This is a genomic window from Synergistaceae bacterium, from assembly GCA_031272035.1.
GTDB lineage: Bacteria > Synergistota > Synergistia > Synergistales > Aminobacteriaceae > JAISSA01.
Genome location: JAISUO010000088.1, coordinates 1 through 43,364 on the forward strand (window position 1 = coordinate 1; position 43,364 = coordinate 43,364).

General features: G+C 57.9%; 40 protein-coding genes. 28 read left to right on the forward strand and 12 right to left on the reverse strand.

The window, feature by feature from the left end:
- Positions 1-280 precede the first annotated feature (280 nt).
- The 10 genes from recA to LBR61_10295 all read right to left on the reverse strand — a co-directional run bounded on the left by recA (position 281) and on the right by LBR61_10295 (position 10,746).
- A complete protein-coding gene (gene recA / locus LBR61_10250; protein ID MDR1732457.1) occupies positions 281-1,372 on the reverse strand; it encodes a recombinase RecA in 1,092 nt (363 codons plus the stop codon).
- A 129-nt stretch (positions 1,373-1,501) separates the two neighbouring features.
- Complete coding sequence (locus LBR61_10255; GenBank protein ID MDR1732458.1) at positions 1,502-2,656, reverse strand: nicotinamide-nucleotide amidohydrolase family protein; 1,155 nt, start codon at positions 2,654-2,656, stop codon at positions 1,502-1,504.
- Between the two features lie 35 nt (positions 2,657-2,691).
- Positions 2,692-3,165 carry a phosphatidylglycerophosphatase A gene (locus tag LBR61_10260; protein ID MDR1732459.1) on the reverse strand — a complete coding sequence of 158 codons (474 nt, stop codon included), beginning with the start codon at positions 3,163-3,165 and terminating at the stop codon, positions 2,692-2,694.
- Entirely contained in the window at positions 3,162-4,523 is a 1,362-nt protein-coding gene (gene rimO, locus LBR61_10265) for a 30S ribosomal protein S12 methylthiotransferase RimO (GenBank protein MDR1732460.1), read from the reverse strand. The genes LBR61_10260 and rimO overlap by 4 nt, the downstream gene beginning before the upstream one ends.
- 16 nt (positions 4,524-4,539) lie before the next feature.
- Positions 4,540-5,409, reverse strand: a complete 870-nt coding sequence (locus LBR61_10270) for a DUF4115 domain-containing protein (GenBank protein MDR1732461.1) — start codon at positions 5,407-5,409, stop codon at positions 4,540-4,542.
- Entirely contained in the window at positions 5,387-6,106 is a 720-nt protein-coding gene (locus tag LBR61_10275; protein MDR1732462.1) for a ribulose-phosphate 3-epimerase, read from the reverse strand. The genes LBR61_10270 and LBR61_10275 overlap by 23 nt, the downstream gene beginning before the upstream one ends.
- Positions 6,107-6,125: 19 nt before the next feature.
- The gene (locus tag LBR61_10280) at positions 6,126-7,388 is read right to left on the reverse strand and encodes a PASTA domain-containing protein (GenBank protein MDR1732463.1); all 1,263 of its coding nucleotides are present in this window, start codon (positions 7,386-7,388) and stop codon (positions 6,126-6,128) included.
- A 5-nt stretch (positions 7,389-7,393) separates the two neighbouring features.
- Positions 7,394-8,725: an RsmB/NOP family class I SAM-dependent RNA methyltransferase gene (locus tag LBR61_10285; protein ID MDR1732464.1), complete on the reverse strand. Its 1,332-nt coding sequence runs from the start codon at positions 8,723-8,725 to the stop codon at positions 7,394-7,396.
- A gap of 101 nt (positions 8,726-8,826) precedes the next feature.
- Entirely contained in the window at positions 8,827-9,513 is a 687-nt protein-coding gene (locus tag LBR61_10290; protein MDR1732465.1) for a zinc metallopeptidase, read from the reverse strand.
- 93 nt (positions 9,514-9,606) lie between these two features.
- Complete coding sequence (locus tag LBR61_10295; GenBank protein MDR1732466.1) at positions 9,607-10,746, reverse strand: DegT/DnrJ/EryC1/StrS family aminotransferase; 1,140 nt, start codon at positions 10,744-10,746, stop codon at positions 9,607-9,609.
- Between the two features lie 221 nt (positions 10,747-10,967).
- Between LBR61_10295 and LBR61_10300 the strand changes: the two genes are divergently transcribed.
- From LBR61_10300 to LBR61_10325, 6 genes are all read left to right on the forward strand, one after another.
- Positions 10,968-11,243, forward strand: a complete 276-nt coding sequence (locus LBR61_10300; GenBank protein MDR1732467.1) for a hypothetical protein — start codon at positions 10,968-10,970, stop codon at positions 11,241-11,243.
- Between the two features lie 128 nt (positions 11,244-11,371).
- Positions 11,372-12,229: a hypothetical protein gene (locus LBR61_10305; protein MDR1732468.1), complete on the forward strand. Its 858-nt coding sequence runs from the start codon at positions 11,372-11,374 to the stop codon at positions 12,227-12,229.
- 138 nt (positions 12,230-12,367) lie between these two features.
- Entirely contained in the window at positions 12,368-15,931 is a 3,564-nt protein-coding gene (locus tag LBR61_10310) for a dynamin family protein (GenBank protein ID MDR1732469.1), read from the forward strand.
- Entirely contained in the window at positions 15,928-16,686 is a 759-nt protein-coding gene (locus tag LBR61_10315; protein MDR1732470.1) for a hypothetical protein, read from the forward strand. The genes LBR61_10310 and LBR61_10315 overlap by 4 nt, the downstream gene beginning before the upstream one ends.
- Before the next feature lie 40 nt (positions 16,687-16,726).
- Positions 16,727-17,011: a DNA-binding protein gene (locus tag LBR61_10320; GenBank protein ID MDR1732471.1), complete on the forward strand. Its 285-nt coding sequence runs from the start codon at positions 16,727-16,729 to the stop codon at positions 17,009-17,011.
- A 144-nt stretch (positions 17,012-17,155) separates the two neighbouring features.
- On the forward strand, positions 17,156-17,458 hold the full coding sequence (locus tag LBR61_10325; protein ID MDR1732472.1) for a DNA-binding protein: 303 nt from the start codon (positions 17,156-17,158) through the stop codon (positions 17,456-17,458).
- Positions 17,459-17,560: 102 nt separating this feature from the next.
- Here the strand turns inward: LBR61_10325 and tpx are convergent, their stop codons facing one another.
- On the reverse strand, positions 17,561-18,067 hold the full coding sequence (gene tpx / locus LBR61_10330; protein MDR1732473.1) for a thiol peroxidase: 507 nt from the start codon (positions 18,065-18,067) through the stop codon (positions 17,561-17,563).
- 490 nt (positions 18,068-18,557) lie between these two features.
- Here tpx and LBR61_10335 point away from each other — a divergent pair, with 490 nt between their 5' ends.
- From LBR61_10335 to LBR61_10370, 8 genes are all read left to right on the forward strand, one after another.
- A complete protein-coding gene (locus tag LBR61_10335; protein MDR1732474.1) occupies positions 18,558-19,517 on the forward strand; it encodes an ABC transporter substrate-binding protein in 960 nt (319 codons plus the stop codon).
- Positions 19,518-19,553: 36 nt separating this feature from the next.
- Positions 19,554-20,534, forward strand: coding sequence for a hypothetical protein (locus tag LBR61_10340; GenBank protein MDR1732475.1), 981 nt, complete (start codon positions 19,554-19,556; stop codon positions 20,532-20,534).
- 3 nt (positions 20,535-20,537) lie between these two features.
- On the forward strand, positions 20,538-21,362 hold the full coding sequence (locus LBR61_10345) for an ABC transporter permease (GenBank protein ID MDR1732476.1): 825 nt from the start codon (positions 20,538-20,540) through the stop codon (positions 21,360-21,362).
- A 4-nt stretch (positions 21,363-21,366) separates the two neighbouring features.
- Complete coding sequence (locus tag LBR61_10350; protein MDR1732477.1) at positions 21,367-22,233, forward strand: ABC transporter ATP-binding protein; 867 nt, start codon at positions 21,367-21,369, stop codon at positions 22,231-22,233.
- Positions 22,230-23,207 carry a cysteine synthase A gene (gene cysK, locus LBR61_10355; GenBank protein ID MDR1732478.1) on the forward strand — a complete coding sequence of 326 codons (978 nt, stop codon included), beginning with the start codon at positions 22,230-22,232 and terminating at the stop codon, positions 23,205-23,207. The genes LBR61_10350 and cysK overlap by 4 nt, the downstream gene beginning before the upstream one ends.
- Before the next feature lie 67 nt (positions 23,208-23,274).
- Positions 23,275-24,282: an ABC transporter substrate-binding protein gene (locus LBR61_10360; GenBank protein MDR1732479.1), complete on the forward strand. Its 1,008-nt coding sequence runs from the start codon at positions 23,275-23,277 to the stop codon at positions 24,280-24,282.
- A 12-nt stretch (positions 24,283-24,294) separates the two neighbouring features.
- Positions 24,295-25,098 carry an ABC transporter ATP-binding protein gene (locus LBR61_10365; GenBank protein MDR1732480.1) on the forward strand — a complete coding sequence of 268 codons (804 nt, stop codon included), beginning with the start codon at positions 24,295-24,297 and terminating at the stop codon, positions 25,096-25,098.
- Complete coding sequence (locus LBR61_10370; GenBank protein MDR1732481.1) at positions 25,095-25,862, forward strand: ABC transporter permease; 768 nt, start codon at positions 25,095-25,097, stop codon at positions 25,860-25,862. The genes LBR61_10365 and LBR61_10370 overlap by 4 nt, the downstream gene beginning before the upstream one ends.
- A gap of 77 nt (positions 25,863-25,939) precedes the next feature.
- On the opposite strand, the gene LBR61_10375 is transcribed toward LBR61_10370, so the two are convergent.
- Positions 25,940-26,434, reverse strand: coding sequence for a hypothetical protein (locus LBR61_10375; GenBank protein MDR1732482.1), 495 nt, complete (start codon positions 26,432-26,434; stop codon positions 25,940-25,942).
- A gap of 379 nt (positions 26,435-26,813) precedes the next feature.
- On the opposite strand from LBR61_10375, the gene LBR61_10380 reads away from it, so the two are divergent.
- The 14 genes from LBR61_10380 to LBR61_10445 form a co-directional block, all read left to right on the forward strand.
- Positions 26,814-27,803, forward strand: a complete 990-nt coding sequence (locus tag LBR61_10380; protein MDR1732483.1) for a tripartite tricarboxylate transporter substrate binding protein — start codon at positions 26,814-26,816, stop codon at positions 27,801-27,803.
- Between the two features lie 121 nt (positions 27,804-27,924).
- Positions 27,925-28,383, forward strand: coding sequence for a tripartite tricarboxylate transporter TctB family protein (locus tag LBR61_10385; protein MDR1732484.1), 459 nt, complete (start codon positions 27,925-27,927; stop codon positions 28,381-28,383).
- Between the two features lie 22 nt (positions 28,384-28,405).
- Entirely contained in the window at positions 28,406-29,914 is a 1,509-nt protein-coding gene (locus LBR61_10390) for a tripartite tricarboxylate transporter permease (GenBank protein MDR1732485.1), read from the forward strand.
- A gap of 51 nt (positions 29,915-29,965) precedes the next feature.
- Positions 29,966-30,997 (forward strand): D-2-hydroxyacid dehydrogenase, encoded by a 1,032-nt coding sequence (locus tag LBR61_10395; protein ID MDR1732486.1) that lies wholly within the window; start codon positions 29,966-29,968, stop codon positions 30,995-30,997.
- A gap of 13 nt (positions 30,998-31,010) precedes the next feature.
- Positions 31,011-32,036 (forward strand): D-2-hydroxyacid dehydrogenase, encoded by a 1,026-nt coding sequence (locus LBR61_10400; protein MDR1732487.1) that lies wholly within the window; start codon positions 31,011-31,013, stop codon positions 32,034-32,036.
- A 103-nt stretch (positions 32,037-32,139) separates the two neighbouring features.
- Positions 32,140-32,397 carry a hypothetical protein gene (locus LBR61_10405; protein ID MDR1732488.1) on the forward strand — a complete coding sequence of 86 codons (258 nt, stop codon included), beginning with the start codon at positions 32,140-32,142 and terminating at the stop codon, positions 32,395-32,397.
- A gap of 435 nt (positions 32,398-32,832) precedes the next feature.
- Positions 32,833-33,720 (forward strand): 4-hydroxy-tetrahydrodipicolinate synthase, encoded by an 888-nt coding sequence (gene dapA, locus LBR61_10410; GenBank protein MDR1732489.1) that lies wholly within the window; start codon positions 32,833-32,835, stop codon positions 33,718-33,720.
- A 47-nt stretch (positions 33,721-33,767) separates the two neighbouring features.
- Entirely contained in the window at positions 33,768-34,781 is a 1,014-nt protein-coding gene (locus LBR61_10415) for an aspartate-semialdehyde dehydrogenase (GenBank protein MDR1732490.1), read from the forward strand.
- A 140-nt stretch (positions 34,782-34,921) separates the two neighbouring features.
- A complete protein-coding gene (locus tag LBR61_10420; protein MDR1732491.1) occupies positions 34,922-36,172 on the forward strand; it encodes an exonuclease SbcCD subunit D C-terminal domain-containing protein in 1,251 nt (416 codons plus the stop codon).
- 63 nt (positions 36,173-36,235) lie between these two features.
- On the forward strand, positions 36,236-39,949 hold the full coding sequence (locus tag LBR61_10425) for an AAA family ATPase (GenBank protein ID MDR1732492.1): 3,714 nt from the start codon (positions 36,236-36,238) through the stop codon (positions 39,947-39,949).
- A 29-nt stretch (positions 39,950-39,978) separates the two neighbouring features.
- Positions 39,979-41,235, forward strand: a complete 1,257-nt coding sequence (locus tag LBR61_10430; protein ID MDR1732493.1) for a GNAT family N-acetyltransferase — start codon at positions 39,979-39,981, stop codon at positions 41,233-41,235.
- A 57-nt stretch (positions 41,236-41,292) separates the two neighbouring features.
- Positions 41,293-42,483 (forward strand): YgeY family selenium metabolism-linked hydrolase, encoded by a 1,191-nt coding sequence (locus LBR61_10435; protein MDR1732494.1) that lies wholly within the window; start codon positions 41,293-41,295, stop codon positions 42,481-42,483.
- A gap of 13 nt (positions 42,484-42,496) precedes the next feature.
- Positions 42,497-42,859 carry an arsenate reductase family protein gene (locus tag LBR61_10440; protein MDR1732495.1) on the forward strand — a complete coding sequence of 121 codons (363 nt, stop codon included), beginning with the start codon at positions 42,497-42,499 and terminating at the stop codon, positions 42,857-42,859.
- A 44-nt stretch (positions 42,860-42,903) separates the two neighbouring features.
- Positions 42,904-43,364, forward strand: a 461-nt coding sequence (locus LBR61_10445; protein ID MDR1732496.1) for an IS607 family transposase, incomplete at its 3' end; no start/stop codon positions are given.

A 43,364-nucleotide genomic window follows, 5' to 3' on the forward strand; every position in this document is an offset into this window, starting at 1 on the left:
CGACCTTCGGCTTCTTTCCGCGGCTCTTCAGCCTTTCGACCTCCGAACGGACTTCCGCCTCACTGCTCTTTTACCTCTTTTGGCTCGCCTGTAATTTTGTCAAGTTGCTTACGCCTATATAGGCTCACCCTGGATTAAATCCACTATTCTTTTCCAAGGCTTTTCTCCTGTCCGGGGAGCTTTTTTATCTGCCCCTCAGAAGAGAGCGTGTGGTATATTACATCCTCAAAACCATTTTGTAAAGGTCCAAAGTTCAATTTTAAGTAAAATCCGCAGGAACTCAGGGCTGACTGTCGTCGTCCGAAAGGTCCAAAATACCTTCTTCCACGTCCAGCGGCTCGCCCGCCTCCACCGCGGTTTTATCCTCGTCGGCGTCGGGAATGGGCTGGGTGAAGCCAATCCCCTGGCTCACGGCAGCCATGATTTCCGTCACGATTTCCTGCTGCAGTTCCGGATTTTTATCCAGCATCTGAGCCACCGACTCTTTGCCCTGTCCCAGAGTCTCTCCCTTGTAAGCCAGCCAGGAGCCTCTGCGTTTGATGATCTCATAGTCCACCGCCATATCCACCACGGACACGCCCCTCGGAATTCCCTTTCCGTAAATCAGGCTGGTATGAGCCAGTCTGAAGGGAGGAGCCTGCTTGTTTTTGACGACTTTTATGTACAGCTCGTGGCCGATGGTTTCGTCGCCCTTGTCGATTTTTTTGCCTCGGCGCACCTCCAGGCGTACGGAGGAATAGAACTTCAAAGCCCTGCCTCCCGTCGTCGTTTCGGTGGGCCCCGCCCCGTACCCCGTGGAAATCACCGCCCGAAGCTGGTTGATGAAAATGACGCAGCAGTTGGTCTTCGAAACGATAGAGGTCAAACGGCGCAGCGCATAGGACATGAGGCGGGCGTGAAGGCCCATCTGACTTTCGCCGATTCTGCCGTCGATCTCCGCCTGAGGCGTCAGGGCCGCCACGGAGTCCACGACCACGACCTCCACCGCTCCGCTGCGCACCAGGGCATCCAGTACGTAAAGGGCCTGTTCGCCGCTGTCGGGCTGAGCCAGATAAAGCGACTCGATATTCACCCCGAGGGTGGCGGCAAGGCGGGGATCCAGCGCATGTTCGGCGTCGATGAAGGCGGCGGTGCCTCCCGCTTTCTGCGCCTCTGCTATGGCGTACAGGGCAACAGTGGTTTTACCCGATCCCTCGGGCCCGAATATCTCAATGATGCGCCCCTTCGGAAAACCGCCAATCCCCAGAGCCACGTCCAGCGGCAGAATACCGGACGGGATAACCTCCACATTCTTTTTGACGGTTTCTCCCAGACGCATGATAGAGCCATCGCCAAATTTACTTCGAATGTCTTCGAGCGTCTGCTCCAGCATATCTTCCTTAGTTTGCGGCCCCTTTTTTTTAACGGCCAACGGAAAACACCCCTTTTCGATTCCTTCGATTTCTTATGAATCCCGACATTTAATCCTCAAAATTTAATCCTCAAAATTCGATTCCCAAAGCTACAGTTCACACATACGCCGCCATACCTCGGAAAGGGCGACGCCAACGGCCCTCTCCCGAACAGCTTCCCGGCCGCCGGATAATTGTTTGAGGAAAGAGCGGCATTGCTTTACGCCGTTCTGTCGCGAGGCCAGAGCGAACCACACCGTGCCCACGGGTTTTTCCGCGCTGCCTCCGTCAGGCCCGGCTATTCCCGTGATCGCCACCGCGACGGAAGTTCCGTACAGTTCGAGAGCGCCACGCGCCATATATTCGGCGCAATCCCCGCTGACCGCGCCATGTCGCTCCAAAAGAAATTCGGGAACGCTCAAAACTTTTTTCTTGGCTTCGTTATGGTAAACCACGGCGCTGCCCGTGAAAACAGCCGAAATTCCAGGAAGACCGGTCAGAGATGCGCCCACAAGCCCTCCGGTGCAGGACTCCGCACAGGATACCGTCAGATTCTTTTCCAACCCCGTTTTCAGAATTGCCTGAGGCAGTGTGACGCAGCCTTCGGGAAGCGCATCGGGGCCAAAACGCTCACGCACCGCGCATGCGGCTTCTTTCACCCGTCGGGGTTCTCCCCGAATCACGAACTCCACCAGTCCAAACGAAGGAAGAATCGAAACGTGAAAGTCCGGATCCGCCGTAATATCCGCCAGTCGCTCAGCCACCAGGCTTTCCCGAACGCCGATGATTCCGACAGATTCCCATCCACGGTCACTTTGCAGCAACGGCACAATCTCCTGTCGCACCATCGCCTCGAACTCGCCGGGGACTCCCGGAAAACTCCAGACCTTCGTCCCCGCCCTCTCAAATCGAATGCCCAGCGCCGACCCCGCGGGGTTCAAAACACCCTCCGCGGCCGCTGGAACTGCCTGCTGATTCCTTTCTTCACTCACGGGGAGAGGGCAGCCCAGATATTCCGCCAGGGCCCCCCGGGTCCTGTCGTCGTGAGTAGGGCCAAGCCCCCCCGACAGAACCAGCATATCGACCTGCCCCACCCAGCGTTTCAGCGCCTCGACAATATCGGACCGGTCATCGGGGATCACCTCCGCGCGCCGCACCTTCCATCCGGCATCGTGCAGACGCCAGGCCAGAGAAGCGCAGTTGCCCTCGCGCCGGATACCGCTCAAAAGTTCATCTCCAACGGCAATCAACACGGCTGTTTTCAATTTTTGTTTTACCCCCGTTTCCTGGGTCCGGTCTTCTACAGAAATGACAGAAATAAGGTTCTCAGCCAGCCCTGATCCAGAAAAATCCATGCAATACTCTGCAAAATCAGGTTCACCAGGATGCCCCCCACAATGTCGTCCGCCATGATTCCCCAGCCCGACGACAGTTTTTCGGCCGTACACACGGGAACGGGCTTGAGAATATCGACGATACGAAAAAGAAAAAACGCCGGAATGAGGAACGAAGGAGGAAGAGCCCACAGCGACAGCCACATTCCCACCACTTCGTCGATAACGACTTCCGGAGGGTCGCTTTTTCCCGTCTCTTTCGCGTAAACGCTCGCGGCGCCCACACCAAAAGCCGCTGTCAGAAAAATGACCCACTCGTTTATGGGGAAAAGCACATACAAAACACAGGCTACAGCGGAACCTACGGTCCCCGGCATTTTTGTCAGGTACCCCGCTCCGCAGAGAGTGGCCGCCGCCTTCGCCGCATCGAACCGCCTCACGAGCGCAGTCTCCTTCCAAAGAGGTCGTACTCCGCGGCGTCCGTAATTTCGACCTCGACCAGGTCGCCGGGTTCGAGACCGGCGCCGTCTTCGATGCAGACCATGCCGTCCACCTCCGGCGCGTCCCTCCAGGAACGTCCCCAAGCCGAACAGGAGTCGAGCGCGTCCGCGTCTGAATCGTGAATCGGACTTCTCCCAGGAGTTTCAGCGCCTTCGATTTCCTCCACCAGAACCTGCAGCCGTTTTCCCACAAAGAGGGCGTTGCGTTCCTGAGATATTTCCGCCTGAAGGCTCATCAGCCGCTCGTAGCGCTCTTCTTTGATTTCATCGGGAATCTGCCCCGGCAGAAGCGCGGCTTTCGTCCCCTCCTCCGGGGAATAGAGGAACGCCCCGACGCGGTCCGGTTCCATCTCCTCCAGAAAATCGAGAACACGAGAAAACTGCTCTTCCGTTTCACCGGGAAATCCCACCATGATCGTGGTCCGAAGGGTAAACAGAGGGTTCTTTTCCCGAAGGTAACGAAATATTTTTCGGATATGAGCCGATGCGGGGCTGCGATTCATGGCGGCAAGGATGGCATCGTCAATATGCTGTATGGGAATATCCAGATAGGGAAGCACCTTTTCCTTTTCGGCAAGGAAATCCAGAAATTCGGGCGTAACGCGGTCGGGATGGAGATAGAGCAGACGCAGCCAGGTCCCTTCCGGCAGGGCGTCATCCAGAGCGCTGAGAAGGTCCCTGATGTGGGGAGTCCCGTCGATGTCTCTGCCGTACGCCGTCAGGTCCTGCCCCACGAGACAAAGCTCCTTCGCCCCGGAAGCGCAGAGAGAACGGGCCTCCTCCACCAGTTCCGGAACGGGGACGCTGCGTAAACGTCCGCGGATGAGGGGAATCGTGCAGTAGGAGCAGAAGGTGTCGCAGCCCTCCCCCACCTTCAGACAGCGGGTCCAGGGGCTGCCGTCCGGAAGGAGGCCCCGGGGAAGGCAATTTGTTGTCCGGTGAACCGGTGATGTCCCCTCGGAAAGAAAGTCGAGAATTTTATCCCGCTCTTCAGCCCCGGCCCAAAGGTCCACCGAGGGCAGTTCCCTGCGCAGGTCCGCTTCGTAACGATTGACCAGGCAGCCCGTCACGATTATTTTTTCGAGCTTCCCCCGCTCTTTCAAAGCTTCGAGGTCCAGAATGGCATCGATATTTTCTTTGACCGCATCCTGAATGAACCCGCAGGTATTGATCAACCCCGCCTGTGCGTCGTTGGAATTTCCCACGATTTTGTGCCCGCCGGCCTCCAGCAGGCCGATCAGGTGCTCGCTGTCCACACTGTTCTTGGCACAGCCCATGCTCATAAAAAATATATTCATCGACAGCCGCCCGTGGTCACTGCAATTTCTTATATGTCCCGTCCGGACTGTATTGGTAGGTTTCCGAGTTTTTAGACCCCTTTGGATTGACCACTCCCAGATCTTTGCCATTCAGCACGATTTCCACCATGTTCGGACGTCCATAGGTCACCTTCGCCGGAGAGGGCAGATCCCAGGAGACCTCCGTCCCGGATTTCAGAGTTTTGCTGAAAAGAACCTGAGTCCCGATCGTCACTTTCATCCAGACATCTCCTTTGGCCCTGAAGGCGATAAAGGGTTTTGCCGGTTCCGGTTCGGGTTCAGGCTCCAGGCTGACCGCCGGGGGAAGAATCGAGAGAGACGCATCCGCCGAAAAGAGAACGTCCCGGGAGCTCACGTCCCCGGAGACGGCGGCGTTTTCGCCTCCGCCCGGTTTTTCCGGCGTCGAGGCGTTCATGTCCTGATACTTCATGACGAGACTGCTCAACGGATTGTTTTCCCAGGAGTACCAGACATATCCCCCCGCTCCCAGCAGAACCAGAATCAGAAGGGTAAACAGCCAGAACCGGGAGGCCAGCCTGAACCCTTTTGTGGGGTAGGTGCTGTCCCCCAGAACGTTTATGGGCGTCAGGGACTGCTCTTTTCGAGATTCTCTGTTCAGCCAGGAGATGAACTCTTCCTTCAGGTCCTCGGCGCCAATGACGCCCAGGTATGTACGCACAAAACCGCGAACGTAGACCAGATCCGGAAATCCCTGATAGTTCCCCTCTTCTATTCCTCGAAGAAACTCGATACGCACACGCGTTCTTTCAAAAATATCTTCCAGAGAAAAACCGGCGCCTTCACGCCGATCTCTGGCCATGCTCCCAAGCTCCCTCAGAGCTTCATCTCGGTCCGAAGCGGGCATTGACAAGAGCCTCCTTAGCTATAATTCTCGATTCCTCCAAAAAACGGGCGGGATTTGAACTGCCGAAAACGGCGCTGCCCATGACAACAACGTCACACCCCGCGGCGACAACCTCCGCCAGATTGTCCTGATTGACGCCGCCGTCCAGCTCCGTGAGATAGCCATAACCTTCTGCGGCTCGCAGACGCACGAGATCCCGCATTTTTTCCAGAACGCTCCCCATCAGCTTCTGCCCTCCGAAACCCGGAGTCACCGACATCAGCAGCACCACATCCACCCGGTCCAGCACAAAGCAGGCCTGTTCCACGGGAGTGGCCGGCGCGAGTACGACTCCTGCCCTGAGCCCGGCCTGACGAATGCGATCCAGACGGCTGCAAAGCAGCTGAGGATCCACCTCGGCGTGAATCGTGATCTGGGAAGCTCCGGCCTCTATGCAGGCGGGCAGGACGACGTCCAGGGCATTCGTCATCAGGTGAACGTCCAGAAACGCCTCCCTGTATTTCCCGCGCAGAGCTTTCACCATCCCGGGGCCGAAGGAAATGTTCGGAACGAAATGGCCGTCCATGACGTCGAGATGCAACCAGTCGTAATTCCCCGAAAGCGACTCCACCGCGGCCTCCACATTCAAGGGATCCGCCCCCAGAACAGAAGGCGCAAACAACGTCTTACCCTTTTTCATTATACCCGTATCGTTCATATCCCAAAATCCGTTCGATCTACATATACCGGTCCTGCCAGACAAATTCACCGCCAAGGTAAATGGTCACGGCACATTCCTTCGAATAGGGGGCATCCAGCGATACATACTCTCCGCTTTTGGCCTCCCGATTCAGAAGCACTTTGGTTCCGGCGGGGTCCACCATCTCAATTTTAAGCTGCAACGGGCGAGCCAGAGGCGGCACCTGGTAGCGTATCCGCGCGATTTTCCCCCCCGCGGGCTGAAGATTCGCGGGGACTTTGGGGGGAGTCGGCGGCGTTTCCGGCTCTTTTGCGGGAGCGGTCCCCGTTCCTGGAGCCGAAGTCGTCGTACCTCCGCCGGAAGGAAGCGTTTTTTCTCCCGAAAGGGCGGGATTCTGAATCACCTGCACCACCGGTTTGCCCGTATCCGCGTTTCCCGAGGCCCTGGACGAAGTGGAAGGACTCCTGGACTCCGCCACGACCACATCGTCATAACCGGGAATTTTCACCACCACCTGGGAAGAAGGCGCGGAGGAAGGGGCGTCTCCGGAGCTTCCGGCGACGCTTTTCGGGGTTCCGGGCGTTTCCGGACGCTTTGCCGTCACCACCCTCAGCAGCACGCTCTCTCCCGCCCGCACCGTCGTGCCGGCCGCGGGACGCGTTCCCGCCACGGATCCTTCCGGTTCGTTGGGACTGTAAACCGGATCGACCCTGGCGACCTTCAGGGAATTGGCGGCGAGGATCTCCCGGGCCTGCCGCTCCGACATCCGGGCCACGTCAGGAATGACCACCCGACCCTCCCCCCCCGCGTTGACGAGAAGGTCGATCCTGGAATCCGCGGGAATGTTCGCCGGCGCCGCGGGGCTCTGTGCAATAACCGTTCCCACGGGCTGGGAATCGTCCCGAATTCGAACGATGTCTCCGATCCGGAATCCCTGGTTGCGAATGGCATCCTGCGCCCGCGCGAGGTCCAGATTGCGAACGTCGGGAACGCCCCGACGGGGTCCCCCCTGGCTGATCTGCAGAATAACGACCCCGCCCTCCCGGCGCAGCCGGACGCCCGCCTCCGGGGATTGAGTCAGCACCCGCCCCTGGGGCAGACTTGAGGGAACCCGCACCACATTCGCCGCAAGCCCCAAACGTTCCAGCGCCGCAACGGCCTCGTCGGCCGGCATGTCGCTCAGATGAGGCACCGTCACGTCGTCGACGCCGCTGAAAAACACGGTGTAGACCGCAACGGCTCCCGACGCAAAAATCACCAACACCACCAGCAAAAGTGTCCAACGAAACAATTTATCCATACCAATCAGGCCTCCGCCTTTTTCATGACGACAGAAACATAAAAACCATCCAGCCAGGGTTCCTTCGGCCAGATATATGTCCCCCACGGACGCCCGCGGCGCACGTGACTCCCCTCCCAGGAAACATCCAGGACGACACATTCCGGATGTTTCAGCAGAGCTCCTGCCACGATGTTTTCATTTTCCTGACGAAGAAGACTGCAGGTCGCATAAATTATAATACCACCGTCGGCCGTCAGCGTTAACGCCCGCTCCAGCAAAGCCGCCTGCAATTCGCAGATTTTATCCAGCCTGGCCCAGTTCAGCTTCCATTTGGACTCCGGCTTGCGGTTCCAGGTTCCGCTCCCCGAGCAGGGCGCGTCCAGAAACACCAGGGATGGACGTTCTCCCGGAGAAAGCGACAGGGCATCCCCGGCCCGCAGCGTCACTCTGGATTCCACCTTCAGGCGCTTCATTTCTCCCATCGCGGCCAGATGCCGTCCCGCGGACAACTCCCAGCATTCGAGGCGGGCTTTCGGCAGAGATTGGGCGATCTGAGCGGCCTTGACCCCGCGCCCCGAACACATGTCGAGAATGAGGCCGTTTCTCCAGAAATCCCTCGCCAGAGACGCCGCCAGCATGGAGCCCTCCGTCTGCATCGTCACCCGTCCCTCTTTGAAGCCGGGAACCAGCGAAGGCAGCGCCGTTGAAGGAAGACGCAGAGAGCCCGCAAAAAGGTCGGAAAGCTCTGTCGTCACTCCTTTTTTCTCCAGCATCTCCCGTACCTCCTCCCGTTCTTCCGGCATTGTCCGCAGGGCGGCCCGGGGAGAAAGCTGCATCAAATCGAAAAGTTCATTCAGTTCTCCGGTGTTCCAGGTTTTTTTCCAGGCCGGAAGCGACCACACGGGGATGCCGGCCCAGAGCGCGCGATCCTCCAGAATCGGGCTGCGCCGCAGTTTTTCCATCTCCTCCGCGCCCGTTTCTCCCACGCTGTGCAGAACCGCGTTCACCAGAGGAACGGCCTTCGACTCCCCTCCGGCCTTCAAAAGCTCCAAAAGAGCGTTGACCAGAACCCCTCCGGCAAAGCGGCGAAGCCCCAGCAGTCCCGCCGTCCCCAGCAGAAGACAGTCCGCTGTCTGGTGAGACGGCTTTTCTGTTTTGACGCGCCCTTTTTTCAGGCGGGAGGTGAATATCGCCGTCCAGAGAGCCTCCCGCCGCAGAGCGAGATAAACGAGAGAAGAAGCCAGGGTGAGCTCCTTCGGGGAAATTTTTGCTCCCAGCGATCGCAGTTCCTCGGAGGCAATCCCTCCGCCTCTTACGGCTCTGAGGACGACATACGCCCCTTCAATTCCACGCAACCTGCTCCTCCTGATAAATACAAAAAATGGAGTACCCGCTCCCACAGGCACTCCGTCATTCTCGCGTCCGGACGCAGCCCGAACGCTCAGAATTCCTCCGGCTAGTTTTCCCGGGAATTTCTGAGAGCCAGCAGACGAACCACCTGCATAACGGCCATCAGCGTCGCGGCCACATAGGTCCAGGCCGCCGCGTTCAAAACCCTGTGGGCCCCCTGAAGTTCATCGGGACCCAGGGCCCCTGTCTGATCCAGAATGGCGATGGCGCGGGAACTGGCGTTGTATTCCACGGGCAAAGTCACGATATGAAAAACGACGACTCCCAGGAAAAGCAGAATCCCCAGGTTCATCAGGGAGCCGCTCTGAAACAAAAATCCCATGAAAAACAGGGGAAGAGCTCCTCCCGACACCAGATTCACCACCGGCACGATATTGTTGCGCAGCGCAAGGGGAGCATATCCCACGTTGTGCTGTATCGCGTGCCCGACCTCATGGGCGGCGACGCCAATGGCCGCGATGCTGGAGCTGCCGTACACCGAATCCGACAGGCTGAGCGTCCTGTCCCGGGGGTCGTAGTGGTCCGTGAGCTGCCCGCTCACCCGGTTGACCGGCACGGAGCTCATCCCGAAACGGTCCAGCAGCATTCGGGCAACCTGGTCCGCCGTCACCCCCCGGCGCGACCTCACCCCGCTGTAATACGCAAAGGTCGACTTCACCTTCATCTGAGCCCATCCCGCAAAAAGCAGGGCGGGAATCAACAAAAGCATCGTTCGATCAAAAAACGGAAACATCAAAAAAACATCAGCCTCCTTTCACATCAAAGATCAAATCTCGAAGATCAAATCAAAATCAAAAATCAAATCAAAGAGTATTTTACCCTAATTTTAACTCTGAGTCCCGTAAAATTCTTTTATCGCGTCCACAAGACGTTCCTGCTCTTCGGGCAGGAGGCCCCCAAAGATCGGCAGGGCCAGGGATTCCCCGGCCAGACGCTCCGACTCCGGAAAATCCCCCGGCCCGTATCCCAAATCGGCGAAACACCGCTGCAGATGGAGCGGGAGCGGATAATAGACCCGGGTGCTCAGCCCCCGTTTTTCGAGATAATCCTTCAGCTGATCGCGGCGGGGCGCCCGGATAACGTACTGGTGATAAATATGGAAATTGTTCTCCAGCTCCACGGGCAGGGTCACGATGCTCAAAAGATTTTTCACGCCGAAGAACATGCGATAACGATCGGCAATGGTCCGGCGCTCGGCGTTCCACTCCTCCAGATGACTCAGCTTCACGTCCAGCACCGCGGCCTGTATGGCGTCCAGACGGCTGTTCAGGCCGACTTCCTCGTGAAAGTAGGTCGAGCCCTCTCCATGAACCCGGAGTCTTTTCAGGCGCTCGCCCCGGGCCGGGTCCACAGAGATGACCATGCCCCCGTCTCCGCAGCCTCCCAGATTTTTCGTGGGGAAGAACGAGTAACACCCCAGGTCTCCCATGACTCCGGCGCGGACGATCGCGTCGCCCGCCTTTCTCCAGGAGCCGAAAGCCTGCGCGGCATCCTCGACGATCACAACGCCCTTCTTCCTGCATGTGTCCGCGATGCGCTCAAGGGGAACCATCTGGCCAAACAGGTGAACCGGCAGAAACGCTTTCGTTTTAGGGGTGATTTTCGCGGCCGCGTCGTCCAGGTTCACGTTGTACGTCAGGGGATCGATGTCCGCAAAGACGGGCCTCGCCCCCAGCCGGACGATACAGCTCGCCGTCGCGAAAAAACTGTAGGGCGTCGTGATGACCTCGTCCCCCGGACCGACGTCGAGGGCCATCAGAGCCAGAACGAGAGCGTCCGTCCCCGATGCGCAGCCCACGGCCGTTCCCCTTCCGAGATAGCGTTCCACGTGTTCCTCGAAGGTGCAAACCTCCGCGCCCAGAATGAACGCCTGCGACTCGAACACCCGCTTCAGGGCGTCCTGAACTTCTTCCCGTATATTCGCGTACTGTCGCTTCAAATCCAGTATCGGCAACCCGCCGGCCATCACAATCTCCTCCTCGCACTCTCGCCCTCCGGCTGGTTCCCAGCTCCACGGGCCCGTCAAATAATGTTTTCCATCCAATGTTTTCCATACCAATATTTTCAAACCAACCAAATAACCCAAATAACCCAATCCAAATAATATTATCAATCATGGCCGGCGCATCATGGCACGATTCCATGTTATCATCAGAGCTCAATGAACGAAAGGACGGTACGCGAAGGATGCGGTTGTTCATTCTGCTGCTCTCCATGGGATGCGTCATTTCTTACGGTTACGCGCTGGCGGGATATATCGGATACTCGCTGGGGGCGGGACGTCCGGATTATATCGCCTGGGGGCTGACGCTGGGAACCCTTTGCGGCGGGGCCGCCCTGTGGTTCTGGAAGAAATGGCTGCCCTGCTTTTATATCGAAGAAGAGCGCGCTCATGAAGAAGAACACGCCCCCGAAAAGGAGAAGCCCCGGGACGACAGCGAAAATAAAATTTCCGGACTTTGATTTTATCCGTATCTTCATCCCAATCATCCTGCGGGTCTTTCGGGAGGGGTCTGTCTGGTATGATAATGCAGAAGCGCGTTTTGCCTTGCCTTGAATTTTATGTGAGAATTGTTTGGGAGGAGACCTTCATGCTTCGCAGGATGGCGGTGATTTTTTCCCTGGCCGCGGCGGCAGGTTTTATTTTTTGCGCAACGGCCTTCGCTTTGTCCGACGTTCGCGGTTCACGGGATCATGTCCTGTTTCCCCGACCTGCCGGGTATAAAATTATTTCGTACAAAAGCGGAAATGGTTCGTCGGAAATTCCCATCCCCGGAAACACTCTTCTTCTCTCCGGCAGACAGACTGAAATTCTTTATAAAACGGAAGGACGTCCCCTTTCCCCTTCCGCTCTGACCGAGCGTTTCCTTTCGGCTCTCCAGAAAGCCGGAGGGGAGGTCATCTTTCTGGAAAATCCGTCTCTGGGGGGACGCCGCGTTCTCGGCAGACTGCCCCGGGCCGGTCGAAACGTCTGGGTCATGCAGGATTCTCTCTCGCTGCGCCTTTTCCGGCTGCTCCTGCTGGACAGCGCGTCTGGCGGGAACCTGCCGATTTCGAGGGAGGTCAGTCCCGATATTCGCTGGGAAGAGGAGGCTCAGGCTCTGGACCTGCTGCACATCGTGGACCGCACCGGACGCGTGGAGCTTCCGGTCAAATTTGCCGCCGGGCAAACCGTTCCCCTGACGGGGTACGAATCAGACTTCAGAAAATTCGTAGCGCTGACGAAAAAAGATCCCGACCTGAACTTTCGCGTGGAGGTCTGGACGGACCCCGGAGTCGCTCCCGTGGTTCAGAGGACTCAGGCCACTCAGCGGACGGCCGCGGTCATCGACATTCTGACGCGGATGGGAGTCGAAACCGGACGTCTGACGCCGGGCGGCGCGAAGGACGAACCCACCGTACCGGTCGGATTCGTGCGGCTCACCGTGGGCGCTCCTCTCCCGGAATGACGATGACGGGAAACAGGGATAAAAATCCGGCAAACCCGCAATATTGCACAACCAGCTCCAATTATGGGAAATTTTTCCGAGCGTCGCTGAAACGACCGTTGAGATTGTCTATGTTGAGATTGTTATGTTGAGACTATTATGGATGACAGGACCATCTGGCAGCAGTTTCTGAATATTACCCGCGAAGGCGTCCTTGACGTCGACTTTGAAACCCGACGGTTCGTCTGTTCCGCGTCGCTGGCCCGGCTCCTCCGTTTGCCACCGGAAACTCTCCCTCACTCTCTGGAGCAGTGGTTCGAGCTCTGTCATCCCGACGACTACGATTCCGGAAGAGAGCTTCAGAAACGACTTTTCGAGACCGGAGACACGCAATTTGCACTGGAGCACAGGCTTTACTGCGGAGACGGGCAATACCGCCGTTTCGCCCTCGATGCCTTTTGCCTTCGGGACGAGGAGGGGCGCCCCCGGCGAATGATCGTCCTGGAGAGTCCTTTGGAGCGGGAAATCCAGGAGGACGCCACTCAAAAACCTCTTCTGCGGGAGCTTCAGGCGACGCTGACCTCCGCTCAGGAGCGGGAAAACGACCTTTTCTCCAGCCTCGCCCGCTCCAGAGCGCGATCCGCCGCGCTGGAGCGCCGGCTGCACGTGGCCGCGCAGATGCTCAATACGACCTCCGATCTCCTGTTTCATTGCAACGATGAGGGACAGACGGATTTCTTCAACGACGCCTTTGAGGCCGCGTTCTCGGCGGGTCCGGACCTTGCCCTCTGGGTGAGCGCGGTTCGCGAAGGAGCCTCCGGTCGGGGCGAGTATCAATACAAAGACCGTTACGGCAGAGTTCGCGTCCTGAAAACGGCATCCTGGCCCTCCATCCCCACAGCGGGGCATATCGGAGCCGCCACGGACGTCACCGAAATCCGGGAGATGGAAGAAGAGAGCCTGCGCCTCCGCCGTCTGATGGGACGCTTCATCCTGCAGAACGGACTGCTGCCGGAGCCCGCTGAGTGGAGTCCGGCGGAGGCCGTGGAACAGGCGGACTCCTTCGACACGGCTGAAATTTTAAAAAGCTGTCTGAACGACGCCCTCCGCTTTCTTTCCCCTGTGGCGGCCCTGGAGAGTCCCGCGCAGGACGTGCTTCTCCCCGCCCGAATATCCCAGTTCAAGGAGTTGTTGCACTTTTCCGATAGAACAGAGCTGGAGGTCGGTGTCGTCGGAATCACCAGCAGCGGGAAGTCCACCTTCATCAACGCCATGATGGGAGAACGCCTCCTGCCCGAGGAAACACGGGCCACCACCAACCTTCTGGTCCGCTGCCGCAGAGGCTCCGAACGGGCCGTCACGGTCATCACCCGGGACGGAAGGGAAAACCGCGTTTCCGGCGCAGCTCTCAATCCGGCCTGGATGGAAGAACTGACCACCGAACGACTGAACCCGGCCAACGAAAAAAACATCGAAAGACTCGAATGGACCAGTCCGGGAGCCGCGCTTCCCGATGGGCTCGTTCTCATCGACACTCCGGGGCTTGACGCCTGCGATTTTCCGGAACATTCCGAACTGGTTCTGCGCCGCCTCCTCCCCTCTCTGGACATCGTTCTTTACGTCACGTCCATACGCAATCGCTTCAAGGCCGCCGATCTGGAGCTTCTGCAAAACGCTCTGGAATCCAGTCAGAGGGTCATTTTTCTGCTTTCCCAGATCGATCTGGAGCAGGACGACACCGAGGGGGGACGGGTTGTTTTTTCCCGTCGTCAGAAGCTGTCCGACTGTATCCGCGAACTTCGCGAGGACATCGAAAACATCGCCTCCGAGAACGGGTCTCTCAAAAATTCCGCCGTCGTCCCCGTATCGTCGAAACTGGCGTCGGCTTACTTTTACGACAGAAGTTCCCCGGCCTGGGCCGCGTCGAACTTCGGCCCGCTGATTCGCCAGATGGAAACGTTCCGGGACAATCTGGAGAGATGCGGAATCGCGACCTGCGCCCGGCGTCTCATGACGTTCCTGTCCCGCACCGCCTCCGATCTCGGACTGATCCTGGGAGGAGCCGGAGCGGAGCAGATGGAGGCCGAAGGAGCGGCCCGTCTCGAAAGAATCCGCGAACTCCGGGACGCCCACCGATGGACCAGCGCGGAGGTGTCGGCCGTACGCAACGAATGGCGCCGTCTTCTCGACGCCGAATATCACCTGCAAAATCTCGGAAAGGAACTGGAGAAGGGCGGCCCCCTCAAAGTCGTCAGGGAAAGCTACGAGCGATGGGGGGAAGAATGCGCCGCTCTGGCCTCCCGAATGACGGCGCGGATGGACAGAGCCCGCATGTCCTGCCGTGAAATCCTCCTCAAACTGGGCATCGCTTTTCAGGGACGAGGAGGCGAAGCGCCCGAAATCAGCGGGGAACTGCCCGAATTTTACGGATACGTGCGGCACGAAACCCGGCAGGTGCAAACCCGGGGATGGTTCGAAAGCCTCCAGTTCTGGCCGAGGTATCAACTTTTTTTCCGGCAGAACGTGGACAGGGACAAACTGCTCTCCAGCCTGCAGCACCTGCTGAAGGAGCGACTGCACGTTTTGAACGAATACCTCACCTGGTGGGAAAATGCCATGCGCGAGGACTGGTGCGAGCCCCTTTGCAGAGAACTGGAGCGGGAAGAAACCGCTCTGAACGACATCCGGAGAATTGCGGCGGACGTCTCCGTCTCCCGTTCTTCGCTGCGCACGGCGCTGTCGGGAATACGGGAACTGGAGGGCCGGGTGCGGAACATCATGCCGGAACTCTCTCTTCCCGACATCGATCCCGACGACCTGTTCCCCGACGACCTGTTCGACCGTTTCGACGCATTGAAGGATTCCGGCGAAGCTCCGGAGGAGGACGACGCCTCCGAAAACGTCTTCGGAGAGCTTTTCGCCCCGCTTCTGGCGGCGTTCCGGGAACAGGATATTCAGTCGCGATTTCTGAAAACGGAAGCTCTGCGGGGACGCGGAAAAATCGTACTTCTGGGATTGCGCCGGCACGACTCTCTGCGCTTCCTCTCGCGGCTGGCCCACGACGTTTTCTTCTTCGATGCCGGGCGGACGGAAACTGACGAGCGGGACTGGATTTTCTGCGGCAGGGAAGTTCCCGCGGCTCTGCCTCACGTTCAAATCGAAGCTCCGGACACGGCCCTGAGCGAAATGGAAATTCTCCTGGCCCCCGGCGACGGCCTGTGCGGTTCTCCGGACGTTTCTCCCATCGACTGGGACTCCCTTTTCTCGGAGTGGACTCCCGTCGTCCACCTGGACGCAGCCCGCATCGACTCGGGACTGTCCGACCTGGCCCGGGCCCCCTACGCGACGGCCCTGCTGCGTTCCGAAGGGTGGGTCGCCGCCTCCGGTCAGGGGGCTCTTTTCAACGGACGCCTGGCGGACCTGCTGCAGGACGTGCCCGACCGGATGGACGACTTCCTGCGCAAACGGGGCGGTCATGCCCGCCCGGACTGGTTTATCTATGAAAATTATGACGCCCGTTATTCTGATTTTCTGCTGTGGGGACGGGAAATTCTGGCTCTGCCTGAAATGGACGCATCCGCCGGAGGCAGCCTCCTCCTCGACAGATGGACCCGCGAAGGATATGATTTCATTCCCCCGTTTTCCGAACATCGGCTCAGGCGCGCCGTGGAGGGCGCTCTGTACAGAAAACGCGGCGAGTGGAAAAGGAGTGACACAGATTGAAAGACGATCTGAAGAATAATCTGAAGGACGATCTGAAAGAGAATCCCAAAGAAAACTCAAAGGAAAATTTAAAAAAAGACGCCAAAAGCGAACGCCCCCTCGATCACACTGCCGCGCGCCTTGTGGCGGAACTGGCGGCAGCCCTTCTGCCCCGACTGCAGGACTCCGTCTCCGAAGAACTTTCGGAGCTGCTGGAATCTCTGCCTGGCCGGGCCAACGAGAGCATGGAGAAAACGCTTCTGTCTCTGAATCGGGTTAAAGATACCGCCGACCGGATGGGAGACCTGCTGGATGGAGTGAAGGCGTCTCTGGAGCAGATGACGGAGGGCGCTTTCAGAGGTCTGGACCGCCTGCCGGGGCAGTTGGAATCTCTGTCAGCGCAAATACAAAACACCGACGATCGGGCGGGAGAGATGAGAGAGACCCTTCAGTCCTTCGTGCAAACCATCTCCGCCTGGGAAGGAGTTCTGAAGGCCGACGGACGGGCTCACACCCGAGAGCTGAGTGAATTATCCGCCGAGATACTGGAAATATTGAAGGATACCCAGACCGCGCTGCTCCGGACTCTGAAGGAAACCTCGGACAGAGAAGCGGCACGTCACGATGCCCAAACGGAGCAGCTGCTGCTGAAAAACAGCGACTATATTATCCAAAAGCTGACATATTTTGAAAAAAAATTAATTTTTGCGACCGGATTTTTCGCGGTAATTACGTGTGTGGTCCTTTCAGTCCTTGCTACAATATTGCTCAGGTAAACTGAACAAATCATATAAACTTACGAGAGGTGATAAGGACATGCAGATGCAAAACACGGTGACGGTTTCGGGACTTTTGCACCACGTCAGAACGGACAAGAAAAGCGACAGGTATTTTCCCTTTTCCATCAGACAGGAAACACCCTGGAACGACGGCTCCACACGCAGAGATTTCCTGCTTTCCAGAGCTTTTCTGCCGGAAATTCAAAGTCAGGTAAAAGCTCTCCCCGAGGGGACGCCTCTGAAAGTCCGAGGAGTGCTCCAGACCTCTCTCGGCAGTGGAGAAATGTACATACACGTGGAAGAAATCCACAAAATCTCCTGATCTGAAGTTTCGCTGAAAGCAAACTGGTATAGGCCTCCGGACTTTGAACCTGCGGGGGACTCTTTACATTGCACTTTTTTCGCCGCATAATTACAGGACGACAGGATAATATTTTGAGATCTCTTGCCTCACGCAGGCGGAAAAGTGGGTGTACAGGTGTTGAACTGGGAAAACAGCGTCAGAATATCGGGAAAGGTTCATTTCCTGAGGGGGCAGTCCGAAGGAGAAAGCGGAACGGGGAAATACGTCCAGTTTGCCATTCGGCAGGAACACGCGTCGGAAGACGGAACGACCCGTCGGGATTTTTTGATCGTGCGCGTGTACGACGAGTCTCTTCGTAAATTGCTGCTGGCAAAGCAGGAGGATGACGAAGTGATCGTCGAGGGAACGTTGCGTTCATCCCGCGGCAGCGGTGTCAACTACGTCCGTTGCGCCTCTATCGAGTAAGTTCAGAATGACCCTGAAGGAGGATGGATCAGAACCGCATCCTCCTTTTAATTCATCAATTCTTAAACAGACCTTAAAACGGGCAGCGCGTCTCCACTGAGTTTAAAGCAGTGTTTTCAGCGCCTTGATAGCCTCTTCGTAGGCCGGAGCGTTCGTTTGTTCGGAGACAATCTGAACGTAACGGACGATGTTTTGTTTGTCGATGATGAAGATGGACCGCGCCAGCAGGCGCAGCTCTTTCATCAGGACGCCGTATCCCCGCCCGAAGGAGGCCTCCCTGTGATCCGACAGCGCCACGGCCTTCTCAATGTCCTTTGTCGCGCAGAAGCGTCCAATTGCAAAAGGAAGGTCCATGCTGACGTTTAAAACGACCACGTCGCCCGGTTCTTTGGCCGCGTCCTCATTGAACCAGTGAATCTGCAGATCACAGACCGGCGTGTCCAGTGAAGGCGTCACGGAGATGACTTTGATTTTTCCTTCGAAATCCTTCAGCGTTTTGGGCGTCAGCTTCGCGTCCAAAAGCGTAAAATCGGGGGCCTTATCCCCCACCTTCAGCTCATTGCCCTCCAGCGTCATCGGATTACCGCCCATCGTTACCCTGCGTTCCATATTCACTCAAACCCCTTTCTGTACGGCAGTGCCCTGCAAGTCCGGCAAAACCGTCTCCACGAAAATATAACAGAATATACGACAATACAGGGTCCTTTCAGGCTCCGTATTTTTGCTCAAAACACTGGATTTCGAGGTATCAGAAGCAATGTTGACAACACTAGTCGTTTATGATATTTTAATACATATTATTTTTATAAGTATAATATTTAATAGTTAATTTATATTTAATTGACAGCGAGGTGAGCGCAATGACTATTTCTGAAATTGCATCTGTATTGGGACATGATTGGGTTCGACCGGTTCTGTGTATGTGTACGGCGCGCGGATCTTCGCCCGGGAGAGTCGGCGTCCGGCCGTGTATTCCTTGAGAGGGCGAGGATCCCTGTTTGGCCAGGGGTCCTTTTTTTTTGCGCTCTTCAGCCCCTGAATACCTGAAGCAACTCAATAGTCATAAAATCATGAAACAATAATGAATAAGGAGAATGACATGATGAAAAGAGCACAGATACCTCTTATCGGGAAAACGGTTCTGTTTGTTTTTGCATTGGCCGCGGTGCTTTGCGCGTTTTCCGCGCCCGTTCAGGCCGCGCCTGTCAAATTCGTGGTGGCCGACGCGCAGACGACCCATCATCTCAACCTGTACGTGGCCAAAGAACTGGGTATTTTCGAGAAATACGGACTGGACGTGGTCATCGAGAACGTGACGGACAACGCCGCCGCACGGGATCTGGTGGTTTCCGGCGGAGCCGACATCTTCTGGTCCTGCCCCACCGTGGCCATCGCGGCCATAGCCAACGGAGCCCCCATCAAAACCATCGCCCAGGTCAAACGGCCCTGCACGTCGGTGCTGCTGGTGGAGCCAGACTCTCCCATCAAAACCTTCGCGGACCTGAAAGACAGGGAAATCGCCGGAATCTCTCCCACCTGCGAGGCAGTCATCTCCCTGACGGTGAAAGCCAATGAGGCCGGAGGGGCGTTCAACCTGCAAAAACTGGCAGGCGGTCCGGCCATCGCGGCGCTGAAAGCGAAAAGCGTGGATGGCGCGATACTGGAAGAACCCCACGTCAGCATCGCGGAGCTGCAGGGGTACAAAGTAGTGTTCCCGGATGTTTCCGCCAAAATTCCGTGCCGCACCATCAACGTCAGCGACAGGGTTCTGGCCGCCAATACCGAAGCACTCAGGGCTTTTGTAAGGGCCGTGGACGAGGCGGACAAAATCATCCTCGCAAACCCCGTCGCGGGCAACATCGTGGACATCGCCGTGCGCTACACCGGCGCGCCCAAAGAAGCCATCATTCACGGCAACAACCGCCTGAAGTTCACGAACATTCTGGACACAGCTGGGCTCAAACTTCTGGGCGACGAACTGGTACAACTGGGAAACATCAAAGAAAATCCCGGAGAGAAGCTGTTCGCCGAGGCTTTCAGGGGCGTCACCTGGTGGTGAAAAAAAGCGCGATGTCATGAGAGAGGGCCGCCGGACATGAACCCGAAGTCAAAAAGACGCTGCGGATTTTTATTGGCCGCGTTTGCCGCGGCGGTTCTCTTTGGAGTTTACGCGTTCCGTCCGCGGAGCGAACCTCCGTTCCGAATCGGACACAGCGGGGCCAACCTGCCTGCAGCCCTTTATCTGGCTTCAGAAGAACAGGACTGGAAACGGGGATTCGAGGCGTCCAGGTTCGGCTCTGGCTCTGACGTGGGGTACGCGCTTCTCTCCGGAGGGCTGGACGCCGGTTTCGTGGATATCGAAAAGGTCAGGAGCCTGGAAAAACTGCCTGGGTTCGGCAACCTGACCGCTCTTGGCCGCATCACGTTCCCTTACGGCGCCGCGCTTGTACTGCGAAGGGGGTTGAATTTGCGGCTGAGGGAGCTGGGGAACATCAGGATCGCCGTCACGTCGCCGCAGTGCGTGCTGCTCAGGGCGTTCCAGAAGGACGCGGAACGGCTGAAGGCGGATATTTCCGGCGTTGTCTACGAATATATGCCTTTTGACGCCATGATTCCGGCGCTGGAGGCGAAGGAGGCCGACGCGGCGGTCATCAAGGGCGCTTTTGCGGTGGCGGCGCTGCATCAGGGACATTCCATCCTTTATCAGGACTGGGAGGTCAGACCAGGCGACGAGTGCTGCCCGGCCATCGTGGATCAGGCAGTGCAGGTGCTGCTGGCGCGGAAGGAACTGCAGAAAAAGGGCGAAGAGCTGGTCACTCGCCTCCTGAACGCGGAACAAAAAGGGCCAAAAGCTCTGAGGCAGGCAATCGCCCGCAGCACTTCCATCCCCCTCGCGCTGCTGGAGGGGCAGCCCGTTCCCGAGTTCAACAGGGCGGACGACAATCTTGTGGCCCTTTTGACAGAATTTTTGGACGAGCAGGGCATACGCGTTCCCGACGACGACGACGATGATGAAAAAAACGATGAAGAAAAAGATGGAGAAAAAGATGACGACGACGGCAAACAGGGGTCTTGAACCGTGAGACGTTATGAAACCAGAGGGGCAAGGCTGGTTCTCCGGGAACTGGGGTATTTTCTCAAAAACGCCCTGGGCAGTATCTTTTCGTGGGAATTTCTCTCCGTTTTCGTGCCTCTCCTGGTTTTATGGGAGCTTCTGCCTCGCTGGGGCGTGGTCCCCAAAGTGTTGGTCCCGCCTCTCAGCACCGTCGCGGTTACGTTCTGGGAGCTGCTGACCAGGGGCAGGCTGCTGGTTCACATCGCCTGCAGTCTCGGCAAGTTCTTCCTCGGGCTGGGAATCGCCGTGCTGACGGCCATCCCCACAGGGATTCTCATGGGATGGAACCTGGCGATACGCAAACGGCTGCTTCCCCTGTTCCAGCTTTTGTCGCCCGTTCCCCCTCCGGCATGGGTTCCCATCACCATCATCATTTTCGGCATCGGCCTGCCCATGCAGACGTTTCTGATCTTTATCGGGGCGTTTTATCCCATTCTGTTCAACACGTATCAGGCCGTGAAGGACACGGAACCGCGCTACCTGGGCTCTGCCCGCGTGTTCGGCGCAAGCGAACTGACTTTGATTCTCCACGTGTATATATGGCACGCCATCGGCTCCATCATCATGAGCGTCAAGACGGGAGTCGCCATGGGCCTGGTGATGCTGGTCATCGCGGAGATGTACGGAGGCCGCACGGGGCTGGGCTACCTGTTGGTGGAGGCGAAGGAATTTTTCCAAATACCGGTGATGGTGGTCTGCATGGTGGTTCTGGGCGTCATCGGCTGGTTCCTGATCGAGGTCCTGAAATTTCTGGAACTCAAGCTCTCCGTGTGGAAAGTGGGCCGGTAACGCCATGATCGAAGCCCGGGGACTCACCAAATTTTTCTCCATCGTCAACGAGGACCGCACGGCAGACGGGGTGACAGCCCTGCTTTCCGTGTCGCTTAAGATACCCGATGGGGCCATCGTCAGCATTTTAGGCCCGTCGGGCAGCGGAAAATCCACTTTTCTGGAACTCCTTGCGGGCCTGCAGGCTCCAACGGAAGGAGAGGTGTACATCGACGGCGTGAGGGTGCTGGAACCTCTACCGGCCACCCGTAAGGAGATGGAGGATTATCGGCGCAAATATCAGTTTTTGTCTCCTTTGGCCAACGGTTTGTTCCGAGACAGGCCGAAACACGACATCGCCATGATATTTCAGGATTACGCCGTTTTTCCCTGGATGACCGCGCTGCAAAACGTGACGTTTCCGCTGAAGCTGCGCGGTCTGCCGAAGGAGGGGAGAGAGGAACACGCCATCGCCTTTTTGAAGAAAGTGGGGCTGGGGGACTCGCTCTCCAAATATCCCTCCCAGCTCTCGGGCGGGATGAGGCAGCGTCTGGCTCTGGCCCGGGCCCTGGCGGTGGAGCCCAAAATCATCCTGATGGACGAGCCTTTCGCCGCGGTGGACACCATCACCCGGGAGCGTTTGCAGGATGACCTTCTGCGCCTGTGGCGGGATACGGGCATAACGATTGTACTCGTCACTCACGACACGGACGAGGCTCTCTACCTCTCCGACGAGATCGTGATCTTCTCCCCGCAGCCCGGCTCCGTGCGGAACACATTCACCGTCGACGCGCCCCGCCCGCGCCGGCGCAGCGATTCTCAGGCACTGAAGCGGCGCATCGACGCGCTGTTCAAATACGACATCGACCACGAAAGCGAGTATTCAATATGATTGATGAAAAAGGCGGTAGACGGGAAACGCAGGGGTTTTTCCGTGGAAGAATCTACGACAACGTCACGGAGGCCATCGGGAACACGCCGCTGGTACGACTGGCAAAAATTGGAGCGGGGCTGCCCGGCGTTATTTTGGGCAAGGTGGAGTCCTTCAACCCCCTGAACAGCGTCAAATGCCGCATCGGCGCGGCCATGCTGACGGCGGCGGAGCGGGACGGGAAGCTGAAACCGGGAGGGACCGTCATTGAGCCCACCAGCGGCAACACGGGCATCGGGCTGGCGTTCGCCTGCTCCTTCCGCGGTTACAAACTGATACTGACCATGCCCGAAACCATGTCCATTGAGCGACGCAGACTGGCTCGGATGCTGGGTGCGGATTTGGTGCTGACCCCAGGCAGCGACGGCATGGACGGCGCGGTGAAGAAGGCGCGGGAACTCACCGCCCAGATCCGGGACAGCTTTATGCCCCTTCAGTTCGAGAACCCCGCCAACCCTCAGGCTCACCGGGAAACCACCGCCGAGGAAATCTGGCGCGACACGGGCGGCAACGTGGACGTGTTCGTGGCGGGAGTGGGGACGGGCGGCACCATCACGGGCGTGGGCGAGGTGCTGAAAGCCCGCAGAAAAGACGTGCGGGTCGTGGCGGTGGAGCCGGACGCGTCTCCCGTCCTCTCCGGCGGACGTCCGGGCCCTCATCGCATCCAGGGCATCGGAGCGGGTTTTATCCCTAAAGTGCTGAACCGTTCCCTGTTGGATGAAATCGTGCGGGTGACCAACGACGACGCGTTCAACACCGCCCGTGACGTGGCCCACAAAGAGGGTATTCTCGTGGGGATCTCCGCAGGGGCGGCGGTTTGGGCGGCCCTTCAGCTCGCCGCGCGGGAGGAAAACAGGGGAAAGAACATCGTCGTCATCCTGCCGGACTCCGGAGAACGCTATCTCTCCACCCCGCTGTCGAACGCGGAAGAGTGACAAAGATTAAGAAAAGAAAAGGACATTTTTTACGTAAAGGTCAGGAAAAAATACAGGAGGTTTTATCATGAAAAAAACAGCAATGGCAGTTTTCGGAAAAACGATGACGAAAGGACGTTTGTTTTTTTCAGGCGTTCTGGTGATATTCGCCGTTCTCACGGCGGGCTTTCTGTCCGCGCTGCCTGCCGCCGCTTCGGAAGTCGTGGAATTCAGGTATCCCGAATGGGTCTATTACGACCTCATCTATCTGGCGGACGACCTGGGGTACTTCAGGGACGCCGGCGTGAAACCGAAGTACGTGGGCCAGATAGCCGCCGGTCAGATGATCCCCGCTCTCACCACGGGCGACCTGGACGTGGCAAACCGGCACACGCCCCTGGTGATCGCGGCCGTGGCGTCGGGCGCGGACATCAAAATTTTCGCGGCAGGCAGCAAGTCCACCCAAAAAGACCCTCACATGAAATACTTCGTGCGCGCTGACTCCCCCATCCGGTCGATCGAAGATTTCGGGGGCAAAACGCTGGGCATCAACAGCTTCGGCGCGTGCTCCGAGTTCGTCACAAAGAAATACGCCCAGGACAACGGTATCGATCCGACCTCGATCCGCATGATAACGGCGCCGGACTCGGAACAGGAAGTGCCGCTTCTGCGGGGCGACACCGACGTGGCCATCATTCACCCCCTGTCGTCAGGGCGGGCCAGCGCCAACACGAAGGACTTCCGCCTCCTGTTCAGCGACTGGGACATCGACGGCGGCATCAGCGGCATGTGCCCCTACTCCGTGAGCGGTGAATTCCTGAAAAAACACCCTGACGCCGTAAAAGAACTGACGGCGATTCTCTCCAGAGCCGCTCAGTGGAACAACACCCACCGAGAGGAGGCCCGCCAGCTCATGGCGAAGCGGTTCGGCTTCAAGCTCGAAGAGGCCGAGATGTTCGAATTCTACGAAGATCAAAAAATTCCGCTCAGAAACATCGAATACTGGATCGACCGCCTCGAAGCCGAAAAAAAGATCGCAGCCGGGGAAATCAAGGCGTCTCAGGTGTACACAAACGACTACAACCCCGCAAACTGAAAGTCCGAAAAAATGATCAAAGTTCAGGCTCGACAGGTTCGTCGGGAATTTCAAATTCGAAACGCCATGGGCAAAAGAGAAACCCTTTCCGTTCTGGAGCATTTCGACCTGGATATTCATGAAGGGGAATTTCTCTCGCTCCTGGGGCCCTCCGGCTGCGGAAAAACGACGTTTCTCAACATTCTGGCGGGCCTGGACAGATACGACGGCGGAGAAATACTCGTGGACGACCAGCCCTTGCGGGAACGCAGCTTCAATCGCGGCATGGTCTTTCAAAGCTACGCGCTGCTGCCCTGGAGGACGGTGATCAAAAACCTCGAAGTGGGGCTGGAAATCCGCCGCGTCGAAAAAAAAGAGCGGAGAAAAATCGCGAGACGCTACCTCGACCTCGTAGGGCTCGCGTCCTGCGAAAATCAGTATCCGCATCAGCTTTCCGGCGGTATGCGTCAGCGCGTTGCCATCGCCCGCGTACTGGCCTACCGCCCCGACCTCCTGCTCATGGACGAGCCATTCGCCGCTCTCGACGCGCAGACGCGGGAAAATCTGCAAATAGAGTTACTGCGCATCTGGGAGGCCGACAAAAAAACCATCCTTTTCGTCACCCACAGCATTGACGAAGCAATTTTGCTCTCCGACCGGGTCGCGTTCATGAGTTCCCGGCCCGGCAGCATAAAGGAAATCATAGACATCGACCTGCCCCGCCCGCGGACGGAGGACATCCGCAACTCGACGGAATTTGCAGGTATCCGGAAAAAGCTGTGGGGTATGCTGCAGGCGGAAGCCGCGCAGATTCAAAGTTACGGAGCCTACTTATGAAAAACGCGCTTTTCAAGATGGGGGATTGGCTTTCCCGCGGCGCGGGGCTTCTTTTGTTCTTTCTGCTCTGGGAAGCCGCCCCGCGGCTGGGGTGGGCGCGGGCAACATATCTCGCGCCGCCGTCCAAAGTTCTCCGCGCCCTGTGGCTCACAGCGGCGCGGGGAGATCTGTCCCGGCATTTTCTCATCAGCCTCCAGCGCGTCCTTCTGGGACTCTTCGTGTCTGCCGTAATTGGCGTGGCGTTCGGGCTGCTGACCGGATATTTCAGACGGCTCGACAGGGTTCTCGACCTGCTTTTCCAGGCGTTCCGGCAGATGTCGGCGTTCGCGTTGTTTCCGGTGTTCATTTTGTTTTTCGGTCTGGGTGAACTTTCGAAGACGGTCATCATCTTCTGGGCATCCCTCTGGCCGGTGCTTCTCAACACGAGTTCGGGCGTCAAAAACGTGGACCCTGTCCTTATTCGAGGGGCGAAATCCATGGGCGCGTCGAAGCTCTTTATCTTTACCAGAATCATCCTGCCCGCCGCCGCTCCGGAAATTTTCACGGGCATTCGTCTGGGCGGCTCGTACTGTGTCATGGCCGTGGTGGCCGCGGAGATGATCGGGGCCAGTTCAGGACTGGGATACCTGGTGCTCTACTCCGAGGAAACCTTCAACGTTCCGGAAATGTACGGAGGCATCGTCGCCCTCGCCGTTCTCGGCATAGGATTGAACTGGATTTTGCATTCCATCGAAAATTTCTTCAATTCATGGCGTGAAGTGTAAGCAAACGAGCACAGCAAGCCCAACAGTTCCTGTCGCCAGGCCTGCAGCGGTCTTGCACCGCCTGCTTATCACCTTTTTTACTCCTCCGAGGGGTCAAATTTTGCGATGGTCAAGGCGCCCTCCTTCACGGCGGCCGTTCCGCCCGCGTAGAACAAGACCTCGACGGAATACTCCCCGTTTGAGGCCTTCCAATCGAATTTGGACGGGGCGAAGACTTCCCTGTCGCCGAACTTGATGGGGGTTTTCGTCCCGTCTTCCTCCACCACTGATTCGTTCCGGGTGAACCCGGCGGCTTTCACTTCGACGGCGTAGGCTTTCGCTTCGTCCATCGTGTCCCATTTCACGGCGATCATAATGCCGTCCGCTTTGCTTTCCGCCGCCGATCTGAAACTGTCGCCGCGCCTGGCGAGCATTTTGTACGGGCCCGCCACGGCGGCCGGTTTGGGGACCTGCCGCGTGAACCTGTTGTCCGGCCACCCCTTGTCCGCGCACTCGCCGCGAGCCCCCACCGAAAGCTCCAGCGTCAAGGCCAGCGCCACGTTCAGAATAATGGTGAAGATTATCTTTTCCATTGGGAAAATCCTCCTTATGAAAGCTCAGGGAGGCAGAAGGCTGCCTGCGCAAACCTGTGATCCGCCGAGTTTCTTCACCGAACCCCCACAGGGTTCCGAGCTGTTAATCAGCGCTTCCCAATCTCCGACCCTCGCGCTTATTTTATCCCATCCTGCCGCTGTAAACACAGGGAGAACGAACAACACACGCGGATTCCCCAACTATTGACATTCCGGCGGGGTGCGATTATAGTGCAAAATATTTTTATTTCATTCGTAAGAAATTTCTTAAAAAAATTACATAAGGGTCGGGACAGACTGAGGCGAGTCCCTGAAAAATGGTTTTTTATACTGAAGATTTTCATTCCAAAATCAAAATGAATCGTGTGGAGGGATGCAGATGTTTCGGAAGACGATTTTAACGGTGGCAGTGATTTCTTTGTGTATGTTTTTGACGGAGGGGACAGGGATGGCCTCAGGCGCCGATAACTGGCCCGACAAGAGCAGGCCCGTCACCATGCTGATTCCCTTCGCCGCGGGCGGTGGAACCGATTTCAACGCACGTCTCGTGGCAAAGGTTTTGAGCGACCAGCTGGGGCTTCGAGTGAACAGCATCAACCGGACGGGCGGACAGGGCGTCATCGGCCATACGGCCATCGCGCAGGGAACGCCCGACGGCTACACCATGGGCGACATCGAATGTGAGCTCAACATGATGCACTGGGCCGGACTCACCGACCTGACTTATCGCGACGTGACGCCCATCGCCATGATTGTCCGCTCCTTCGGCGGCCTTCACGTCAAAGCCGATTCTCCCCATAAAACCGCGAAGGAGCTCTTCGACGCCATCAAGACGGGCTCGAAAAAGCTGAAGGGCTCAGGCGCGGCCCACGGCGGGATCTGGCACCTCTGCGCCGCCGGAATGCTGCAGGGTGAGGGAATAAGCATCGACGACATCATCTGGGTTCCAAACGAGGGCTCGGCCCCGTCGCTTCAGGATTTGGCGGCCGGCGGGCTGGATTTTGTGGTTTGTTCCTTCAACGAGGCCGGCCCTCTGATTGCTGCGGGGAAAATCCGCACCCTCGCCTCCATATCTCCGGAGCGGCTGCCCCTTTTCCCGGACGTTCCCACGCTGAAGGAGGCCACCGGCAACACCTGGATTCTGAGCCCCTGGGGCGGGATAGCGGCTCCCGGCGGACTGCCCGAGGACCTGAAGGTAAAACTTGGAGAAGCGATGAAAAAGGTCTGTGAATCTCAGGATTTTCAGGAAGCGATGAAAAAGGTCGGGAAATTTCCGGTCTACATGGGGCCTGACGAGTTCAAAGCCTTCCTCGCGCAGGACGACGTCGAGTTCGGAAAGGTTATGAAGGCCGTCGGCATCGTCAAATAAACGATTTGACACAATCTCGCGCCATCCAGCGAACATGCGACAGGAAGGACCCGCCCGTATCGCGCTCGCGGGTCCTTTTTTCGAATTGCGGGGCTTTTTTCAAAAGGGAGATGTGGCGTCCATGAAGTTCAACGATGCTGTATTTGGCATATTTTTCCTGATTTTTTCGACTCTGATCATGATTCGCGCCCATTCTCTTCCCTCTTTGCCGAACTACGCCTATGGAGCGGGTTTTTTCCCGGCGCTCACGGCGGCGGCCATGTTCGTCTGCGGGGCGCTGCTGACCGTTCGCGGGCTGAAGTCCGGGGTCAGAGTCTTCACTCCCGGCGAATGGATGAAATCCCCAAAACTCGTATCGAACCTACTGCTCGTCCCTCTGAACCTGCTCTTCTATATCTTTTTCGCCAATCGGCTCGGTTTCCTTCTGACGGGGATCATCATGCTGACCTGCACCATCGGATGGCTTCGAAGACGGCTGTTGAGCACTCTCGTCATTTCTCTGTGCCTGACGATTTTCGCCTACGCCTTTTTCTATCGCCTCATGATGGTTCCGCTTCCAGCCGGAATTCTCGGCTTCTGACCGACTGGCGAAAGGAGGAAAAATGCCTGACACCACAGCAATTGTAAAAGCGTTTGCCCTTGTGGCGACGCCGGAGGTTTTCATCGTGATGCTGCTGTCCTCGATCTTCGGCATCGTATTCGGCGCAATCCCCGGCCTCACCGCCGTCATGGCGGTTTCACTCATTCTGCCGGTGGCGATGTTTCTGGATCCCGTTCCCGCTCTGGCGTCGATCATCGCGGTGTCCGCCATGGCCATTTTCGCCGGGGACATTCCGGGAACCCTGATTCGCATACCGGGGACTCCGGCGTCGGGGGCCTACACGGACGATTCCTACAGACTCACCCAAAAAGGGATGGCCGAAACCGTACTTGGAGCGAACGTATTCTTTTCGGCGGTGGGGGGACTGATCGGACTTCTGGTCCTGATGCTGGCCGCTCCGACTCTGGCCGAAATATCGCTCAGTTTCAGCACTTACGAATATTTTTGGCTTTCCTGCTTCGGTCTGACCTGCGCCACCTTCATGACCTCAAACGACCCCCTCAAGGGCATGGCCTCACTTTTTCTGGGGCTCTTCATCACGACGATAGGGTATGACCTCATCACGGCGACCCCGCGGTTCACCTTCGGATCCTCCGAACTGCTGGGGGGAATCCACGTCATACCGGTTCTGATCGGACTTTTTGCGGTATCGGAAATCATGCGGAGGGTCAGCTCCACGGCCCCGCCCTCGACCGCCTACAACGGCGAAATCAAACAGATCTACCGGGGGATTTTCAGCCTGTGGCGCAGGCATATTCCCCAGTTTTTGCGGGGCAACGTCACAGGTATCATCGTTGGAGCGCTGCCGGGGGCAGGGGCTGACATCGCGGCCTGGCTGGCCTATTCCATCAGCAAAAAATTTTCCAAAACTCCGGAAAAGTTCGGAACGGGGCACATGGAGGGCATCATCGAGGCGACGTCGGCCAACAACGCCGCTCTGGCCTCCGCCTGGATTCCGGCCTTCGTGTTCGGGATTCCGGGAGACGTGACGACGGCGATGGTCATCGGCATCCTATACATCAAGGACATGAAGCCGGGCCCCACCGTTTTTCTCGACCACCCGGAGGTAATTTACGCCCTGTTCATCTGTTTTGCCTTCGCCAATATTCTGATGCTGATTCTGGGATATTACGCTATCAAATGTTTCCGCCACATTCTGAGAGTGCCCCCCTTCGTGCTGCTGCCGGCCATTCTCCTTTTCTGCGTCGTCGGGGCTTTTGCGGTGAACAACACGATTTTCGGCGTGTGGGTCATGCTGTTTTTCGGGCTCGTGGGGTACGTCATGGAAGAAAACGGCTTTCCCATCTCCCCCATGCTCCTGGCCATCGTCCTGGGGAACCTTCTGGAGAAGAACTTCATCATCTCCATGGTCAAATCCGAGGGCCGTCTGCTGGACTTCTTCAATCGCCCCATAGCCGGAACTCTCGGCGTTCTTGCCATTGCCATATGGATTTACCCGCTACTCAAAAAAGCCGGCAATTTAATCAAAACAAAGCGCTCCGCTCAATAATTTAAAGAAATTATCGGAAATGAGGAAACTATTGGGAATCAGGGGGACAATATGGAAAAACGCACATTTCACGTTCACGTCGAATTCAACCGCAGCGCAAAGGACGTCTTCCACTTCACTCGACGGCACCTGGACGACCTGATGCTCCGAAATCCCGATCTGGAGGACCAGGTACGCTTCACCCTGAGCGACTATCCCTCCTCCGACCTGAGTCAGTGGACGAGCTCGGATCTCGACGCGTTTTACAGCAACATGGCCGATGCGGACATTCTGGTGGGACACCGGTTTCCCGTGAAGGATCTGGCGAAAAGGGCCCCGAGGCTGCGGTGGATTCACTGCTTCAGCTCCGGAGTGGACCACCTGATGCCCTTCGACTGGGTTCCGGAGGGCGTCACCGTCGTCAACAACCGGGGCGTCCATCTTCCCAAATCGGGGGAAACCTTCGCCACTTTTCTGAGGATGCTCAACGCTCAGGTTCCGAGGCTGCTGACGGCCCAGCGCCGGGGCAAGTGGGATCGGGTTTTCACCAGCATCATCGAAGGCCGGACTCTGGTTGTGGTCGGCGTGGGAAATCAGGGTGAGGAAATGGCGCGACAGGCGAAAAACATGTCCCTGCGCGTCATCGGTATCGACCCCGCGGCGAAGGAGGATACCTGCTGCGACGAAATGCTGCCCCCCGAACGAATGAGAGAAGCCTTCGAAAAAGCCGACTTTCTGGCCATCACCGCGCCTTTGACCGAAAAAACGAGAAATCTCATCGACAGGGAAAAACTGGACTGGCTGCCCCGAAAGGCGGGGGTCATCAACGTCGCCCGGGGCCCTCTGCTGGACCAGAACGCCCTGCACGACAAGCTCTGCGCGGGAGAGCTGTCAGGGGCCATTCTGGACGTCTTCGACCCGGAGCCGCTTCCGCCCGATTCGAAGCTCTGGGATACTCCCAACCTCGTGATCACGCCTCACGTCTCCTCGGACGACAGCGTCGGCTACATTCCCCGGACTCTCGACCTGACGATCGAAAATCTGCGCAACGACATGGCGGGTCGGCCCCTGAAGAACGCCGTCGACACGCAAAACAGTTTTTAGGGAGGGTTTCGTCATGGACAGACTGCACATCCATTTCATGCGCTACAGACAGGAAGAACCGGTCTATCAGCCCACTCTCGACCAAATAAAAGACGCTCTGGCCCGAAACCCCGACCTGGCGCCGCGGGTGACCTTCACCCTGGAGAGCGTGGAGCGTTACATGCCCGTGGATTGGACTGATTCGGACTTCAAAAAATATTACGACGCCATGAAAAACGCCGACGTTCTCTACGGATACACGTTCCAGACCCAAAACATAACCGATTACGCGCCACAGCTCAAATGGTTCCAGTCCGACAGCTCCGGCGTCGAGCAGCTGGCGCCCTTCGACTGGGTTCCGGAGGGCCTGATCCTGACCAACAGCAGGGGCATTCATCAGCCCAAATCCGGAGAGTCCTTCGCCATGTATCTCGGTATGCTGAACTCCCGTATTCCCAGCCTTTTCACCTCTCAGCGGGAGAGGACCTGGAACCCGATCTACACCTCCGTCATCAGGGGGAAAAAGATCGCCGTGCTCGGCGTCGGAAGTCAGGGCGGCGAAATGGCGCGGCAGGCGAAAATGCTGGGGCTGAAGGTCACGGGGATCGATCCCTACCTGAAAAGTCATCCCTGCTGCGACGAGATCGTTTCCGCCGACCGCATGAAGGACGTTTTTCGGGACACGGATTTTCTGGCGCTCACGGCCCCGCTCACGAAACAGACGAACAAAATCATAGGCGACGCGCAGCTCGAATGGCTGCCCCTTCACGCCAGCGTCATCAACGTCGCCCGCGCCGGGTTGCTGGACACGGAGGCGCTCTCGAAAAAACTTCATGAAGGACGACTGGCCGGGGCGGTGCTCGACGTGTTCGACGAACATCCCCTGTCGGAGGGCTCGTACCTCTGGAACACGCCGAACCTGTTCATCTCGCCCCACGTCTCCTCGGACGACCCCATCCACTACTCTCCGCGCTGCCTGGATATTCTCATGACCAACGTGAGAAACTGTTTCGAGGGCCGTCCTCTGATCAACGTGGTGGATACGAAAAAGGAATTCTGATTTCTCCGGCTGTAGACAGAGCGCTTTCAAAGGGATACAATGAGCGCATTCAATCAGGGTGGAGGGTGTTTTTGATTATCCCTCGCCAGGGGAGGCAGAGCTTATGAATTGGGCCAGAGCGTCGGCAGCGACCGTGGTTTGTGAAGAAAAAGGAACGACCCTGCGCGATATTGTGCAGGGGATTATGGACGGAGCGGAAACCTCCGAAGAAGTTATGTCGCTGTTGGGTGTCGAAAGCAGCGATAAAGGAGCGGAGCAGATCCCCGACATCATGGACGTGTTCGTGCCCGTGGTCAGCGCCTGGAAAAGCGGCGGCTGCGGCGGCGGATGTGCGGGCTGCGGCGGAAGCTGCGGCGGCTGAGGCGGAGTTGCCTTACATAAAATATCCGTCTTGACAGAATAAAGAAACGGTATAAAATTTCTTTCACCATTGATTTTTAATACGATTTTCAATACGGTAAAAGCGAGGAATCGGGGCGCCGGATTCGTGCGGAGGCGTCGACAGAGAGGGACACTCACCGGCTGAAAGGTGTTCCGGACGCGGCGAAAAGGCCCAAAACCCGAGGAGCTGAAGCGGAAAGGCGAATCGTGTTTCATTGCGTGAGCCAGAGTACGTTTCCGTCCAGCCCGCGTCACTGGGCCCCGAGGCGGAGGATCGCTCGTTACAGGCATCCTCAAGCAGGGTGGTACCGCGTGCATAAAAGCGCGTCCCTACAGCAGCAAATGGGGACGCGCTTATTTTTTTGACGCTCATCTTAACTTAATAAAAAATAAAGACGAGGAGGAGTTTTCCATGATGTTCAGAGGGACAGGAACGGCCCTGGTTACGCCGTTTACGAGGGATGGAATCGACTATCACAACTTCGGCAGGCTCATCGACTGGCAGATCGACCAGAAGGTGGAATTTCTGGTGGTGCTGGGGACCACAGGAGAAGGCCCCGTAGTGACCACCGCGGAACGTCGGGAAATCACGCGTTTCGCGATGGAGCGCGCAAAGAGTCGGGTTCCGGTGGTTATGGGGACGGGCAGCAACAGCACCCAGCACGTCATCGAAACCAGCAAAGAAGCGGAAAAACTCGGAGCCGACGGAATTCTTGTGGTCACCCCCTACTACAACAAGCCCTCTCAGGAGGGACTTTTCCAGCATTTCAAAACCGTGGCTGAAAGCGTGAACATTCCAATCATCCTTTACAACGTGCCGGGACGCACCGGCGTCAACATGCTGCCCGACACCGTGGCGCGACTGGCGGACATTCCCAATATCGTCGCCGTCAAGGAAGCCTCCGGCAATCAGGCGCAGGTGGACGACACCATCCGCAAAATCCGCCGGATACGCAGCGACTTTCTGATTCTCTCCGGCAACGACGACCAGGCGTTCCACCTGGTCAACGCTGGAGGCCACGGGCTCATCTCCGTGCTGTCGAACATCGCTCCCCGGGAGACCTCCGACATGGTGCGCGCCGCTCTGGCCGGACGCGTCGTCGAAGCGCGGGAACTGCACATGAAGCTCTTCCCCCTCATGAAAAACCTCTTTATGGAGACCAATCCCATGCCCGTCAAGTACGCCGTCAGCCGCCTGGGGTACTGCGAGAACACGCTGCGCCTGCCGCTGGTTCCCGCCTCCGACAACTGCATGGCCCAGGTCAACAGCGACATGAAGGAATGCCTCGGCGTGGGAGCCTGAGGCTCGCATCTGTCCGGCGAAACGCGGGGAAGGCGGAACGAGAGATCATGTCTGGAGCTAATGTGGCGGTATTCGGCGCGACGGGCGCAGTGGGGCTCGAAATGCTGAAAATTTTGGAAGAACGAAATTTCCCCCTGAACGATTTGCGCGCTCTGGCGTCCCGTGGCGACCGCACGGTGCGGTGGCGCGGAAAGGACCACGCCGTGGAGGCGGTGACCCCCCAATCCTTCGAGGGAATCGACATCGCCCTTTTCGCGGTGGAGGCCGACGTCAGCCGGGAATGGGCTCCGGTGGCGGCAAAGAGCGGCGCGGTGGTCATCGACAACTCCAGCGCCTTTCGCATGACCCCGGAGATCCCTCTGGTCGTGCCGGAGGTGAACCCGGAGGACATCGCGACCCACCGGGGAATCATCGCGAACCCCAACTGTTCGACGATTATCGCGATGGTGCCCCTCTATCCTCTGCACCGGGCGGCGGGGATCCGGCGCATCGTCGCCTCGACCTATCAGGCCGTCAGCGGCGCGGGCCGTCAGGGTCTGGAGGAGCTGGAGAACCAGACCCGAGCCTGGGCGGCGGGGCAGCCGCTGGAGGTTTCGGCCTTTCAGTATCAGATCGCCTTCAACCTCATCCCCCACATCGACTCCTTTTCCGAGAACGCCTACACAAAGGAAGAGCTGAAAATGCGCAATGAATCCCGCAAAATCATGCACTGCCCCGATCTTCGCGTCAGCGCCACCTGTGTGAGGGTACCGGTCCTGCGCAGCCACTCCGAGGCCCTGACCATCGAGACGGAGCGCCCCCTTTCGCCGGACGAGGCTCGCGAACTCCTCCGCGGCGCGCCGGGGGTGAGACTTCTCGACAGCCCCGAGGAGAAGGTCTACCCCATGCCCCTTTACGCCTCCGATCAGGACCTGATCCACGCGGGGAGAATCCGCGTCGACGAAAGCGCGGAAGACCCGAAACGGGGTTTGTCGCTCTGGGTCTGCGGCGACCAGATTCGCAAAGGGGCCGCCACCAACGCCGTCCAGATCGCCGAAATCATCTGGAAGGACAAAAAATAGAGCCTGAAAAAGCCCGCAGGAACTCCCAGGCTCCCGACCTCAGGGTCGGGAGCGTTTTTATATTCGTAAATATTTGGAAGCAGACTGATTTGAGCTGAACCGCGGTATAATCAGGGTCAAATATCTGCGGAGGCTGGTTCATGAAGATTCTGCACACGTCCGACTGGCATCTGGGGCGGACGCTCTATGGAAAAAAACGTTACGCCGAGTTCGAGGCTTTTCTCGACTGGCTCCCGAATACGCTGGCCGCCCAAAAAATCGACGTCCTGCTGGTGACGGGCGATATTTTCGACACCACGACCCCCTCCAACCGGGCGCAGCAGCTTTACTATCAGTTCCTGTGCCGGGTGAACGCCACGGGATGCCGCCACGTGGTGATCGTGGGGGGCAACCACGACTCTCCCTCCTTTCTGGACGCGCCGCGGGAGCTCCTGAGTTTTCTGGACATTCACGTGGTCGGAGCGCCGGCGGAAAAAATCAAGGACGAGCTCCTGACCCTGCGAAACCCTCAGGGAGAGCCGGAACTGCTGGTCTGCGCCGTCCCATACCTGAGAGACCGAGACCTTCGTTCCTTCGAGGCGGGAGAAAGCCCCGAAGAAAAGGAAGCCCGCCTGATCGAGGGAATCCGGAACCACTACCGGGAAATCGCGGCTCTGGCGGCAGCGGGCAGAAACGCGGCCGGAGGCGGCGTCCCCGTGGTGGGGACGGGACATCTCTTCGCCGCCGGCGGAAAATCGACGGAGGGCGACGGCGTCCGCGAACTGTACGTGGGCTCTCTGGCTCACGTCGGCGCGGACTGCTTCCCGGACAGCCTCGACTACCTGGCTCTTGGACATCTCCACGCCGCCCAGAAGGTGGGAAACTCGGAATTTGTGCGCTACAGCGGCGCCCCTCTGATCATGAGTCCGTCGGAAACGGAAGGGCACAAAAGCGTTACACTGGTGGAACTGGGACCCGACGCGGAAAAACGCGTGGAGCTGATTCCCGTTCCGGTTTTCCAGGCGCTGGAGCGCATCGCCGGAGACATGGATACCCTCGAAACGCGGCTGAACGAGCTGAGACTGGCGGGAACCTCGTCATGGCTCGAAATCGTGTACGAGGGAAGGGAACTGGTCCCCGACCTGCAAAAACGGGTGAACTCCCTCGTGGCCGGATCGAATCTGGAAATTCTGCGGGTGAAGAACAGCAGGGCCATTCGGGCTTTTTTCGATTCTCTTTCAGATTCAAACGCCCGGGAAGGCTGCGAGCTCCTGAGCGAAATGGACGTGACGGAGGTTTTTACCCGCTGCCTCGACCGCTGTTCCGTGCCCCCGGAGCAGCGTCCGGAGCTGCTGGACACCTACAGGGAGGTTCTTTCTCTTCTGGATTCGAAGGACCCCCTGTCGGAATGAGTTTATAATAGTCACACGGCAATATTGCCGGAGATGGGATGCTGTTCCCGGGGAGAGACAGAAATGCGCATACTTCAAATTCGTTTCAAAAATCTCAATTCCCTTCAGGGGGAGTGGAAGATCGATTTTACGGATCCGGCCTACGCGTCCGACGGGCTTTTCGCCATCACCGGCCCAACAGGAGCCGGTAAAACGACGATTCTCGACGCGATATGCCTCGCTCTGTACGGCCGCACGCCGCGGCTCAAGGACGTTACGCAGGGCGTCAACGAGATTATGTCGCGTCAGACGGGAGAGTGTTTCGCGGAGGTCCTTTTCGAAGCGGGCCCGTCCGCCCTGTTCGGAGGGGGAACGAACAGCCCTCACCGATACTGCGTGTCCTGGTCCCAGCATCGGGCGCACAGAAAACCGGAGGGGCCGCTGCAATCCCCCAAACACGAAATCGCCGACGCCAACACGGGAAAAATTCTGGAGACGCGACAAAAAAACGTAGCCGAAAAAATCGAGGAGGTCACGGGACTCACCTTCGATCGCTTCGTGCGTTCCATGCTTCTCGCCCAAGGAGAGTTCGCCACGTTCCTTCAAAGCGGGCCGGGCGAGCGATCCCCTATACTGGAGCAGATCACCGGAACGGAGATTTACAGCAAAATATCCGCGCAGGTTCACGAGGTTCGCAACGCGGAGCGCTCCAAACTGAACGTGCTGGAGGCCGGTCTGGCCGGACTGCAGGCGCCGGGGCCGGAGGAAAAACAGGAGCTGGAAAAACAGCTTGCCGACCGGATTCAGGAGGAAGCCGCCCTGGAAAAAGAGGCGGAGCGGTATGGCCGCGAAATCGACTGGGCAGACTCCATCGATGCGCTTCAGAAGGAACTGGATCTGTTGGAGGACCGGCATCAGGACCTGACCCGTCGGCAGGAAATTTTCGAGCCGGAACGCCAGCGTCTGGAGCGGGCCCGGCGCGTGCTGGAATTTGGAAGCGACTACGCGGCCCTGGTGGCTCTGCGCCGGGAGCAGGATCGGGAAAAACAGACCCTTCTCGGCTGTCAGGCCAAAATGCCCGAACTGGAGGCGGACGTCCGCCGGGCGGAAGAGGGCGTTCAACTGGCCGCGACCGCTCTGGCGGAAAAGCAGACAGACCAGAAAAACACCCTGGATCTTCTGCGCCGGGTTCGGGAAATCGACCTCAGACAGAGCGAGAAGGAGTTCCCCATCGGCGAGCTTCAAAACTCCGCGCAGCAGACGGAGGAAACCATACGCGAACTCCAGAAAAAATACGACGAAGATCAGGCGCGCCTGGAGAAAGCGCGAATTCGCCTGAGGGACGTCCAGAAATTCCTGCAGAACAACGTCGCGGACGAACGACTGACGGAGCTGATGGCGGGCATTCGGATGCGTTTTGAATCCCTGCGCATCGCCCAAGAGAGACACGTTCGCCTCTCCGGCGACTGCTCCGCGGCGGAAAAACTGAAACAGCAGACTCAGGCCGCATGGAATGAGCAGAACGCCCTGTATGAAACCGCCAGGACAAAATTCACCTCCGACGAAAGCGCCCTCCGAAAGCTGAAAGCCGCCATGGACGAGCTGCTTCGGGGGACGGCCCTGCCGGAGTGGCGCGAAAAACTCACCGACCTGAACGGACGCAAACTGCGGGAGGAATACCTGGAGGAAACCCTGACCCGACAGGCCGAAACCCTCAACACGCTGGAAAACCTCCGGCTGCGGGCCATCGCCGTGGAGTCCTCCCAGAAGAACGGGGCTCTGCAGATTATGGAACAGCAGAACAAACTTCAGGGGCTTGAAAAGGAAGTGGGGCATTTCGAAGCCCAGCTGCAGCTGATCCGGCGCATTCGGGACCTGGAGGCGGAGAGACTGTACCTTCAGGACGGAGCCCCCTGTCCCCTCTGCGGGTCCACGATCCACCCCTACGCCTCGGGCAACATCCCGGAGGAAGAGGAGGCGGGGCTGTCCCTGCGCTCCGCCCGGGAGGAGCTGAGAAAAGCCTCCGAAGCCTTTTCGGAACTGCAAAGCCAAAACGCCCGCTGCGACCAGGAACGCACCCAGATTCAGGAAGAAGAAGAGCGGCTTCGCAACCAGCTCCAGACCATCGAAACAACTCTGGCGGAGGGGTTCGCCCTGCTGCAGCTGAAATTCACAGCGGGCACGGAGCCCCTGAAAGGGATCGCGCGCCACCGCCGGAAAACGGAGGAACTTCTGCAGAAAACACGTCTCACCGTGGAGCGGGCGGAGAAGATGGAACGCGACATGCAGGGCACCCGGGAGACCCTGGAGCGATCTCAGGAGGAGCTCCAAAAACTGGCCCGGTCCCTGCAGGAGGAGGAGTTCCGGAGAGACTCCGCCGGGCGGGAATGGCTTCGCCTGACGCAGGAAATCCGCCTCCACGACGAAGAGCTGAAGAACGTGCAGACCGAGCTGCTCCGCCAGATTTCGCCCTTCGGGTTCAAAAATATTCCCGACAGCCGCCCGGAGAGCCTTCTGGATACCCTGGAAGCCCGCCGGGAAAAGTGGCAGGAGTACCACGGCCTCAGAATGGACCTGGAAAAACAAATCACCGCCTGGGAGCGGGATCTGTCCCACTCCCACGACGACCTGGACCGGCTGAACCTGGAACTTCGGGGGAAAAAGGACTCCGCGAAAAAACTTGCCCTGGAACGGGATTCTCTGCGTCAGCAGCGGATAAGCATTTTCGGGAAGAAAAATCCGGACGAAGAAGAGCAGAAAATCGCCGACGCGGTGAAGGCTCTGCAAAAACAGGCGGAGGTCAAACGCGAAACGCTGGGCAGCGCCCGTCGGGATCTGGCGAACATGCACTCCCGCATGGAAGAGCTGGGGAAGAGCATCCACTTCCGCGCCGACTCCCTCCAGAAGGCGGAAGTTTCCTTCAGCAAACAGCTTCTCGCCAACGACGTCAGAAACGAAGAAGGCTACCTCGAAGCCTGCCTGCCCGAAGGCGAGCGCAAATCTCTGCAGGAACGGGCTCAAATTCTGGCTCAGGAGCGCACGGAGCTGGACGCCCGGCGGACGGACAAAAAATTTGCGCTGGAGGAGCTCCGCCGTCAGTACCTGACCACCTCTCCCCTGGAAGAGCTGCGGAAGAAACGGGACGAAATCGCGGCGCGCCAGAGGGAGCTTCAACGGGCGGTGGGGGCGCTTCGGGCCCGCCTGACCGACGCGGAGGAACTTTCCCGACAGCACGGAGAGCGGATGACTGCCGTCGAACGACAGAGAAAAGAATATCTGCGCTGGGAGAAACTCCACGAACTGATCGGCTCCGCCGACGGGCAAAAATATCGCAACTTCGCTCAGGGCCTGACTTTCGAGATGGTGATCCACCACGCGAACCTTCAGCTTCAGAAAATGACGGACCGCTATCTTTTGATCCGAGACGAGGCTCAGGAGCTGGAACTGAAGGTGATCGACAGCTATCAGGCGGGAGAAATCCGCTCCACGAAGAATCTTTCGGGCGGCGAGAGCTTCATCGTCAGCCTGGCGCTGGCCCTGGGGCTCTCTCAGATGGCCAGTCAAAAGGTGCAGGTGGATTCGCTCTTTCTGGACGAAGGCTTCGGCACGCTGGACGAAGAGGCTCTCGACACGGCTCTCTCCACTTTGGCCGGACTGAGACGGGAAGGCCGGCTGATCGGCGTCATCTCCCACGTGGGAGCCATCAGGGAGCGCATCTCCGTCCAGATCGAGGTCATCCCCCAGGGCAATGGCCGCAGCATCATCCAGGCGCCGGGCTGCACGGGAAAAATGGAATAGGACGTGAAAATGAGGTATAAGTCAGAGCAATGAGAAATAATGCGCAAAAAAGGATGAAAATCTGGGTCGCCGGGTTCGGCAACGAAAATCGGGAGGATGACGCAGCCGGCACGATTCTCGCCGGACGGATTCACAAATTTCTCGAAGCGGAGCCCGACCTGGACGTTGTGCTGTGTCTTGAGCATCAGCTGCTGCCCGAACTGGTGGAGGAGCTCGAAGGAGTGGACCTGGCCGTGTTCTGCGACGCGGACGCCGTTCTTCACCCCGAGGGCTTTTCGCTTCGAGAGGCCCGGCCCAACTCCCGGCTGGACGGGTTCAACATCCACTCCATGGGGCCGGAATGGCTGCTGGCGCTGGCCGAACAGATGGGAACCCCGCCCGGAAAGGCGCTGCTGCTCACAATCTCCGGCGAACGCTTCAACTTTTCCGAAACGCCCACCGCCGTCTGCGCGGAACGCATCGACAGAGCCGAGAAGGCGTTCCGAAACTGCTGGAGGCAAAACGCCCTGAAGGACTCCGTCCTCGAAAATATGCGCTTTACGCTGGAGGCCGCGGGGTCTCTGAAATCCTGCCGCTTTTTCTCCTTCGACGACGACGCCTTTCTTCTGGCGACGGGAACCGATGCCGCTTCGGAAAACTGGGCCTTCATTCCCCGCAGTCTCACCGGAGAAGAAAGCGAAGCGAAAATTTCACAAACTCTGGCCTTTTTCCAGAATCTGCGGCTGCCCTTCATCTGGCCGATTCTTCCGGGGACCGCGGAGTCCTTTCAGACTCTTCTCGAAGCTCAGGGGCTTCCGGTTCAAGGGGAACTGGTCGCGATGGCCCGCTCGTCGCCCCCTGCCGAAGAAACCGGTAAAAATTTTTGCAACTGCGCCTGCGACGAGGCGGCGACCTCTGAAGACGCCGCTCTTTGGGCAAAAATCGCCTGGCGGGCCTTCGGCTCCTCTTCCGACGCGCCGGAGTCCTTCATCAATCTGGCCCGGGGGCTTTGTTCGCGCCCCGATTTCACCCTGGTCACGGCATCCCGGGGCGGGCGTCCGGTGGGCACGTACCTGCTTTCCGCCTCACGTTCCGGAACCGGCGTCTATTATTTCGCCACCCTTCCGGAGGCGCGGCGAACCGGCGCGGGAAAAGCGATGATGAGCGACATTTTTCTCCGAGCCGCAGAACGCGGCAGGCCGGTCACGCTGCAGTCCACCCCTTCCGGCCTGCCCTTCTACCTCGCTCAGGGGTTCGAAAGACTGTTCGACATTCCCGTGCACTCCCAATCTTCCGATATTTTCTGATATTTTCTGAAAGAAGTTTTCTGAAAAGAAGTTTTCCAATGACTGGAGGTTGTCGCCGTGCTGTCTGAAAACAGAAAAAAAATGCTGAGGGAGCTCTGCCAGGATGCTATTCGCACAAAAAGCCCCTCCGGCCGGGAAGAGGGCGTCGCGTCCCTGCTTGGCAAGACCATGAGGAAGCTGGGTTTCGCCAGGGTGGAAACCGACCGTCTGGGAAACGTTGTGGGGCAAATCCCCTTGGGCGGGGGCGGAAAGCGGCTTCTTCTGGAGGGGCACATGGACCACGTGGGGCCGGGCGACCTTTCGAAGTGGGTTCACGACCCCTGGGGCGCGGAAATCGAGGACGGAAAACTCTACGGCAGAGGAACCAGCGACATGAAGGGGAACCTCTGCGCCATGCTCATGGCCGCCGCTTTCGTGGCGGAGGATGAGGGCGGCACGCTCCGGGGGGAAATTCTGGTCGCCGGCAGCGTGCACGAGGAATGTTTCGAGGGGGTGGCCTCCGAAGAAATCGGGAAAAAATGGCGTCCGGACGGGGTCATTATCGGCGAGGCCTCAAGCCTGAACCTGAAGCGGGGACAAAAGGGCCGGGCCGAAGTTCTGGTGGAAACCCTGGGGAAGCCGGCCCATTCCTCCCGACCCTCGGCGGGGATCAACGCCGTCAAAAAAATGTCCCGCCTCATTATGGACCTCGAAAAAAATTTCGTTCCTCCGGTTCATCCCGTTCTGGGGGACGGAATTTTGGAGGTGACCGACATCGTCTCCTCCCCCTGGCCCGGCGCTTCCGTCATTCCCGAAAGGTGCAGGGCCACCTTCGACAGACGCCTTTTGCCCGGAGAAAGCGAGGCCGACGTTCTGGAGCCTCTGGAGCGCATTTTCGAACGCCTCACAAAAGAAGACCCCACGTTTCAGGCCCGGGCCGTTCTCGCCGCGGGACGCGAAAAATGCTGCACCGGAGCCGACATTGAGGCGACGCGATTCGCCCCCGGCTGGATTCTGGAGGAAAATCACCCCTTCGTGCAAAAAGCCCTGGAGGGTCTGCGTTCCGTCGGGCAGAACCCGGAGCTGTCCCACTATACCTTCTGCACCAACGGCTCTTATTACGCGGGGAAAGCCGGCATTCCCACCCTTGGATACGGCGGCTCTCTGGAGGCTCTGGCCCACACGACGGACGAGTATATCGAGCTTGAACAGCTTTACGCCGCCTGCGAAGGATACTGCGGCATCATTCGCGCCATTTTAAAACAATAAAGGAGTTTGAAAAATGCTGTTTGTCTGTTATCCCAAATGCAGCACCTGTCAGAAGGCGCGCAAATGGCTGGAATCAAAGGGAATCGACTGCGAGCTTCGAGACATCAAAACGAACAACCCCAACGCCGAGGAAATTCGAAAATGGCACGCCCTCAGCGGTCTGCCGCTGAAAAAATTCTTCAACACCAGCGGCAACGTCTACAAAAACCTGAACCTCAGGGACAGGCTGCCGGAAATGAGCGAATCCGACCAGATCCGCCTGCTGGCCACGGACGGACTTCTGGTGAAACGCCCCCTCCTGATCGGCGACGACTTCGCGCTGGTGGGCTTCCGGGAAAGCGAGTGGGAGGCCCGTCTGAAGGAAAAGGGTTGTTGACAGTTCGCTTGTAATCTCTCTAAATATATGCTATCCTGGGCATTATGGATAGATTGGTTGGTATCGGTGATGCGGCTAAAATATTGGGAGTTTCCATCTCAACATTGAGACGTTGGGAGAAATCGGGACGTCTCATCGCAGAGCATACTGCCGGGGGACATAGGAGATATAATCTTTCAAAGCAGTTTCCTGAAAAATTCTGTAAAACTCAGGAATTTATGCGTACAACCATTGCTTATGCGAGAGTGTCCAGTAATGACCAGAAAAATGATTTGGAGCGTCAAAAACAGGTATTAGAATTATATTGTGCCAGTCGGGGATGGACGTTTGAAGTGGTAACGGATCTTGGTTCCGGCATGAATTATCATAAAAAAGGATTAAGAAAACTGTTAGGGGCAATACTTGAAGGTAAAGTTGGACGTTTGGTTGTGACCCATAAAGACAGATTACTGCGTTTTGGTGCTGAATTGGTTTTTGCTATATGTGAAGCTAAAAATGTAGAGGT

Excerpts from the sequence above, each read along its gene's own strand:
- recA (MDR1732457.1), bottom strand. The coding sequence starts at position 1,372 with ATGCTGGAGCAGACGCTCGAAGACATTCGAAGTAAATTTGGCGATGGC.
- rimO (MDR1732460.1), bottom strand. The coding sequence starts at position 4,523 with ATGAATATATTTTTTATGAGCATGGGCTGTGCCAAGAACAGTGTGGAC.
- LBR61_10270 (MDR1732461.1), bottom strand. The coding sequence starts at position 5,409 with ATGCCCGCTTCGGACCGAGATGAAGCTCTGAGGGAGCTTGGGAGCATG.
- LBR61_10275 (MDR1732462.1), bottom strand. The coding sequence starts at position 6,106 with ATGAACGATACGGGTATAATGAAAAAGGGTAAGACGTTGTTTGCGCCT.
- LBR61_10280 (MDR1732463.1), bottom strand. The coding sequence starts at position 7,388 with ATGGATAAATTGTTTCGTTGGACACTTTTGCTGGTGGTGTTGGTGATT.
- LBR61_10290 (MDR1732465.1), bottom strand. The coding sequence starts at position 9,513 with ATGTTTCCGTTTTTTGATCGAACGATGCTTTTGTTGATTCCCGCCCTG.
- LBR61_10295 (MDR1732466.1), bottom strand. The coding sequence starts at position 10,746 with ATGGCCGGCGGGTTGCCGATACTGGATTTGAAGCGACAGTACGCGAAT.
- LBR61_10300 (MDR1732467.1), top strand. The coding sequence starts at position 10,968 with ATGCGGTTGTTCATTCTGCTGCTCTCCATGGGATGCGTCATTTCTTAC.
- LBR61_10305 (MDR1732468.1), top strand. The coding sequence starts at position 11,372 with ATGCTTCGCAGGATGGCGGTGATTTTTTCCCTGGCCGCGGCGGCAGGT.
- LBR61_10310 (MDR1732469.1), top strand. The coding sequence starts at position 12,368 with ATGGATGACAGGACCATCTGGCAGCAGTTTCTGAATATTACCCGCGAA.
- LBR61_10320 (MDR1732471.1), top strand. The coding sequence starts at position 16,727 with ATGCAGATGCAAAACACGGTGACGGTTTCGGGACTTTTGCACCACGTC.
- tpx (MDR1732473.1), bottom strand. The coding sequence starts at position 18,067 with ATGGAACGCAGGGTAACGATGGGCGGTAATCCGATGACGCTGGAGGGC.
- LBR61_10335 (MDR1732474.1), top strand. The coding sequence starts at position 18,558 with ATGATGAAAAGAGCACAGATACCTCTTATCGGGAAAACGGTTCTGTTT.
- LBR61_10340 (MDR1732475.1), top strand. The coding sequence starts at position 19,554 with ATGAACCCGAAGTCAAAAAGACGCTGCGGATTTTTATTGGCCGCGTTT.
- LBR61_10350 (MDR1732477.1), top strand. The coding sequence starts at position 21,367 with ATGATCGAAGCCCGGGGACTCACCAAATTTTTCTCCATCGTCAACGAG.
- cysK (MDR1732478.1), top strand. The coding sequence starts at position 22,230 with ATGATTGATGAAAAAGGCGGTAGACGGGAAACGCAGGGGTTTTTCCGT.
- LBR61_10360 (MDR1732479.1), top strand. The coding sequence starts at position 23,275 with ATGAAAAAAACAGCAATGGCAGTTTTCGGAAAAACGATGACGAAAGGA.
- LBR61_10365 (MDR1732480.1), top strand. The coding sequence starts at position 24,295 with ATGATCAAAGTTCAGGCTCGACAGGTTCGTCGGGAATTTCAAATTCGA.
- LBR61_10370 (MDR1732481.1), top strand. The coding sequence starts at position 25,095 with ATGAAAAACGCGCTTTTCAAGATGGGGGATTGGCTTTCCCGCGGCGCG.
- LBR61_10375 (MDR1732482.1), bottom strand. The coding sequence starts at position 26,434 with ATGGAAAAGATAATCTTCACCATTATTCTGAACGTGGCGCTGGCCTTG.
- LBR61_10380 (MDR1732483.1), top strand. The coding sequence starts at position 26,814 with ATGTTTCGGAAGACGATTTTAACGGTGGCAGTGATTTCTTTGTGTATG.
- LBR61_10385 (MDR1732484.1), top strand. The coding sequence starts at position 27,925 with ATGAAGTTCAACGATGCTGTATTTGGCATATTTTTCCTGATTTTTTCG.
- LBR61_10390 (MDR1732485.1), top strand. The coding sequence starts at position 28,406 with ATGCCTGACACCACAGCAATTGTAAAAGCGTTTGCCCTTGTGGCGACG.
- LBR61_10395 (MDR1732486.1), top strand. The coding sequence starts at position 29,966 with ATGGAAAAACGCACATTTCACGTTCACGTCGAATTCAACCGCAGCGCA.
- LBR61_10400 (MDR1732487.1), top strand. The coding sequence starts at position 31,011 with ATGGACAGACTGCACATCCATTTCATGCGCTACAGACAGGAAGAACCG.
- LBR61_10405 (MDR1732488.1), top strand. The coding sequence starts at position 32,140 with ATGAATTGGGCCAGAGCGTCGGCAGCGACCGTGGTTTGTGAAGAAAAA.
- dapA (MDR1732489.1), top strand. The coding sequence starts at position 32,833 with ATGTTCAGAGGGACAGGAACGGCCCTGGTTACGCCGTTTACGAGGGAT.
- LBR61_10415 (MDR1732490.1), top strand. The coding sequence starts at position 33,768 with ATGTCTGGAGCTAATGTGGCGGTATTCGGCGCGACGGGCGCAGTGGGG.
- LBR61_10420 (MDR1732491.1), top strand. The coding sequence starts at position 34,922 with ATGAAGATTCTGCACACGTCCGACTGGCATCTGGGGCGGACGCTCTAT.
- LBR61_10425 (MDR1732492.1), top strand. The coding sequence starts at position 36,236 with ATGCGCATACTTCAAATTCGTTTCAAAAATCTCAATTCCCTTCAGGGG.
- LBR61_10430 (MDR1732493.1), top strand. The coding sequence starts at position 39,979 with ATGAGAAATAATGCGCAAAAAAGGATGAAAATCTGGGTCGCCGGGTTC.
- LBR61_10440 (MDR1732495.1), top strand. The coding sequence starts at position 42,497 with ATGCTGTTTGTCTGTTATCCCAAATGCAGCACCTGTCAGAAGGCGCGC.